Origin of the sequence: Novipirellula rosea (assembly GCF_039541335.1) — a bacterium.
Taxonomy (GTDB): Bacteria; Planctomycetota; Planctomycetia; order Pirellulales; family Pirellulaceae; genus Novipirellula; species Novipirellula rosea.
On record NZ_BAABGA010000107.1, the window covers coordinates 115344 to 173014 of the forward strand.

The 57671-nt window shown below is 52.6% G+C and carries 46 protein-coding genes and 2 pseudogenes (1 of these 48 only partly in view); 21 read left to right on the forward strand and 27 right to left on the reverse strand.

The annotated features are described in order from the left end of the window. Positions 1 to 588 precede the first annotated feature (588 nt). Positions 589 to 801: a hypothetical protein gene (locus tag ABD971_RS30700; protein WP_345327492.1), complete on the reverse strand. Its 213-nt coding sequence runs from the start codon at positions 799 to 801 to the stop codon at positions 589 to 591. A gap of 37 nt (positions 802 to 838) precedes the next feature. Between ABD971_RS30700 and ABD971_RS30705 the strand changes: the two genes are divergently transcribed. The 3 genes from ABD971_RS30705 (at position 839) to ABD971_RS30715 (ending at position 7991) form a co-directional block, all read left to right on the forward strand. After that, positions 839 to 1825, forward strand: a complete 987-nt coding sequence (locus ABD971_RS30705; protein ID WP_345327493.1) for a tyrosine-type recombinase/integrase — start codon at positions 839 to 841, stop codon at positions 1823 to 1825. 727 nt (positions 1826 to 2552) lie between these two features. Next, positions 2553 to 6932: a hypothetical protein gene (locus tag ABD971_RS30710; protein WP_345327494.1), complete on the forward strand. Its 4380-nt coding sequence runs from the start codon at positions 2553 to 2555 to the stop codon at positions 6930 to 6932. Positions 6933 to 7739: 807 nt separating this feature from the next. Next, positions 7740 to 7991 carry a helix-turn-helix domain-containing protein gene (locus ABD971_RS30715; protein ID WP_345327495.1) on the forward strand — a complete coding sequence of 84 codons (252 nt, stop codon included), beginning with the start codon at positions 7740 to 7742 and terminating at the stop codon, positions 7989 to 7991. 7 nt (positions 7992 to 7998) lie between these two features. Here the strand turns inward: ABD971_RS30715 and ABD971_RS30720 are convergent, their stop codons facing one another. Next, positions 7999 to 8505 (reverse strand): hypothetical protein, encoded by a 507-nt coding sequence (locus ABD971_RS30720; protein WP_345327496.1) that lies wholly within the window; start codon positions 8503 to 8505, stop codon positions 7999 to 8001. A 301-nt stretch (positions 8506 to 8806) separates the two neighbouring features. Between ABD971_RS30720 and ABD971_RS30725 the strand changes: the two genes are divergently transcribed. The 6 genes from ABD971_RS30725 (at position 8807) to ABD971_RS30750 (ending at position 14618) form a co-directional block, all read left to right on the forward strand. Further along, positions 8807 to 9274, forward strand: a complete 468-nt coding sequence (locus ABD971_RS30725; RefSeq protein WP_345327497.1) for a JAB domain-containing protein — start codon at positions 8807 to 8809, stop codon at positions 9272 to 9274. A 524-nt stretch (positions 9275 to 9798) separates the two neighbouring features. After that, positions 9799 to 10665 carry an ArdC-like ssDNA-binding domain-containing protein gene (locus ABD971_RS30730; RefSeq protein ID WP_345327498.1) on the forward strand — a complete coding sequence of 289 codons (867 nt, stop codon included), beginning with the start codon at positions 9799 to 9801 and terminating at the stop codon, positions 10663 to 10665. Positions 10666 to 11173: 508 nt separating this feature from the next. Beyond that, complete coding sequence (locus ABD971_RS30735; RefSeq protein ID WP_345327499.1) at positions 11174 to 11554, forward strand: hypothetical protein; 381 nt, start codon at positions 11174 to 11176, stop codon at positions 11552 to 11554. Between the two features lie 605 nt (positions 11555 to 12159). Continuing rightward, positions 12160 to 13608: a PP2C family protein-serine/threonine phosphatase gene (locus ABD971_RS30740; protein ID WP_345327500.1), complete on the forward strand. Its 1449-nt coding sequence runs from the start codon at positions 12160 to 12162 to the stop codon at positions 13606 to 13608. Between the two features lie 160 nt (positions 13609 to 13768). Continuing rightward, a complete protein-coding gene (locus tag ABD971_RS30745) occupies positions 13769 to 14173 on the forward strand; it encodes a MerR family transcriptional regulator (RefSeq protein WP_345327502.1) in 405 nt (134 codons plus the stop codon). A 61-nt stretch (positions 14174 to 14234) separates the two neighbouring features. Then, entirely contained in the window at positions 14235 to 14618 is a 384-nt protein-coding gene (locus tag ABD971_RS30750) for a VOC family protein (RefSeq protein ID WP_345327503.1), read from the forward strand. A gap of 34 nt (positions 14619 to 14652) precedes the next feature. Here ABD971_RS30750 and ABD971_RS30755 read toward each other — a convergent pair whose 3' ends face one another. Both ABD971_RS30755 and ABD971_RS30760 read right to left on the reverse strand, forming a co-directional pair. Beyond that, on the reverse strand, positions 14653 to 14874 hold the full coding sequence (locus ABD971_RS30755; protein WP_345327505.1) for a sigma factor-like helix-turn-helix DNA-binding protein: 222 nt from the start codon (positions 14872 to 14874) through the stop codon (positions 14653 to 14655). A gap of 52 nt (positions 14875 to 14926) precedes the next feature. Next, positions 14927 to 15028 (reverse strand): annotated as a pseudogene (locus ABD971_RS30760) (RNA polymerase sigma factor); the annotation flags it as partial. 472 nt (positions 15029 to 15500) lie between these two features. Between ABD971_RS30760 and ABD971_RS30765 the strand changes: the two are divergent. Beyond that, positions 15501 to 17309 carry a diadenylate cyclase gene (locus tag ABD971_RS30765; protein ID WP_345327506.1) on the forward strand — a complete coding sequence of 603 codons (1809 nt, stop codon included), beginning with the start codon at positions 15501 to 15503 and terminating at the stop codon, positions 17307 to 17309. A 220-nt stretch (positions 17310 to 17529) separates the two neighbouring features. Here ABD971_RS30765 and ABD971_RS30770 read toward each other — a convergent pair whose 3' ends face one another. The 10 genes from ABD971_RS30770 to ABD971_RS30815 all read right to left on the reverse strand — a co-directional run bounded on the left by ABD971_RS30770 (position 17530) and on the right by ABD971_RS30815 (position 31921). Continuing rightward, positions 17530 to 19770 carry an nSTAND3 domain-containing NTPase gene (locus ABD971_RS30770; RefSeq protein ID WP_345327507.1) on the reverse strand — a complete coding sequence of 747 codons (2241 nt, stop codon included), beginning with the start codon at positions 19768 to 19770 and terminating at the stop codon, positions 17530 to 17532. A 147-nt stretch (positions 19771 to 19917) separates the two neighbouring features. Beyond that, entirely contained in the window at positions 19918 to 22410 is a 2493-nt protein-coding gene (locus ABD971_RS30775; RefSeq protein WP_345327509.1) for a heavy metal translocating P-type ATPase, read from the reverse strand. Beyond that, positions 22391 to 23824, reverse strand: a complete 1434-nt coding sequence (locus ABD971_RS30780; RefSeq protein ID WP_345327510.1) for a trypsin-like peptidase domain-containing protein — start codon at positions 23822 to 23824, stop codon at positions 22391 to 22393. The genes ABD971_RS30775 and ABD971_RS30780 overlap by 20 nt, the downstream gene beginning before the upstream one ends. Before the next feature lie 101 nt (positions 23825 to 23925). Next, entirely contained in the window at positions 23926 to 24159 is a 234-nt protein-coding gene (locus ABD971_RS30785) for a BON domain-containing protein (protein WP_345327511.1), read from the reverse strand. Further along, entirely contained in the window at positions 24156 to 24917 is a 762-nt protein-coding gene (locus tag ABD971_RS30790) for a methyltransferase family protein (protein WP_345327512.1), read from the reverse strand. The genes ABD971_RS30785 and ABD971_RS30790 overlap by 4 nt, the downstream gene beginning before the upstream one ends. Before the next feature lie 198 nt (positions 24918 to 25115). Beyond that, positions 25116 to 25637 carry a hypothetical protein gene (locus tag ABD971_RS30795; RefSeq protein ID WP_345327513.1) on the reverse strand — a complete coding sequence of 174 codons (522 nt, stop codon included), beginning with the start codon at positions 25635 to 25637 and terminating at the stop codon, positions 25116 to 25118. Positions 25638 to 25675: 38 nt separating this feature from the next. Beyond that, positions 25676 to 26344: a hypothetical protein gene (locus ABD971_RS30800; protein WP_345327514.1), complete on the reverse strand. Its 669-nt coding sequence runs from the start codon at positions 26342 to 26344 to the stop codon at positions 25676 to 25678. A gap of 41 nt (positions 26345 to 26385) precedes the next feature. Then, positions 26386 to 29637: an efflux RND transporter permease subunit gene (locus ABD971_RS30805; RefSeq protein ID WP_345327515.1), complete on the reverse strand. Its 3252-nt coding sequence runs from the start codon at positions 29635 to 29637 to the stop codon at positions 26386 to 26388. Positions 29638 to 29648: 11 nt separating this feature from the next. Next, positions 29649 to 31136, reverse strand: a complete 1488-nt coding sequence (locus tag ABD971_RS30810) for an efflux RND transporter periplasmic adaptor subunit (RefSeq protein WP_345327516.1) — start codon at positions 31134 to 31136, stop codon at positions 29649 to 29651. A gap of 248 nt (positions 31137 to 31384) precedes the next feature. After that, a complete protein-coding gene (locus ABD971_RS30815; protein WP_345327517.1) occupies positions 31385 to 31921 on the reverse strand; it encodes a hypothetical protein in 537 nt (178 codons plus the stop codon). A 552-nt stretch (positions 31922 to 32473) separates the two neighbouring features. Between ABD971_RS30815 and ABD971_RS30820 the strand changes: the two genes are divergently transcribed. The 3 genes from ABD971_RS30820 (at position 32474) to ABD971_RS30830 (ending at position 38903) form a co-directional block, all read left to right on the forward strand. Then, the gene (locus tag ABD971_RS30820; protein WP_345327518.1) at positions 32474 to 33154 is read left to right on the forward strand and encodes a hypothetical protein; all 681 of its coding nucleotides are present in this window, start codon (positions 32474 to 32476) and stop codon (positions 33152 to 33154) included. A 73-nt stretch (positions 33155 to 33227) separates the two neighbouring features. Beyond that, entirely contained in the window at positions 33228 to 35264 is a 2037-nt protein-coding gene (locus ABD971_RS30825; RefSeq protein ID WP_345327519.1) for a caspase family protein, read from the forward strand. Positions 35265 to 35450: 186 nt separating this feature from the next. Further along, entirely contained in the window at positions 35451 to 38903 is a 3453-nt protein-coding gene (locus ABD971_RS30830; protein ID WP_345327520.1) for a caspase family protein, read from the forward strand. A gap of 27 nt (positions 38904 to 38930) precedes the next feature. Here ABD971_RS30830 and ABD971_RS30835 read toward each other — a convergent pair whose 3' ends face one another. From ABD971_RS30835 to ABD971_RS30845, 3 genes and pseudogenes are all read right to left on the reverse strand, one after another. Further along, positions 38931 to 40562: a TolC family protein gene (locus ABD971_RS30835; protein WP_345327521.1), complete on the reverse strand. Its 1632-nt coding sequence runs from the start codon at positions 40560 to 40562 to the stop codon at positions 38931 to 38933. A 373-nt stretch (positions 40563 to 40935) separates the two neighbouring features. Beyond that, positions 40936 to 41424: pseudogene (locus tag ABD971_RS30840) on the reverse strand (sigma 54-interacting transcriptional regulator). Between the two features lie 6 nt (positions 41425 to 41430). After that, positions 41431 to 41799 (reverse strand): response regulator, encoded by a 369-nt coding sequence (locus tag ABD971_RS30845; protein ID WP_345327522.1) that lies wholly within the window; start codon positions 41797 to 41799, stop codon positions 41431 to 41433. Positions 41800 to 41825: 26 nt separating this feature from the next. Here ABD971_RS30845 and ABD971_RS30850 point away from each other — a divergent pair, with 26 nt between their 5' ends. Then, a complete protein-coding gene (locus tag ABD971_RS30850; protein WP_345327523.1) occupies positions 41826 to 41963 on the forward strand; it encodes a hypothetical protein in 138 nt (45 codons plus the stop codon). A 75-nt stretch (positions 41964 to 42038) separates the two neighbouring features. After that, complete coding sequence (locus ABD971_RS30855; protein ID WP_345327524.1) at positions 42039 to 43049, forward strand: DUF1559 family PulG-like putative transporter; 1011 nt, start codon at positions 42039 to 42041, stop codon at positions 43047 to 43049. Between the two features lie 239 nt (positions 43050 to 43288). Here ABD971_RS30855 and ABD971_RS30860 read toward each other — a convergent pair whose 3' ends face one another. Continuing rightward, positions 43289 to 43888, reverse strand: coding sequence for a hypothetical protein (locus ABD971_RS30860; protein WP_345327525.1), 600 nt, complete (start codon positions 43886 to 43888; stop codon positions 43289 to 43291). A 277-nt stretch (positions 43889 to 44165) separates the two neighbouring features. Between ABD971_RS30860 and ABD971_RS30865 the strand changes: the two genes are divergently transcribed. The 4 genes from ABD971_RS30865 to ABD971_RS30880 all read left to right on the forward strand — a co-directional run bounded on the left by ABD971_RS30865 (position 44166) and on the right by ABD971_RS30880 (position 46848). After that, the gene (locus ABD971_RS30865; protein ID WP_345327526.1) at positions 44166 to 44525 is read left to right on the forward strand and encodes a hypothetical protein; all 360 of its coding nucleotides are present in this window, start codon (positions 44166 to 44168) and stop codon (positions 44523 to 44525) included. Between the two features lie 129 nt (positions 44526 to 44654). Further along, entirely contained in the window at positions 44655 to 45059 is a 405-nt protein-coding gene (locus ABD971_RS30870) for a hypothetical protein (RefSeq protein ID WP_345327527.1), read from the forward strand. A gap of 898 nt (positions 45060 to 45957) precedes the next feature. Beyond that, positions 45958 to 46506 carry a SulP family inorganic anion transporter gene (locus tag ABD971_RS30875; RefSeq protein WP_345327528.1) on the forward strand — a complete coding sequence of 183 codons (549 nt, stop codon included), beginning with the start codon at positions 45958 to 45960 and terminating at the stop codon, positions 46504 to 46506. A gap of 57 nt (positions 46507 to 46563) precedes the next feature. Beyond that, on the forward strand, positions 46564 to 46848 hold the full coding sequence (locus ABD971_RS30880) for a hypothetical protein (RefSeq protein WP_345327529.1): 285 nt from the start codon (positions 46564 to 46566) through the stop codon (positions 46846 to 46848). 136 nt (positions 46849 to 46984) lie between these two features. Here ABD971_RS30880 and ABD971_RS30885 read toward each other — a convergent pair whose 3' ends face one another. The 3 genes from ABD971_RS30885 to ABD971_RS30895 are packed head-to-tail and all read right to left on the reverse strand — an operon-like array spanning position 46985 to position 53917. Beyond that, positions 46985 to 50833, reverse strand: a complete 3849-nt coding sequence (locus ABD971_RS30885) for an efflux RND transporter permease subunit (RefSeq protein WP_425571397.1) — start codon at positions 50831 to 50833, stop codon at positions 46985 to 46987. Positions 50834 to 50841: 8 nt separating this feature from the next. Then, entirely contained in the window at positions 50842 to 51414 is a 573-nt protein-coding gene (locus tag ABD971_RS30890) for a hypothetical protein (RefSeq protein ID WP_345327530.1), read from the reverse strand. A gap of 52 nt (positions 51415 to 51466) precedes the next feature. Then, positions 51467 to 53917: an efflux RND transporter periplasmic adaptor subunit gene (locus ABD971_RS30895; protein ID WP_345327531.1), complete on the reverse strand. Its 2451-nt coding sequence runs from the start codon at positions 53915 to 53917 to the stop codon at positions 51467 to 51469. Between the two features lie 266 nt (positions 53918 to 54183). On the opposite strand from ABD971_RS30895, the gene ABD971_RS30900 reads away from it, so the two are divergent. After that, positions 54184 to 54648 (forward strand): hypothetical protein, encoded by a 465-nt coding sequence (locus tag ABD971_RS30900; RefSeq protein ID WP_345327532.1) that lies wholly within the window; start codon positions 54184 to 54186, stop codon positions 54646 to 54648. 302 nt (positions 54649 to 54950) lie between these two features. Here ABD971_RS30900 and ABD971_RS30905 read toward each other — a convergent pair whose 3' ends face one another. The 6 genes from ABD971_RS30905 to ABD971_RS30930 all read right to left on the reverse strand — a co-directional run bounded on the left by ABD971_RS30905 (position 54951) and on the right by ABD971_RS30930 (position 57032). Then, positions 54951 to 55220: a hypothetical protein gene (locus ABD971_RS30905; RefSeq protein WP_345327533.1), complete on the reverse strand. Its 270-nt coding sequence runs from the start codon at positions 55218 to 55220 to the stop codon at positions 54951 to 54953. A 21-nt stretch (positions 55221 to 55241) separates the two neighbouring features. Continuing rightward, positions 55242 to 55478 (reverse strand): hypothetical protein, encoded by a 237-nt coding sequence (locus ABD971_RS30910; protein ID WP_345327534.1) that lies wholly within the window; start codon positions 55476 to 55478, stop codon positions 55242 to 55244. Positions 55479 to 55535: 57 nt separating this feature from the next. After that, complete coding sequence (locus tag ABD971_RS30915) at positions 55536 to 55757, reverse strand: hypothetical protein (protein ID WP_345327535.1); 222 nt, start codon at positions 55755 to 55757, stop codon at positions 55536 to 55538. Between the two features lie 24 nt (positions 55758 to 55781). After that, positions 55782 to 56126, reverse strand: a complete 345-nt coding sequence (locus ABD971_RS30920; protein ID WP_345327701.1) for an NAD-dependent epimerase/dehydratase family protein — start codon at positions 56124 to 56126, stop codon at positions 55782 to 55784. A gap of 68 nt (positions 56127 to 56194) precedes the next feature. After that, positions 56195 to 56344, reverse strand: a complete 150-nt coding sequence (locus tag ABD971_RS30925) for an NAD-dependent epimerase/dehydratase family protein (RefSeq protein ID WP_345327536.1) — start codon at positions 56342 to 56344, stop codon at positions 56195 to 56197. Between the two features lie 175 nt (positions 56345 to 56519). Then, positions 56520 to 57032 carry a hypothetical protein gene (locus ABD971_RS30930; protein ID WP_345327537.1) on the reverse strand — a complete coding sequence of 171 codons (513 nt, stop codon included), beginning with the start codon at positions 57030 to 57032 and terminating at the stop codon, positions 56520 to 56522. A 569-nt stretch (positions 57033 to 57601) separates the two neighbouring features. On the opposite strand from ABD971_RS30930, the gene ABD971_RS30935 reads away from it, so the two are divergent. Next, positions 57602 to 57671: the start of a hypothetical protein gene (locus ABD971_RS30935; protein WP_345327538.1), read on the forward strand. The gene runs 110 nt beyond the window's last position; the window shows 70 of its 180 coding nt (coding positions 1-70); its start codon is at positions 57602 to 57604; the stop codon falls past the right edge of the window.

Consider the following 57671-nt stretch of genomic DNA (forward strand, 5'->3'; position numbering starts at 1 on the left):
TTCAAAACGGCTGGACCGATTGGTTCTGAGTATTCAGGAACAGTCGATGGAGTTTGAGAAGTTTTCTTCATCACCTGCGACCTACAACATGTAGCGGAGAGGGAAAGAAAACCGTAGGTTGAACCTTTTGAGGTGCACACTATCGGTTACGGCTCAGCACTTACCGCTAAGCCGTATCGACAGGTATCACGTCTGCTCGAAGATTTTATGTCGCATGCAAATTTGTAAAGAACGGATGATGTGGCTGCGGCGTTGGCTGTGATCACGAGTCGCTTCAAACTCCATGCGGAAGTCGCCGGCAGTGATCACGCGTCACCAAACGTCAGAGGAAGTCCAAAAGATTTCCGACCAATTTCGTATCACATCCTGCGAATGAGCGCAAGCAATCGATTAGAACGAACGTTCTAATCCGCTTCAAAATAGTCGGATTTTTGGAATGATCTTTATGCTTGATAAAGGACGTTATCATGCGCTATAAGGAAAGCAGGGGATCGCGGGAATCCCCGTTAATTCTAGCATGGAGGTAGTCAAGAATGGAGTCACACAACGAATCGAAGATTGTACTAATCGCGGAGACTTTTCCGTCGCTCACGAACGCCGATGGCGTATCGCCATGGAATCCAAATCGGCTCGACGTTTGGGCGAGCGAGCTTGGTCGGACTGACGTCGCTGTTCATTCAGCTCGATTCCTGTTGCGGCTTTGGAATTCAGACTGTGATTGGGAGTGCGGTCGATTCGACGCCCAGGCCGCAATTCGAAGCTGGGATCGCGTTCACCGCCGAGCTTTTCTTGATGTGGCAACTGAAAATTTATTGCTCGCGACTTAACTCGAATCACGATGACTGAAACTAAGCTTCCGTCAATCAAACTCGATACAACCATTTCAACAACAAACGCCAAGCAAGTTCCAGCGATCATTGGGCGAGCTGGAGCTGGAGCAAAATTCGCCTGGGATGAGTTCTTCTTTGCCAAAGTGCGGAGCCCCCACACTCGGCGAGCCTATTTGCGATCGATCAATCGGTTTCTTGGATGGTGCGATGAGCAATCCCTCGAACTGAAACACGTCTCCCCTGCCGACGTTGGTCAATTCATGGACTCCCTCGACCTAGCTGTGTCGAGTAAGAAACAATCACTTGCTGCGATAAGACATTTCTTTGACGGCATGGTCAATCGCCATGCGGTGATACTAAATCCTGCCGCATCAGTTCGCGGTGAACGATACTCCGTTGTCGAAGGCAAGACACCCGAGATCACCGTCAAGCAAGCAAGAGTCCTGCTCCAATCGATCGATGCGACCGATGTGGTTGGATTACGCGACAAGGCAATCATTTCAATCCTTATTTATACCGCCGCACGCGTCGGTGCCGTTTCGAAGCTCCGGGTTAAAAATCTTTACGACAGCGGCGACCAATACTGCTTGCACTTTGACGACAAAGGCGGCAAGTCTCGCGAAATCCCCGTCCGACATGACCTTCAGAACCTGCTGTTCGCCTACTTGCAGCGTGCTGACCTGCAGCTCGGTCACAACGACACCCGCCCTCTTTTTACGACTTGCATGCGCAAAACAAAAGAACTCACGATGCGTCCGATGACCGCTGGCGACATCGGACGCATGGTTAAGAGACGCATGGCCGCATGCGGTCTGCCGAGGCGATTATCCCCGCACTCATTCCGAGTAACGACCATTACCGATCTGCTCGAACAAGGAGTTCCGCTAGAAGATGTTCAAAACTTGGCTGGTCACGCCGACCCAAGAACAACTCGACTCTATGATCGGCGAAAGAAGAAAATTACCAGAAATATCGTCGAACGGATTTCTGTTTAGCACTATGCCACCAGAAAGACGCACAAGATCGTTCGAGTTTAACGTCGGGTTTGACAATTCCTTGGACTTGCAAATTTTGAGTGAGAGGTCAATATTGTTACAGCGTAATGCCTCGGATTAAGATCCGGCACATCCAATAACGTAAACGTGATCTCGATACTTACGTTAGGCGTTGAAACACGATATCGATAGTTCAACAACAGCAGACCGAAGTCTGTCCTCACCGGGAAACTTGATCAATTCGCAATTGCTGGGCTGACTGATTCGAGGTTCATTGTGTTTTCCTTTTTCGACTGAATATCGTCGTCTAAGCGTCGCAAGCGAACCAACGAACGAGATAGATGCCTATCTCGCACTCATTCATCGTAAGGTACGGCAAACACAAAACATGATGTCGCATTAAATTCAACGGTCAAGCGACAGAAAAGGATGTAGTGATTCGCAAATCACGTCTTGAGCATATGAGTTCCAAACTCATTGGAAGCAGTACTGATTGCAAATCATACGGAATCTCACGTCCGAAAAGATGGTTGCATCAAATCGCTTGACCAGCGAGCGTAGACCGAATACACCGGCGTGCCTGCGCGCAAGTCGGCTGGTAAACAATTTTAGGAAACTAACAAGCAAAGCCGGTATACATTTCCGTTCCCATCAGGATACAACCCTTCCCCGGAAAAAGCCCTCATCAATAACCACGTCGGAATTCAGGTCTGATAAGATCTTGCGGATGGACGATTGCGGTTTCGATCTGCCATTAACAAACCAGTTTCAAGCCAACGTTTCGGAAACTCTGATGTCAATATTCGTCTTCCTTACTGAACAAGTGAAAACTGATGCTCGTCGCCACGGAATTGATCCTCAGCAATTGGAGGTATTTCAGTCAGAAGTGGAGAAATCGCAAGCTTTAGAACGATTTGGACGACACAATCCATCACCGTGTTTAGTTCGAAAAAAGGGATACGGAAAACGCAACCGGCTGATCGCGATCCGAAAGTCGGTCGACGAACACACGATTGCAGTGCTGCTACGCATCCTCATCAAAGGCACCAATGAGTACCAGACGACATTCATGCATGACCCCGCTGGGTATGTGATGTCACAATACAACAGTCTGTTGACGGACGAACAGCTCTCGGCATGGGTTGATGAGCGAACTCGGGTCAATCCACCTCCAGCGCCACCGGTCATTTCAGCCGCTGAGCTGGATTTCCTTTGGTCACCTGCTTATCCACAGCCTGACCAGGACGTCATGGTTTGCGAGACTCATGAGTTTGTAAACGACCTGGCAGTCGAAGCAATTAACCAGCAGCAAGTTCGTATTCCGGGAATGATCTTACAGGGATTGCATTCGACCGAACACGAAGTTGTCTATGTCAGATCAAAAGAAGACAATCAACTTGGCATGCTTTGCTTCCGCTCCCCAGAAACAAATCAGTGCATTTTAATTCGGTTGTTCTACCGAGCATCTGAGAGCGATGTTCAAGACGAGATGACTTGCTGGCAGGAGTTGCTGGGACATTCCGATCGTGAAACGACACTGCGGTACTGCAGAGTCAGCTACCCTAGTCTCTTTTGCTATGATGACTCGTCGTGGTTGTCGATGCACAAGAAAGACAGTGACAGCGATGGAATTGCCAATCTCTCACTTTCACCAGAAGAAGGCGAAATATTACAATCTTGCAATCTGATTGAAGGCGACAATGCGGGTTTCCCTCTCTTTATCAATGGGAGGGCTGGCAGTGGAAAATCAACATTATTGCAGTATCTTTTTGCTTTCAGTTTCCGTCGCTGGGCAGATAAATTGCGAGAGATGGATGATATGACCAGCATTTCGATCCCACTATATCTGGCCAGTAGCAAAAGCTTGCTCGACAAAGCGAGGCAATCTGTCCTCAGTGTTATTACGATGAATCACAGCCAACTTCTGGGTGATCCAATGTCGCCGGAGCTACTGGAAGATTTGACAAATTCATTTAAACAAACTTCCGCGTTCATGCGTTCACTGGTACCGGATGAACACAAGGAAAAGTTTTCGATCGAAAAGTACGTGGACTATGCCAAGTTTCGCAAACTCTGGACAAACCGTTTCGGGAAAGAGCAACAAGCTGTGAAGCAGTACGGCCCGCAAATTTCGTGGCATGTCATTCGAGGTCTAATCAAAGGAATCAATATCGACGCAATCATGGAGAGAGACGACTACGACGAGCTTCCACGAGACGAAAAGACTATTACGCAAGAAACGTACGAACTGGTCCATGATCGAGTTTGGACCGCGTGGTACGAAGCACAATTCTCAAGCGGTGAAGGATGGGACGATCAGGATTTAGTTCATTTTCTTCTGGATGAAGATCTGCTTCCACGAAGTCACGTCGCGATATTCTGTGACGAGTCTCAGGATTTCACTAGAGTCGAGCTCGAAGCCATTTATCGCTGCTCCATGTTTTCGAACCGCCTGATTGCGACCGAGAACGCGAGGAAGATACCATTCGTTTTTGCAGGCGACCCATTCCAAACACTTAACCCGACGGGCTTCCGCTGGGAGTCTGTGCAGGCGGCGTTTACGGAACGTATCGTGCAATCACTGCACCGTTTCGATGCACGCGTCACAACTCCAGAGTTGCACTATGAAGAGCTGACATTGAACTACCGTTCTGCAAAGCGAATTGTATTTTTCTGCAATTCGGTACAGGCCGTTCGCGCATTGCTGTTCTCGCACAAGTCGCTGCGCCCGCAATCCACCTGGCGGCTCGAAGACGATAAGAACGCTCCTGTGTTCCTGAGAAAAGAAGATTCGTCAATCGAACATTCCCTTGCCGAGCAATTAGACCTCGTTTTAATTGTGCCTTGCGAAGAGGGCGAAGAGGAAGAATACGTCAAGAACGATAGTTACCTCAGTCGGATCGTTAAGCTTGACGACGATGGGGTGCCAATGAATGTTCAAAGTGCCGCGAGATCGAAAGGTTTGGAGTTCAAACGCGTAGCACTGTACGGATGGTCCAAACGTGTTGAAGCGAAACGCATCAGCGATTTATTGCAGCGCACCGACTCGAGTAAAATTAAAGACGCAACGGTCGACGAAAAACTGGGACTTGAATACTTTATGAATAATCTCTACGTGGCAGCGAGTCGTGCGCAACGTCGACTGTTCATCATTGACGAATCGGCGTCGCTTGACACAATCTGGTGGATTGTTAGTGACCAAGATCACCTAGACCGAACCACGTCGAAATTGCATAGCGATTGGAAGGGAAATGTTGGCCCTATGATACGCGGTGATAGCGATAGCTTTGAACACGACAAAGATTCGCTTAGCAATCGCGCGCAACAGCAAAAATCGCTTGGGCTGGCGAAGAGCGACTACATTGACATGAAACAGGCCGCAGCGTTGTTCGACATGGACGGAAATCGTATTGAGGCCAGCATCTGTTCGGGTTATGCCTATAAATTTGCAGCCCGTTACAAAGAGGCTGGAAAACACTTTGAAGACGCAAGCAAGTTAGACCTCGCGATGGATGCATTTTGGCAAGGCAAGCATTTTCGCGAACTGTCTTCTCTGGCAGAACGACACATTGACATCGCTGCATTGCCCAAATGTCAGATAGCAAGTTTCTTGATCGACATGGGTTCGTCACCAAGGCAATTGAGCGAACTACTCAGGCGATTGCTTGAAACGTATCATGCAAGTCCTGCGTTTGCCTCTGAATTGAGAACAACACATTGGCTCGAAGCAATCGAAACTACGCTACAACGCGTTTTCAACACCAAAGGCGCGTCTTCGCTAAGTGCAGTTGATGCATCATTGGTAGCTGATCCGCTACGGGAGCTCGTCGGCTGCGGAATTCGCATTGACCGAAACTTGCTTGCCGATGCATATTTTGCCGCAGAAGAATTTGACGAAGTTGTTAAGTTGCTGGAAAGCGACCCTGGGGCATCACGGTATCGTGAGGCGAGAGCAAGACAAATCCTTGCTGCCGAGGGTGATCGGTCGTTGCTAACCACCAGTGAAGCGAGTATGGTCGGTGAATATTTGCTAAAGGCAGGTAGGCTCGACGAAGCGGCTGAGTTTCTGTACCTCGCAAGAGAAACGTCACGTACCCTTGAGTGTGCTAGGCTGGCTAGTCAGGACAGATCAAAGCCGAATCAGCGATTGAGCGAGGTGGCACGATTCGCTTTGCGGTCGCTAATCGATGCCGGTGATTGGTCAACGATTGTTAGTTTCGTCGAAGATGGTGTTGCGATCGTTGCTCCAGGTAAAGAAACACTTAAGAAGAGCAAGAAATCCGAGTCGGCAAACGCGATACGCGAACAGATCGAGAAAGCTGGATTGCTGTGGACCCTCGTTATTCCAGCGTTTGCCGCGAGCGATGATCTCAGCCGTTCCGCAAGAAGCGAGAAGCAAAAAGTGCAGGAATTTCTTTCGCGAATCGTCGGAGCCAATGTATGGCAGAACAAAGTCGAGCGTCGCACCATGGGGGCCGCAATTGAGCGAGCCGGTCGCGACGTTGATGCATTGTCGTTCTACGAAAAGTGGCGAGACTCCAACCCTGACCGCCATGATCGCCTCTATTCGGATAATCGTTGGGTCGTTTGCAAGCTCCGGCAAGCTGATCAGCAAGATGCCGAGGGGCAGCGAGATAAGGCAGTCGCATATAGGCAGGATGCAGCAAAGGTAATGAATCGTCACGGATGGACCGAAAGCGACATCGGCGAAGAGTTTCCGCAGCTCGCTCGTGCGACAAGTAAAGCGATCGAAACGAATCCTGTCCCTCAGGCTGCTCATCCTACGACATCCCCAACTTTGGACGGAAGGATGAGAACTGCAAACCTGGGCGTTTTAGAATTAAAATTCATACCTTCAAAGGGATGGGTCAATATTGCAGATGATGATGGGCTTCAAGCTCGAGTGTTTCTCATTGATCGCAAAGCAGAATCGTCGGACGTGAAATTTGCAAGTCCGAATGACAATCAGCTTGTGTGCGATCAATGGAAGTTAAATGTGGAGTGGCTAGCATCTGGACCAATTCGTTTCAGCAAGGGAGATGAGGCACTCGACTTAATTGAGTCCTCCTTCATTCATGCCGCAGACGCTAGTAACCGGCTGCTTTGAGATCCCCGAAGTCGGGTTTGATAAATTCTTCGATGTTTCGTGACGCCAGTATTTGCGAGACAAGACCATGCTAAGCTTGAAGGACTTTCTTCAAATCGCCGAGGCAGCTGAGTATCTTGGCGTTTGTCAAAAACACGCTGCGGAATTCGGGACGCGCCGGCTAAGTCACCGAGTACCGAATCCGAAAGAGCGACGAGAGTATCTGCACTTCTGATCGCCGATCCGCATCCAGGTGCGGTTCTCGGGGCAAATCGGTAACTGCCATGATGCGGATCTGGACATTAGTTCCCGCCTTGCAGCATCCTATTTGCGAAGAAGCGTTTGCTTTATTACGTTCCATTGCTCCCCAGGATCGCGTTTGGTTGCACTGGGGAATGCCTCAATTGGCGTATCCCATCTTTCGTGATCTCGCATCGACGATCGGCCGACTGTTGAAACTGCAAGAAGAAGTGCTATGGGACAACTCTACCGCCGGCGCGCCACGACCTGGGCGATCGAACCATCGACAAATAGGCCGTGCCTCGCCTAGTCCGAAGCATGGTGGACTGGGAGACGCTAACCAATATTGAATCGACTACTTGGATTTAGACGTCACTTCCTCGTCATTTTTTGCAGGGTCTCGCTTCTCCTTCGTCTTCCCTGAGGACGACTTGTCTGGTTGCTGGTCTTGCGCGGTCTGTGGTTCAACGTGTTTGCGTAGCCCGTTCGTCATGGTTCTCACCTCATTTGAAATGCAGAAAACATAGTCCGTTTTGGACTATTCCTATTTCGACTATACGCTGTGCGGCTTTTGGGGACAAGCGGCGAATGGAAAAATCAATAGTTTCACCTGAATATGGTGTACTGCTTGATCTGTTGAGACAGCGACGAGCAAAAACGGGACTTACCCAAGTGGAACTGGCAAAGCGTATCGGTGAAACGCAATCGCGGGTCAGCAAAATCGAGCGGGGCGAGCTTCGTCTGGACGTGATTCAATTGAGAAGTATCTGCAGTGCAATGGGAATCGACTGGATCAAATTCCTACGAACGTTCGAGAGTAAACTCGAAAAACCACGGTGATCTGCGACTATCGGCTACCGAGAACCTGCCCGCATCGGACATAGTATTTCTGCAGGGTGTCACGAGCTCCCAGCAGAAGCACGGCGAACACAACGACGACTCCGAACAATTCTTCGATCTGGAACTTTCCGTAAATCCAACGAAATGTTGCTGCAAACGGTAACGCAACACAAAGATTGGCGTGAAATTGATAGTAACGGTAATGACCGTTGACCAAAATCGTTAATGCGTTATGGGATTGTTGCAAATGAACAAAACCAAGATCGTCAGGCTGGACACCTGTTAGATGCATCACCGGATCAACAACGAGCCATCGCACCGTGCTGACAATTACGCCCAATCCTATTGACGCTAAGGTCGCGAAAAGAAATCCGCCAATCGTTGGGCTTGTGGCAACCGATCCTGTCAACCAAGTTGCAATCGTGTCGGAGCCATAGCTGAAGCCAAGCAGGACAATCCAGCCTGGGATCACGTAGGCGATTAGAATACCAAAACTGCTTTCGTTAACTTCCATGGCCGAACGCTACCAATATTGGGAACTATGCGCAACGACAAAAGACAAATGTCGCACATCGTGGCATCGTTTCGGTCGGCAATTCCCATTGTGTCACGGCGTCAAGGTCCGCTGAAGCCTTCGCTGGCTCAGGCTTCTCTCTCGCGATCTCCGATCGCTCGTGACCGCTGCTGCTTTCGCGTTCGCGAAAGACTCCACCTTGACTTGCCGTGAACCAGGGTTGGGCAAGCCGACGGCGGGCTCAATCAATCATCGCTTCGACTGCTGCCGATTCACGGGCGAAGCACTTCCACGGAGGTACATGACTAGAACCAAAACCAAAAAACTGAAATTTGATGACAACTTCATTCGCGAAGTGAATGTCAACTACCGAACGACAACCAGCGAACGAATCAGCATTAAGGCGCCATGGCAGGTAGCTGACTTTGTGCGTTCGGTGATGATGGATAACAGTCGTGAACACTGCGTCGCACTGTATCTCGATGCGTCAAACCAGATCGCAAGCTACTCTATCATTTCGATCGGCGGAGCGAACTCTGCACCCATTGCACCACGCGAGGTTTTTCAGCGGGCGGTGCTGATCGGAGCGATTAGCATCGTATTGGCGCACAACCACCCCAGTGGCTCACTTGAACCAAGCGTCCAAGATCGTGACGTTACCGAACGCATGAGAGAAGCGGGTGGCGTCATGGGAATCAGAATATTGGATCACGTGATTGTGACTGATCAGGGGTTTCGTTCGCTCAACGACGGGTTTTGTGGCTGGTAGTCGTGTTCTCACTCCAGCGGGTGAAGCATGGCTTTACCCGCATTTTCCACCGCGTCCCCTGCCTAACGAACAATCAAAGGCGTGCAGCGATCGCGACTGATACGACCTGCTATCGACAGCCAAATCTTTGCCACGGAATTTTGGCATGATGAAACCGAAACCGTGCCCCTCCTTTCGAACCACCAGCCTGTTCGCAATCTACGTTGGCCAAGCTTCAGTTAAGCAGGTCGTTGAATCCGATCGGCGAGGCCACATCACTGCTTTCAAACAGAAATAAGATTTTAGTTTTCCGTCGGCTGGTCTCATTGTACCACGGCATCAAGGTCCGCTGAAGCCTTCGCTGGCTCAGGCTTCTCTCTCGCGATCGTCCGATCGCTCGCGACCGCTGCTGCTTTCGCGTTCGCGAAAGGCTCCACCTTGACTTGCCGTGGACTGGCTCTTTGCAAGAGCCGACGGCGGGCTTTCTCAAATAAACAATCAACTCCCTGAATTGCCGGCTTAGGGAACAACAAGGTAATGCAAACATGAAAAAACAAGATGCTATTCTGACCATAGACAACTCACTGGAGGCACTCAACGACGCGTTGAAGCAGGGACGCAATGAGATCATCGACCAATATCTCACGGCGACGGCCAGCTTTCATCGGTATTCATTTCGAAACGTAGCGATGATTTACTCCCAGTTTCCGGAAGCCACTTTTGTCGCAGGTTACAACGCTTGGAAGAAACGTGGGCGGTGGGTTAAGCCGGGTGAATCAGGAATTGCGATTTTTGCTCCAATGGCGTCCCGAAAGTCTGACCATTCGGCTAGCGACCAAAAGGGCGACGAGGCGCAGACGGACAGTGAGTCGGAGAACGTGTTCGGATTCCGGGTGGTTTACGTGTTCGACGTTTCCCAAACCGATGGAGATCCGGTAATCGAACCTGCTCCAATACTCGGCGAACCGGGACACAACTTGGACGTGCTGATAGATATCTACCGAGAACTGGAAATCAAGATCACTTTCACGCAGTTGCCGGAGACTGTACATGGCTACTCTCTGGGAGGAGAGGTACGGATCAACGATGACTTGGACGACCAAGAAGCATTTCGAGTCTTGGTTCACGAATTGGCTCACGAGTTGATGCACAAGGAAGCCGTGTTCTATCGCAGCACGATGAAACCACTAGTTGAAACCGAAGCGGAAGCCGTGGCATTCGTAGTCTCGACAGCTTGTGGCATCGATCATCTTGACCGCAGCGCCGACTACATTGCTCTACATCAAGGTGACTCAAAATTGCTAGGCGAATCCTTGACGAGGATTCACGAGACCGCATCAAGAATCTTGGCGCTGATCGAGCAACGAATCGGTGACCGCGAGTACGAACGTCATCTGGTACATGCGGCGTAATCAGTTTCCGTACAAACAACCTTGGGAATGTTGTCAACGAATAGTTGGCAACTTCCCACTTGCCGGCACACGGGCACCTGCGTCGACCGACGCGGCACCGCCCCCTCCCTCATATCCTGTGGAATCAAGGTGCCGCGCATTCTTATCTGAATGGACTAGCTTTCCGTTCCGATGACGCCGAGGTAACGGTCGCCGCGACGTACAATTATCGTGGTACGCCCGTGCTGTTCGAGCGACTCGACGATTGAACGCGCGCTATCGGGAAGCGGCGGACCATCGACCTCTGCGAATAGGTGGTCTTTGCCAATATGAACCAAGTCGCCTTCGACGGTCGCTTGAATCCCGCGTCCGGTAATGCTTTTTAAATCAGTCGCTTCTAAAATATCTCCTCCACTCCCATTCTTTTTCTAGAAAGTCGTGAAGAAAACGTCGGGGTCGTGCATCCAATGAGCATCAAAGAAGAGATTCCTTAGTGGGAATCCTTTTAAAGCTCTTGGATCTGTCCGCCATGAAACGTCGTCACACCAATCCCGCCGCTCGATTATTTGCTGCTTTTGCAGTGATCGCGGTGCTGTTGGCATCTTCGTCGTCCGCTCGGGCGGGATCTCACGCGGCGAAACCTTGCCCTCATTTGTGCTGCCACTCGCAGCCGGTCGGACACAGTTGCTGTGACGGCGAGCCATCACACGAATGCCCCACGATGGCACCCTGTGAGACGAATGTCTGGCTGCCGCCGCGAACCTCTGGCGACGATTCGACGCCTCGCAGTTCGGATTGCAGCGACTTCTCGCGGATTATTTGGAAGACTGAATCGGTCGTTCTCGGCAGGTCTGTTTCGTTGGTCCGCCGCAACTCTCTGATTGATTGGCACATTCGTCTTCAGATTTAGCGGTTGGCTCTGCTTCGACCTTCGAAGCCAGACCCAAACCAAAAATGAAGATGTAACTGTTTCCAAATCGGTGCATGTCGATGTCGGCTGCGCCATCAATTCTGGAGTTTCCAAAATGTTAGCGACTGTATTTTCTGCTGTTTTGTTTGCCGTTTCGTTCGCCCCTTCGGGCAATGTTGATGCCGCCGCCTCGGCTGAGCCGACGTGTTGTGCCAAGCATGCGTACTGCTGCACGGTTCATGCACCATGCTGCGGCAAACATGCTGAAGTTAATGCGACCACAGACGAATTTTCGAGTGCAACTTCTCAACCCACCTGCTGTGCTAAGCGTGCTTATTGCTGCTCGGTGAACGCACGGTGCTGCGGGAATCACGCTGAAACGAAAGCCGCGACCGGCGATGTCGCCAGCACCACAGGTCAACCGACCTGCTGTGCAAAGCGAGCGCACTGCTGCAGCGTTGGCGCTGCCTGCTGCGGCAAAGGGTCGGCAAGTGCCACGGAAGTCGAACCTGCTGAACTCAGTTAATCGCTTCTGATTGCGCTGCATCCCACATCAGCCGGGCGAGCCTGAAAACTCGCCCGGCTTCTTAATTTAAGGTGCCATGATGGACACGTTCAAAAACCGATGGCATCAGTTGCCGATTAGTCGGCAACTGCTTGTTCTCGTCACTGCGATTCTCTTTGGGTTTGTCGTTTCGTTTCTTGTCGTTGACTACCGACTGCGGATGGATCGGCATTTGCACGAGAAGCAGATCGCGTTGACCGAAGAAGCAAAAACGATGTACGAATCACTGTTGGTCGCCGAAGCCCATGGAGGTGTCGCGATTCAAGATTTGGTTGACAACGTTTGTGCTCGAATGAACACAGACGATTCGCCCGGTCACCATATTGCTGCGGATTGGCGAGGCCTGCCATACCAAGCGATCTCTCATGGGCATGCTTCCGACGAAATGCTCTCTGCCATGCGTTCGGCAGCTGATTCAATAGGCACCGAATCGAATGCCAACGGCTCACTCGTTGTCGGGCCTTTCACGGGACCCGCGGGGACTGTCTACATTTCCGAGAAGCGTTCAGCCGTTGTGGGAGCAACACGTCGCTCGTTGTTGATCCAGATGTTTGCCGTCTTGTTGCTCGGAGCGATTGCAGCCTTCGTGGTCAGTGCGGTGCTGCGGCAATTGATCGCCAAACCGATCCAAGGTTTCGTTTCGGCGCTACAGGGTGTTGCGTCCGGGAACCTGAGCGTGATTGCACGCGCGCGAAGCTGTCGAGAACTGAGTTGTCTTGCCAATCAGATCAATGCAATGACTGAGGCGTTGGATCACGCTCAGCGGGACCACCGCGTTCACATGGAAAAGGCACGCCAGATTCAACAGAACTTACGCCCCACATTGAATGGACTGATTGGAATCGACGTCGCCGAGCTGTTTGAACCGGCCGACGATGTTGGCGGCGACTACTATGACGTGATTCCGTTATCCGATGGACGCTATCTACTTTGTGTAGCCGATGTCTCGGGACATGGCGTTCCAGCTGCGATGGCGGCGACATTGTTGAAGGCGTTCGTGTCGGAAGCGGCAAAGAAGTCGTCCAGCCCCGCTAAAATATTGACAGATGTCAATCAGCGTTACTGCGAGTACGTGATGATGGGACACTTTGCAACGATGACGCTGCTGGTCGTTGACCCGAACAAAAGACAACTGACGTACGCCAATGCCGGCCACGAGTTTCCGTTCTTGCAGATTGGAAGCGACACTCCAGTGCGATTGACCGTGGGCAACTTGATCTTGGGCGTCGAGGACGACACCCACTACGACGAAGAAACCATTCCACTCGGCGATTCGGCTCGCTTGGTCATCGTAAGCGACGGAGTGACTGAAGCGTTTGATCCAAGTGAAGAGCAGTACGGCACCGAACGAATTGAGCAATTGATGAACGCAGTCCAGAGCTGCAATGCCCGTGAACTGGCTGGAGCGTTCGTGTGCTCACTCGACGCCTTTCGCAAAGGCCGAAGGGCGTTCGATGACACAACATTGTTGGTGGCACAATTAGCTTGAATGAGCTACAGTATTGTCGCCGATGTGCCGCTCGATTGTGAATCCAATGTCTTCGCCACCGCCAGCTTCCGACACGGCTTCGCCTTTGCCGCCCTAGAATCCGTCAGCGGTCAACCACTTCGTGCGTTGTGCTATATTGGCCACATTCTTGAGGTTCTCGATGGCAGCACACTACAAAATCAGCCAATTGGACAAGGCCGCTGGCATCCCGGCAACAACTGTCCGCTATTACGAGCGAATTCGGTTGGTCGTGCCGGAGACGAGAAGCACAGGAAATTACCGGCTCTACGGCGATGAGTCTCTCAAGAAGGTGATGTTCATTCGTGCCACTCAGGCAATTGTCTTCACCCTGGAAGACATCAAGTCGCTGTTGGCGACCGAGAGCGGAAGGACGCCAACTTGCGGAAGAGTGCAGAAACTAATCGAGGCACGATTGACCGACATTGAAGACAAACTCAAGGATTTGCGGCACGTTCGCAAAGTGTTGAAGTCTGCATTGGTGGAATGTCAGCAACATAAGAAGTCGGACTGCTGCCACGTTGTGACTGAGCTTCGCGCAAAGTAGGTTGAGACGTGGAGTCGAACACACTGATTCTTCATTTTCCAGGTCACTCAGTGAGATTGCGATGCGAGCAAAATTCTTTCGTGCCTCCCCCTACGCCGACGATGCGATGAATCTGCCGGTTCGCAGCATCGACGAAGCGATTCCGTTCTACGATTCTAAGATGGGATTCCGCGTTGTATCCCGATCGGACGACGATCCGCGTCGTATCGTGCTTCAGCGAGATACAATTCAGATTGGTCTAGCTGAGAACGGTGGCGATCCGTCGCAAGAGGGCTGCTTCTTTGAAGTCGATGACGTAGAAGTAGCGTTAGCTGAGCTTCAGTCGTACGACGCCAGCCTGAACGCCGACTTGAAAACACAGAAGCACGGTGAAACGAATTACCGATTGTTCTTCGTCGTCGCTCCCGACGGTTTGTGCTATTGCGTCGGTGAAGCACTGAAGTGAGTCAAGTGTTGAGGAGCACCCCCCTTTTTACGTCTCATACATTAGGCTCCAGTGCTTTCCTTAACTCACGCCGAGCCCGGTTCAGTCGCGAATCAACGGTTTCTTTAGGAATGTCAAGTGTCGTAGCGATCGCTTGATAGGACAAACCGTTCTTTTCCTCGAGCGTAACGATCGCACGCAGATCGTGATCGAGAGCAGCGAGTGCTTGGCGCACTTGATTGGCTCTTAGATCGTGTTCGGCGACGATGCTTCTCACGCCGCAGGTGTTGTAACGCTTCGTTGGTCGCCAGCCGGTACAGCCAAGTCTCGAATTTTGAGTCGCCACAGAACTGGTCGAGTTTAGAAAAAGCACGCAAATAAACCTGCTGCGGCAGATCGTCGGCATCTTGCACGCCGTCCATCCTCACCATCAACCGGTAGACCCGATCGCTCGTCGCCCCATGGATGTCCCGCCGCGACCGCCGACCGCAGCGGCTTTCACCGTCGGAACGCCGATAGAATCATGAGCAGGTTTTCCATACGAATCTTCAATTGTCACGATTCTGCCAATACCCCACAGGGGTAAGCAGCCGTACAGAACGGAGGCTTCCCGCGGTGATTTTCTTTCCATTCGAGGCGATTTCGCCACTGCAAAGGAAGCGTCGCAACCTTTATTTTCTACGGGGTCTTTAGAGCACTGATCGCCAGTTGCTATAACTGATTGCGGAAGTTTAACGTAAACATCGAGGCGTAACCTATGTTCTCCATACCAGCATTCTGACTCAATCGTTTCCGGTCGATGAAACTGGAGGCGATGCAGTAACCGAACGGACGCACCGGCGTCGGACGCTGGTGAATTTTGGAGGCCTTCCGTCGTCACACGATCTTCGTCAACAAATGCGAATGACTAAATCTACCTCAACAACATTCTTGTCACCTTCCTCCTCTGACGAAAATCTAGCACCAGACAATTTCTATCTTTGGGGCTATCAGCCGCATTTTGCGGTCTCGCTACGTATTGGAGCGAAACAACTTTTCGATCGACTGGATGAACGCTTAGCTCCTGATGCCTTTCTGGTAGCCATTCATTCTCAGCCGAATGGCAAAGCTCCAGTGGTCGTTGTTGAACCACCACATCATTCGGTTCAGCCGTCCGATTTGGCGAACGTACTGAGTCTTGCACGAGAGTCGGAAGCATCCATACCTGGAACCGACTACGCATATGCCGAAGGAAGTAAGCGAGGTGAACTGTGGGCAGAAACGAGTCGCAAGCGAGATTTTCGGCATCGGGTTGGTACTGCTCTTTACCAAACCGTGGCAGCAACCTACACGCATGTTGGGCGACGCGTGGTCGTTTCGGCGGGACGTGATTGCGGACCGTATTTTTTATACACGGTGTTGAGTTTCGACCAAACGATTCGCGATGAGTACCCGCACCTTCAGCAAGGAAAACGTGAAAGTTACGCGATAACCAAGTGCCTTGTGGACGCGGTAGCAGACCAGTTTTCACGTCAATGTTGGGAAGCGTTACCGCTCTCATTTGATGGGGCAGGACATGTTGAATTCCCAGCTTACGAGGCGACCCTTCGATCCGCAGCCGAGTCGTTCATGCACACGCCGTTTGCTGCTTGTGACAAGTTCGACAGTTTTCATGATGGCTTTCAAATTGGCAACGAAGTCTCATCGCTAACCTACGAAAAGGCTGTCGGGAGAAGCCGCCTGCTTTTATGCCGACGCGGACATCAGAATATCTCGGTTTCGCTCGGTTTTACTGATCCGATCCCGCTGCGAAACTATCGGGCGGTGCGAAAGATTCTTGAACTTGCCGGAGCCGACGAATGCCTCTTGTGCGATTCCGAGAGTGTTTATGGTCTGGGCACCGTTTGTGGAACCTACGATCCGACCGATGAAGACCTATTCATCATCGAGTTTGTCGGCCACGCGAAATGGGAACTAAAACATGCTGGGATTTCGTTGATGCGAGTCGAACACGGTGTTCCGAGTTTGCCAAGAACGAAGAAGCGAAGTCAGCAAATTGCGGAGACGTTCGAGCGTCTGTTCCCGGAAAGCCATGTATACAAGACTTCACTAATGCGACTTGCCACTGCCGCTTCAGAACTCTCGCACGGAGCGATCGTTATCTTTGCTGAGGATGCGGAAGAGGAAGCCGCTCGCTTCGGCAATCAGGCAACATGCATCACCCCAAAAACGTTGACGCCAGAACTCTTACAGCAAGCGTCGAGAATTGATGGTGCCGTTCTGGCAGCGCCAGATGGTATGTGTCACGCAATCGGCGTCATTCTGGATGGTGCCGTCAATCCAAAAGGAACTGCTGATCGTGGAGCCCGCTACAATTCAACGGTTAGATATGTTCTTGGACACGAACATCCTTGCATGGGAATCGTCGTTTCAGATGATGGTTCGATTGACACGGTCCCCGCCTACGTTTCAAGGCAATCTCGACACGAAATCGCAATGCAAATCGAAACGCTGCAATGCATTGCTTCTGAATCGCCGGTAGCTCAGCGTAAGCTCAATGAGCAATTGGATTGGTTCTGCTCGAAACGGTTCTATCTTTCACCGCAACAGTGTGAATTACTGAATACGATCTTTCCGGACGCTCAGACAAAGGCAGACGGAAGTTCAGCAAAACGAGTGTTCCATGCGTTCGAACCCGATCCGGAGATGGACGACAGCTACTTGAAACCATGAACAATTTGAAGTTTGCAATCTGTTGATGGTACGAAACCCTGTGCGATCGTTTATTTGAAATAACTGGATGATGAACGCATATTGCCATTGACGACAAACAAAAATGCCTTCGATGGATCGTGTCATCCTCGGTTCCCCCGACCTTCGAATTAGCGAGATCAACGCTGAACAAGACGCTGATAAAGCTCGTGATGTGATGAGGAGTGTCGGATAAATTGGCTCAGTATCGTAGTGAGTCGAGGATGTCGTCGGCTTCGGACTTTTCGGTATCCAGTCCTGAAAGCGGTTCGGCTGAATCTTCTGCATCCTCAACTTCCTCGTACATTTCCGAAACCCTGCTTCGTTCTTCCGTCAACGGGGCCTCGTCAACTCCAAGAACACTGGCGGTGATTTCATATTCGTTGATGACGTCGTCAGCGTGCTCAGCGAGTTCTGAACTCTCGATCTCGTCGTTCACCCACGCGATCGACTGGTCATAAAACTTTTGCTCCACTTTTTTGTGCAGCGTTTTGGAGCGATCGGCAGAACTGGTGAGTTCTGATACATATCTCAAGTCTTCAAGGCAGTTGCAATGGTTGAGCAGCCTGTCTACCAGAGGTTCGATTGGCTGGGTGACGGAGGATTTCTTTTTGGTAGCCCATTCGTAAAATTTGTTGGCAAGCATGGAGACGTCCTTGACAGGATTGTCCCACTCCGTGAGACACCGGTCGACGATCAACATGACTTCGTCTGTGATCGCGCTTGCGTTTAACGTGCTTAAGACTCGAATCCAATCGTTCAATCGCTGCGGTGGTGACACGGTCCATGGGAAGCATCCTTCACTCACCTCAAAGAATCGCAACTCGGGTGTGTTCAGTGTTCGCTCGATGGCGAAGCGTACTTCTGAAGGTTCTGGCTTAAACGACGCAGTGCGAATCAGAATCTCGTAGGCAGACAGCACAACTGAATACACGGACACTCTTTGCGCAACGGCTTGCAGGAATTGCGGTTCCTCGGTCAAAACCTGTTTGAGAAAATCCTTCACTGCTGGGTTGTGAAATTTGACGTAGGTGAACGCTCTTTGCTCGGCAAGTCGAATGAACATATTTTCCAACTCACCGATCGCTCGCTTAAAACGCCGGTCGAGTTGCCCTAAGTCGCAGCCCGCCGCAATTTGATAGTCGGAAAAGCATAGACTCAGATCGCTGAGACGCTGATCGCTTTCATGTAGGGCGAACAGCTTCAATATCACGCGCGCGTCACCTCCGATCTGATTCTCAAAAGGCTCTCTCCAAATGTCGCCAGGATTGTCGAGCAGTTGGATAAACCGCCGTCCGAACGCGGCGGGAGTAATTCGTTCGTCGACATAGAGCTCGCACATCGTCTCTGTCACACGCGGACTGTAGTTAGCGTGGTCAATGACTCTCCGGGCCGCTCCACTCTCTACCAACTTCTTTCGTGTCTTTTGGTTGACACCAAAAAAGAACAAGTGATTGCAAAGAATCTTGGCCCGAGTCGACTCGGTCAAGTCTTCCAAGGCGACAACACATTGCGAAGGATTGAGGTTTGCCCGCTTTAGCTTCTCATGTTCCCGCAGTCCTTGGTCGAGAACATGCTCACGAGTTGTCAAAATGAGGCGTTTGAGTTTCGGTTTTCTTTTGCATACCCCCATCATCTGAAGCAATCGCTGATCCTCGTTCTTTCCGAGTCGTGGATTCAAGTCCGTTTGGCCTAAGAAATCGTCGTAAATGAAGACCTGTTTTTCTTTTTCTCTGAACGCTTCAAACGCCTCTTCGATATCGCTGGAGACAACGACACACTCCCAACCTTGCTCGACCAACTGAGCGACAAGAATCTCGGCTGTGGTAGTTTTTCCGACACCAGGAATACCGGAAAGAAGGCAGACCCCATTCTCGTCGAGTGTCTTGCTGGCGCGTTTGACCGATTCCGTTGGTACAAAGATCGAGATGCGTCGTCTGATTTCTTCCAGCTCGATCATGCTGCGCGTGAAGATCCCATGCTTCAACAACCGCTGGAGAACCTCCGTGCTAGTCAGCCATAGCTTGAAATGACTGCGTTCGACCTTTGGATTTTCGCGAAGAATGCGATTGAGGTCCTCAGCACCAAGGATGTCTGACCGCTTTTTGCAGTACGGTCGAAGTAGGCTGACGAGTTCATCCTTTTGGCCAATGGTCAGCGGTACCGAAGTCGCAACGACGTAGCGTTTCGGGTTAAGCTTGAGTACCTTTGGCAACTCTTTTTTTTCCAGGTTCAGTTTAAGCGTTCGATACTGGTTCCCGATGTAGCGTTTGCATTGAACGACGATGTCGTTGTCGAATGCCTTTGAATATCTCAGATCGACGCCGCCATCGGGTCCGCTCTTGAAGCCTTCAAGTCGGATACCAAGTTCAACTTGCAAGAGATCCTGGACAAGAAGTTCAAAGTCCGGAGGTGAAAGTGTTCGGAAATCATATTCCGCCATTTTGTTCGTCAACCTGGAAAAGTCATATAGTACGGTTTTTCCAATAGCATATCTATGTTTCTAGCAGAGGACGATCGGTGCTTGCCTTAAAGTGTCGCCGCAGGCTTGGCTTCCGGTGATGCAATGACGAGTTTGAATTTGATTTGTCTAATTCTTGTCGGTTGATGGTGATTGATAGGCCAACAGTCGTAGGGCGTTGAAGACCACAACGAGCGTGCTGCCTTCGTGGAGGGCGACGGCGGGGCCGATGTTGAGGCCGAGGATGGTGGCGGGGACGAGGAAGGCGACCATGCCCAGACTCATCCAAAGGTTTTGACGGATGATGCGGCGGGTGGCTCTGCTCAGGCCGATGGCGAGCGGTAGGTGGTCGAGGTTGTCCGCCATCAGCGCAACGTCGGCGGTTTCGAGGGCGACATCGCTTCCGGCGGCTCCCATGGCGATGCCGACGGACGCAGATGCCATCGCGGGGGCGTCGTTAACTCCGTCACCTACCATCGCAACGCCGCCTTCGCTTTGCAGCTTCTTGATTTCGGCGACTTTGTCGTCGGGCATCAAATCGCCACGTGCTTCATCGAGCCCGACTTCCTTGGCGACCGCGTCGGCAACTTGTTGGTTGTCGCCGGAAATCATAATCATCCGTTGGATGCCGAGTTCACGCAGTTTTGCAATCGTTCGTTTGGATGCTTCGCGTGGTGTGTCCATCAGTCCGATGACGCCGAGGTAACGGTCGCCGCGACGTACGATCATCGTGGTACGCCCGTTCTGTTCGAGCGACTCGACGATTGAACGCACGCTATCGGGAAGCGGCAGACCATCGACCTCTGTGAATAGGTCGTCTTTGCCAATATGAACCAAGTCGCCTTCGACCGTCGCTTGAATCCCACGTCCAGTGATGCTTTTCAAATCAGTCGCTTCTGGAATATCTCCTCCACTCCCGTTCTCCCCCTCTCCCAACTTTTTCTTCCCATCTCGGGCGACGGCTTTGGCGAGCGGATGTTTGCTGAGGTCTTCAACGGCGATTGCGAATCGCAAGAGTTCCGATTCGTCGACGCCTTCGGCGATGCGAACGTCGGTGACTTTCGGTTCACCTTCGGTCAGTGTTCCCGTTTTGTCGAATGCGATTGCGTCGAGACTGCCAAGACTTTCCAGTGGCCCGCCGCCTTTGACCAGGATTCCACCCCGAGCTGCTCGGGCGACACCGCTGAGAACTGCACTGGGTGTTGCGATCGCGAGAGCACAGGGGCTTGCAGCAACGAGGACTGCCATCGCTCGGTAGAATGAATCGCTGAAGCTTTCGTCGATGACCAATGGTGCGAACATCAGAAGCACAACGCCGGTGATGACGGACGGAACAAAGTAACGTTCAAACTTTTTCGTGAACTTTTGTGTCGGCGAAACCCGCGTTTCTGCTTCGCTGACCATCGTGACAACGCGGGCGAGCGTGTTCTCCGCCGCCGTCTTAGTGACTTGGATCTCGATGGAACCGGACTGATTGATTGTGCCAGCGAAGGCACGATATGCTGCGGAAAGTGATTCGGGGTCCGCCGCTGCGGCGTCAACATCGTCGACCGGGCGTTTGTCGACGGGAACACTCTCCCCGGTAATCGGTGCTTGGTTGATGCTGGATTCGCCTGCGATCACGAAGCCATCGGCGGGGACTCGCTCATCAGGTTTGATGACGACAACATCTCCAACGACCAACTCTTCGACCGGAACTTCCGTTTCCGAAGCATCGCGTCGAACGCGGGCTGTGCGTGGTGCGAGTTCGGACAAGGCTTCGATGGCACGCTTGGCTTTGCCCATTGCGTAGCCTTCCAGGGCGTGGCCGATGCTGAATAGAAACAGCAACAATGCTCCTTCGGCCCAAGCACCGAGTGACGCTGCACCGGCGGCGGCGACAATCATCAAGAAGTCGATCTCGAACTTTCCAGCTCGAATCTTTTCAATCGCTTCGGTGACAGTGTAGTAACCGCCAAACACATAGGCTGCAACATAACAACCCAGCGGAATCCAGTCGTTAATATCCGCAAACGTTTCGATCAGCCATCCGACCAGCAAGAACACGCCACAGAGGATTGCAAAAATCAGTTCTGACCTGGGGCCGAAGATGCCTCCGTGAGCATGATCGTGTCCCAAGTGATCGTGGTCGGGCTCGTGGCCTTCATCGTCGTGGTCATGCCCGGCGTGGTCGTCGGCAACCTCTGCTGTTTCGCTTGTCCATTCGTTAAGAGCCTTCGCGATCGCAGATTCATCGGTGGTCTGTTTGTCGTACTCGACACGAACAGCGCCATCGGGTGAGACAACTGCCTCAAGTACTCCATCCATGCGTGCCAGCCGTGACTCGATCGCCGAAGCACGGCGAGCGTGAGTTGAACGCGACTTACTGAGCCAGTGACCGTATCGCTGATCCAATTCGACACCGGCACGTTTTGCCAGTTCTCGTACTTCGCCGGTCGAGACTATTCTCGGATCGTAGTGAACACAAATATGTCCGGGTTTGTCGTCCTCCGACTGAATTGCATGCGCCGAGTCGATTCCCATTTTCGCAGCAAGCAGGACCGCCAAACGATCAATACAGGAATCATCTGAGTCGGTCACTGTTGGCAGAAGCAATTTCAGTTCAATTTGTTCCTTTTCCATCTTTATCTTTCCGGCTGGTGTGAAGCATGACAAGATGCTTTCCCTGGTTTGATTGAAGGAGCAAGAGAACCGGTTTCTCGCGGTCGAGCTTGCTTGTCACCTCGCGATATTCGTCAACGCCATGGATGGTCGTATCATTGACACGAGCAATCGCCATGCCAGCGGCCACTCCCTCGCGATATGCGTCACTATCAAACGCCACTTGCGTGATCAAGGCACCGTGTGCGTCGGAGGGAAGCTCCAATTCGTAGATTATGGACGTGTTTAGACTTGATAGCCCCAGGCCGAGCGACGAATCGAAATACTCGAACGATCCGTTGGGGGGCATTTCTGATTGAATCGGTGCAACTTCTCGAGGTGCTTTTTGCATCCGTATTTCAATCTCGACGACCTTGTGTTCGCGAAGTACCGTAAAGACATGGCTCTTTCCCGGTTCGGCATCGGCAGTCAAAGTAGCTGGATCAAACAATTGGTTGATCGACTTTCCATCAAACTTTGTTATTACATCGCCTTCACGCAGTCCCGCATGTTTGGCCGGTGAGTGTCTCTGGACATCTTTGACATACAGACCAGCATTCACAGACGAATCAATCAGAGATGCCATTTCGGGAGTCAGAGTTTGGGTTTCGAATCCGAAATATCCTCGTTCGACATAGCCCTTAGATTGCAGTTGCTCCGCGATATCCCTGGCGATGTTGATCGGTGTTGCAAAGCCAATGCCCTGAAAGTCACCGGAAGTCGTGAATGCTCCTTCGATAATTCCGATCACCTCACCTCGCAGGTTCAACAACGCACCTCCCGAACTGCCGGGGTTAGTCGCTGCGTCGTTCTGAATCAACGGGTGCGGCGAGCTTGCGACCCAACGCTGCGTCGAACTGATGATCCCGGCACTGACACTGCGTTGCAGGTCGTAGGGGGATGCAACTGAGACGACCCAATCGCCTACGGAGATCACATCCGAGTCGGCCAGTTCGGCTTCTGACAGGTTCTCAGCCCCCGCGAGTTTGATGATTGCGATGTCGGATTGTGAGTCGCAGATCACTGCTTTGGCATGAAACTTTCTTCCATCAGCGGTTCGTACAACGACGGCATTGGCGTTTTCAACCACATGGCTGCATGTCAGTACACAACCGCGTCGGTCGATGATGACGCCTGATCCTTGGGCGTCATCCGAATGGCTCGTCGACGACGCCATATGCTCGCGATTGGGCGGACTAAATGACTGTGGTAAATTTGCTTCTTCACGCCATCGCATCGGCGTCGTCATGCGTGGGCCACGCAGAGCATAGACGGTCACAATCGAAGGTGACACGTCATCAGCAACCTGACGGACGACTCTCGACAGATTGTTTGCCGATAGGATCTCTGTCGTTCGGTCGCGTGCTTTAGGTTCTACCGCTACCAGAGTTGACATCGCCAGTGATGCTGACAATCCTAACACTGCAAGACTCACAAGCTTGCTGAAATGATTCCGCATGATGATGGAATTCCGTTACGTTTGTGTGCTTTCCGTACTCAGTCGTTTTCGATCTTGATCTCAAGAGTAAACTTTTGCACGCCTGGTGTTGTTCGAGCGATTGCAACAATCAACGCGCGGTCATTGATATCGTTTACCGTACCTGTCAACTCGACGTGCCCAGATTTGATGCTTGAAACGCGGATGTCGTCGAAGCCAAATTTACGAACGATTCGCTCCAACTTTGCGTGCAACGTTTCTTGCGATCGGATTTGATTTTTGCCATCGGTCATTTTGCTGCCGCGTACAGAATTCGTTCATACTTCAACCAGCGTCGCAGTCGACGCTTCATCACGCGGGCCACCGCGTACAAAACAACACCTGATGCCAACAGGGCGTACCACGAGTTCTCAACCGCGACGCTTCCTTCGGTTGCATGGTGCATGACAAATTCCAATGCGGGAAATGCGAACGCGATCACGGCGACTGCCGCAGTCTCAGCACGAATGACTTTTGGGAAGTCCATGGGAAACTCGGCCTTCTTCCATTGCCGCAATCGCGGAAGAAACGCTGGCGTCTGAGTTGACCAAGCCATGAACTCACATCCAAACTTATTCTGCAGGAACGCTTCTTCAGCAAACATGATACGCTCGTAATACAACGCAAATGCCATGATGTAGATCACGACCAGCCACAGTGCCGAAGCGTGCATCACAATCCCAAATGCAATCAGGAAATTGCCCAGGTACAACGGATGCCTCACCACCGAGTAGAAACCGGTTATGTTCAGCGACTCGGCGACTTGCGATTTTGTGTTTCGACCGGAGGTGGCTTCGGCGGCGTGACCGATGCAATGGCAACGGATTGCCAGCCCCAGCAGTGATACAGAGAGACTCAGAAGACTCCAAACAAAGTGTAGAATAGGATGCGAATCGATAACCGGACAACGTATCGCAGCTATCAGAATTAGCGGCAAGAACAAGAAGGGCAGATAGCTGCGCCAGCGGAACAGCCATGATCCCGATCTGACGAATTCGTCACTGAGACGCATTGCATTTAACCTTGCATTTTCTTGTAGTCGGCAGTGATGTTTGCAAAACGGTTCCCGGCGCATCGGCTGGTGATAGACGCATTCCGGGAACCTAGCTGGCGGCTGAATGGCAACCACCAGTATGTTGAATGCCAATTTGCGATCATTGCTCGCAGATTGAAGCGAAAGCTCCTATCTGCGATTTTCACTCTTCGATTTTTAGTGGTCATGACCTTCGTGGTCATGGTCGTGGGCAATCGTCCCACGAAATGATTTTCCATTGATCGTGAGAACCAGTTTCGGATCGGCACCCTCTTCGTCTAGGTGTTCTCCGAGTTCCGCGTCTGTCGAAACAAAGCGTGACGACTTGCCTTGCGGGTCGGTTGCGTCAGGCGAAGCGGCCAGCTTGAACTGCTCTGGTTTTCCATCATGCTTAACGTTGATCATGATCTCGGTCGATTCGATCGGGATTTGTTCGGTCGCAGCGGCGTTGAGCACGTAAATCGTTACTGAACCCGTGACTTCGTCGTGAACGAGTTCGGCGTGGTATTCCTCGTTGCCGAGTTCAATCAACCCGCCGTGATGCGGCCCTTCGCTCGGGTGAGCATGACCTTCGTGATCGTCATGGTCATCAACCGTTGCTGGAGGTGCAGACGTTTCGACAGTCGTTCCACCGTCTTTGCAGCCGACAAGGCCGAAGGTCATCGAAACGAGTGCAAGCGTGAAGAGCTGAATTTTCATTGGATTTTCCTTGATAGAGTTTATTGACAGGAAGTTTCTTAGTGAGAATGTTTGACCTCGAAGCCCGTTTTTGCGAGCCACTGTTCCCACGTGGTGGCAACTTGATGTGATCCTACTTCGATGTGTTTCCATTGCGGACAGCGGAAACTTAGGTCGGCGTGGCCGGAATGCTGTGAACTTTTAAGCTCGCATCCGAGTCCCTTTAACATCGCGGTCAGTTCCGCGAGCTGTTCTTGGTTTTCAACGTGAATAGTCTTCCAATCGGTGATGCGATAGTTGACCTCTTCGACTTGTCCCGCCGCGTGACTGTGTCCGGCATGATCGTGATCGTGTGCCGCATGGTCGTGACCTTCATGCCCAGCATGATCGGGGCCGTCGTGATCCGCCGCGTGACCGTGCAGGGTCTCGAATCCTGCTTTCTTGAGCCAAGATTCCCATTGGTGAGCCAGTTTGTCATTGGCGACTTCCAGGCTTTTCCATTTTGGTGAACGATAAACCACATCGGTGTGTCCACCGTGGTTGTTGATCTTGGCTTCACAACCGAGTTTTTTTACGGCGGCAAGGTGCTGTTGCGCCTTGGCTGCATCGTCAAAGTGCATTTCTTTCCACTCAGGCAAGCAGAATGCGATCGACTCTTCGGCACTTACAACGGTGCCAACCGATGCGAGTGCGACAAAGCACAGCAGTTTTGAAATTCGTTTCAACATAAAACTTTCCTTTTTGGAAAATGATCCGTCCGCTTCCTGTCTTAGGTCGCGGGTTCGGAAAGGGGTTGGGAGGTCTCTGTCGTCCTTGACCGAGAGTGATTGATTTGTAGATGAGACTCCTCGTCTTCAGTTTCTTCAAACAGAGGAATGTCGGTTTTCGATTCGGTAACAACTCGCTCAGCCGATTTCAGTCCGATCAGCCAGAACAACGCCGGGTGGACAAAGAAGTCGAGGAGCGTCGAGCTAATCAGTCCGCCGAGAATCACGGTCGCAACCGGATACAGGATTTCCTTGCCCGGCTCACCGGCCGCCATGACTAGCGGCACCAAGCCGATGCCGGAAGTCAGAGCGGTCATCAGCACGGGGGCGAGTCTTTCCAGACCCGCACGAACGATCATTTCCTTTGTCCAGTCTTCACCCTCGTGCTGAACCAAGTGCAAATAATGGTTGATCAGCAAGATTCCGTTTCGCGATGCGATCCCGGCCAGTGAAATGAACCCGACCATCGCAGCAACGGTCAACGTTTGGCCTGTAACGACCAACGCGATCACCGATCCGATGAACGCCATTGGCAGAGCCATCATCACCTGCAACGAGAGGTTGACGCTGCGGAACATCGTGTATAGCACCAGGAATACGCCCACCAACGAGACAGTGAACAGAACGCCGATGACTCGCGATGCGGATTGCTGGCTTTCAAATTGTCCGCTGTACTGAACGAAGTATCCCGGTGGCAAAGACTCGACGATGGGTTGGACCTTTTTCTGAATGTCTTGCACCACATCGACTACACCACGCTCGGATACGTTGCACTGCAGCACGATTCGGCGACGAACGTCTTCGCGATTGATTGTGTTCGGGCCGCCTGATTCGTAGATGTTCGCGACCGATTCCAAAGGCAGTTTTCCACCGTTGGCGAGGTCGATCGTCAACCGCTTGAGCGTTTGCAAGTTCTCGCGGTAATCCTCATCGAGCCGCAGCATCAAATCGAACGTGCGTTGGCCGATTAGAATTTCGGAAACGACTTGTCCATTGAGAGCCGTTTCGATGAACTCATTGACTTCGACGGCACTGAGTCCGTAAAGCAACAGTTTGTCGCGGTCGAGTTCGATCCGGAGTTGCGGAATGATGACTTGCGGTTCGACCAGCACATCCTTCGTTCCGGGCACTGCCTTCATCGCCGCCTCCATTTCGCCCGCCTTACGCCTGAGCAGATCAAGATCGTCACCGTAAATTTTGATGCCGATTTGAGCTTTCACTCCTGAGATCATGTGTGAGATCAAGTGAGCAATGGGTTGCTCGACCGCCGTGACGATGCCTGGAATATCGGCCATTGCTTCGCGGATTTCTTCGAGCTGCTCTTCACGGGAACGCGGTGATTTGGGGTCAAGTTCCAAAATGAACTCGCTCATGTTCACACCCTCGGCGTGCTCGTCTAACTCGGCGCGTCCGGTACGTCGAATGAATCCTTCGATGTCTTCAATCTCGCGCAATCGAGTTTCAACGCGGCTAGAAATGTCGTTGGAAGTCGCCAGTGAAGTTCCCGGCGGCAACACAACGTTGAGTTGCACGGCACCTTCATTGAACGGCGGCAGAAAGTCGCGTTCAAGACTCATCAGGAACATCCCGGCCAGGACGACCAAAACCGCTGTGACGGCCAGATTGAATCGCGGAACGGTCAGACTGAAGCGGATGACTTTGTCGCCAATCCATTTGATGCCTCGCAGGACGAAACCGTCTTTCTCGTGTCCCTTGAGTTTTTGACTACCGAGCAACCAATAAGACAGCACGGGCGTGACCGTCAGTGAAACGAGTAACGATGAAAGAATCGAAACGATGTAAGCGACACCCAGCGGAGCGAACAGTCGTCCTTCCATGCCAGATAGCGCAAACAGTGGTAAGAACACGAGGATGACAATCATCGTGCCAAATACGATCGAGTTGCGAATCTCGATACTGGCTCGGAAAACGACCAACAATGGATGCTTGGGATTTTCGTTGGCCCGGTTTTCTTTGAGTCGCCGATAAATGTTCTCGACATCCACGATCGCATCATCGACCAATTCGCCGATGGCAACGGCCAAACCACCCAGCGTCATCGTGTTGATCGACAATCCGAAGATCGAGAACACGATCGCTGTCATCACTAACGACAGCGGAATCGCCGTGAGTGTGATGAACGTCGTGCGAACATTCATCAGGAACAGGAATAGAATGATGACGACCAGGATGCCGCCGTCACGAAGTGCCTCGACGACGTTCTCAATCGCTCGGTCAATGAATGACTTTTGCGTGTAGAGTGGTTCGATGCGAAGATCACCGGGCAAGGAAGGCCGCAGCTCTTCAATTGCCGCCATCACGTCCTCAGTCACTCGCCGCGTATCGGCTCCCGGTTGCTTGTTGATCGTAAGAATGACTGCGGGTCCGCCGCTGTATTGCCCGTCTTCATCACGGACCCAGGCCGAACTATCGCCACGTTTGACCTGAGGGCCTTCGACGACACGAGCGATTTGACCCAACGCGATCGGTCGGCCTTCCTTCATCGTGACGACGACTTTTTGCAGGTCTTCTATGCTCTGGACACGGCCAAGCCCACGAACGAGTAATTCATTTGGCCCCTGTTCGTCCAGATAGCCTCCCGTCGCGTTCTCGTTGCTGTTTTGAACCGCTTTTTTGACTTCGTGCAAAGCGACACCGAACCGCAACATGGCGTCGGGATCGACCAACACCTGAAACTGCTTGCGCCCTCCGCCCATCGTGAAAACTTGCGAGACGCCAGGGATCGTCAGCAATCGCTGGCGTACGACCCAGTCGCCAAGCGTTCGCAGTTCAAGCGGCTCAGTCGCACCGTCGTTGCTCCACATTCCCAGCATCAGGATTTGACCCATGATGGAGGAAATCGGTGCGAGTGTTGGTTTGACGCCTTCCGGCATTCGTTCTTGAACGAGTTGCAGCCGCTCGGCGACGATTTGACGGTCGTTGTAGATGTCCGTTTTCCAATCGAACTCGACATAGATGACCGAAATACCGACCCCCGACGCACTGCGAACAGCCTGCACTCCGTTTGCTCCGTTGACCGCCGTTTCAATGGGGAACGTCACGAGCGTCTCGACTTCCTCAGGTGCCAGCCCCGGTGCCTCGGTCATGATGACCACACGAGGACGGTTGAGGTCGGGGAAAACGTCAATCGGAGCCTGCATCGCCTGCCAAGTCCCGAATCCCACAAGGAACAAGGCAACCGCGATGACGAGCATGCGTTGCTTCAACGCGAATCGAATGATTGAATTAAGCATGATGTGGCTCCTTAGTGGTTGTGGCCCGCGTGTGGATCAACTCCACCGCCAGACTTGTTTTTGAGAGCCATTTGCATTTGATGAGCGCCACGCATTGCAATGACGTCACCGGGGAACAGCGAACCGTCATTGTCGATCACGGCGGAATACTGATCACGGTATTTCACATGGACCGGCACGCGATCAAAGTGGCTGCCGTTTTGCTGAAACACGAATGTTTCCGCTCCTTCGCTCGCCACCGCCTCGACAGGCACCACGATTTGTTCCGGCATTTCTTCGACCGGTACTCGCAACTGCATCCGTTGACCGGGAACGTAACGCCATTCGACGTAGCGATTGCCGTTAGCACGATGATCTTTGGCGACTTCGTTGGGAAGGCGAACGTAAAAATTCAATGTTCGCGACTGAGCATCGACTTGATTGGCGAGATAAGCCATTTCCAAGCCCTCGATCACACGGGATTCGGAGCCTGGTTCTTCCAAGATCGCGTCAACCGCCCAGCCATTTTGGGACGCTTTCCGAAGTTGCTTGATGTCTTGCTCGAACGCAAGTCCTTCGATGAACAGTTCGTCGTAGTCGGCCAAGACGCAAAGTGTTTCACCCGCGTTGATGGACTGACCTTTGTGTACTGACAGGTCTTGCAGGATCAATGGTCCAGTGTGTTTGGTCTGGTCGTCCTTGACGAAACTCGCTTGAACGACATGTTGGGTCAATCGCAATTCATCCTCGCCGTGGCTATCGACACTCGGTGCAAAGATCTGAAGCTCCCTGAGCAACCGTCGCTCCCCTTCGATTTGTTCTACTTGGTTGTCCGACAATCCGTGCAGCCGTAGCGATTCACGCATCGCACTCAAGCCGGCGTTCAGTTTGTCAAGGGCGTATTGTCGCTCCAGCAAGACTTTACCCGCGATCGCACCGCTTCTGGTGACCTGTTGCAAGCGTGCAATCTCGCGTTGTTCAACATCGAGTTCCCCAAGCGTCCGCAGGAAATCGGTTTGTGCGTTCACGAGGTCTTCGTGTGTCAAGCGGATTTGAAACAGCAAACTTCCTGGCTCGACCGCTTCGCCCTGCACGGCGTGAACATGCGTGACGACACCGGTCATCGGCGTCGCAACTTGAACTCGAGATCGACCTGGAAGTTCGACGACGACTGCGGGCACCGTGATTGATCGGCGGAAGGTTTCCAACTTGATCGGACGGATCGTTTCGTCGGACAATCCAATGTTGCGGATTGCTTGTTTTGACAGCTCCAATGAAGTCGCTGCGTCATGCCCGGCATGGGCAGCGTGATCGTGTCCGGCATGAGGATCAACCTCGCCAGCCGCATCACCCTCGTGCGATTCACCGCCGCCATTGCGGAATGAAACAGCAGTTCGATCGACCCATCCCTTTGTGGCCGGGAACCAATGCTGCCAGGTAAAACCACCGACGATCACAACGATCAGTGTGGCGACTAGCCAAACCCACTTCATGGGGACTTTGGGCATATGGATTTTCATGGTAACGAAACCAACGGAACAACTGCCGGAGAAACCAACCCACGATTCAATGTGTGTGGATCAGAGAAAAGGTCAACGCGAAGAAGCGTCCGTGGCAGATGACCGGCGAATGCAGGCTGAATCAATCAGCACTAGCGAAATTCGCCAAGAGTGTCGGAACTGATGCACGAGGATCGAAAGTCGTGACGACTTCCGCTACGGCATAGAGGCACAGTCACTCTCATCCAATCACGGACGAGTGCGGACCATTACAGACGCCAGACTTGCGTCTTAACGCGAAGCGGCGGATGCACCGTGTGCGGATCGGGCGGCGAACCGTACTCCGTCCGTAGTGCGAGTAAATCTTGTGACGACAGTGACAAAGAGTTCGTCAGCAAGGGCGACCAATCAAAGGTCAAGATCAACGAAATATCATTGTCTCGTTGATCGGCAACGATGTTGCAGTCCGCTTCGTCACAGCATTCATGTGGTCCATGTGAACCTGAACAAGGCGATTCTGACAAAGGCTGTTCGGAACGAGCTTCAGTCGTTTCGTCGTCAAAGCAATTGCAAGTGATAGAGCCATCTGCTTTGTGCTGGTGTCGGCACGATGCCTTGTGACCTTCGTGGGAGTGTCCGTCGTGATCGTGACCACTGACGCCAACCACGTGCGGAACGTCTACCATCACCCGGTCGACGTCGTGACTGTGCGTGTAATCCGCGTGAGCGTGATGTACACAACACCCCAGCAGTGCGTGAAGCACTACGGCGGTCATCGTCGAGTAGGTGAGGAGTTTATGAAACATCGTTACTTTGTTCGGACACTAACAATCGGCATATTACGCCTAATCGTCGCAGTAGTTCTATCGGCTAAGCCGGGGCGGAGCTATATCAAAATAGCGTAAAAGCATACGTAGCACAGGCCATGCCAATCCCATCTGGACAACAAAAGACGCTCAAATAGGCTAAAATCGATACCAAAAAACTTTCGCGATTGTAGTCACACTGAACGCGACACCATCGCAATTTGAGACGCCTTTTCGCCGATGGGCCTTTGATTCAATCTCTCCATCATGAGCCTCGTCCACTACAGAAGAAGTTACCTCAGAATCAAAAAAGTGATTCGCAGCGGTGGATCAAGTGCCGAGTGCCGCCGTTAGTTTGCATCCCCGCGAAGGGGGGTGTACAATCCTCACGCGGCGGGCTGTTTTAAGATGAACGATCATTTTGAGGCAAGCGGCCAGATTTCCCACTAGGACGTTCACACACTCGACGGATTGATTCCTTTCTTTCAGCAATTAAGACACGAGGTAAACAAGATGCGCAAACTCTTCTCCCTACAACTTTCACGAATCGTTATGGCGACTCTGTTAGTTGGTATCACTGGTCTGGCAGCAAACGCTCAGGACCAAGCAGCAGACGAGAAAGTCATCACGCTTAAGCCGGAAACGGTCAAACAAGCGAAGTTTATTGACTTCGGAACCGAGCTTGGCGTTTCGCTCGGAGCGATTAACGACTTGGGACAAAAAATTGACGCCGCACGAATGGCAGCCGACCCGATCGAGCTGCTCTTGTCCGCAGAACTTTTGTCGGCGGCTGAATCACTTTCTGGCAAGCAGGCGTCTTTAACATCAAGCGCGTTGCAAGAAGAAGCCGTGACACTCGCAGAGAATCGCGGAAATCCGACCGAGATCGCAACGGCTGCAAAATTGCTCGGTGGCGATCTTGGCGACAAAGTCATGAAAGTTGCCAAAGCGGCTGCCGAGAAGATGCCCAAGGAAGGAGATGCAACGAAGGATCTCGATGGAGACTTGTATATCGACAACAGGTCGAACCACGACGAAGTACATGTCTACGTCAATGGTCGTGAGATCGGGCACGTCGAAGGTCATAGTGTCGGCACATTTCATGTGCACGGCGCACACTACCTTGACGCTCGTGACCACGAGGGACACCGTTGGCACGATCACATCGTCGGGCACCAGCACCGATGGGTCTTCCGTCTCGATCCGCCGCATCCTCATCACTTCCCCTGGTAGGCATTGGTCAGAAGTATGACATTGAAGCTAGACCCGTCATGGGTCCAGCTTCTGCCCGCGGAAAGGTATTGCAATGTTTCGATTTGTTCTTTTTCCATTGATCGCGTGGATAGTTCTCTCTCAACATCAAGCCCTTGCCGCGCGTCATGCACTACTGATTGGATGTTCTGACTATAAAACGCATAGTGATCTGCACGGTTGCGGTGTCGATGTTGCTTTGCTTAAAGAGCGACTGGCAACGCCTCGGTTTGGTTTTGGACCAGATGATCTGACTGTCTTGAGCGACGCGGACACCACCACAAAACCTCCCACCTACAGCAATATCCATGCGGCCTTCGAGACCGTTGTCGCAGCGAATTGGGCGGCGGACGAAGCCCCAGACATGCTGTTGATCTACATGTCCGGTCACGGCGGACAAAGGAGAAGCGAGACGGAGAAAGACGGCACAGACGAGTTCTTCATGCCGATCGACGAAACCGAAGTCATCCTGGACGATCAAATTGGTGCGTGGCTGGGCGTACTAAATCAGAAGGGCATTCACACTTGGATCGTCTTTGACAGTTGTTTCTCGGGAACGATGACACGCGGTGGCGATCCGAACGAGTCGGTTCGTGGCCTTGCTTCGCCGGAGCTTGATGCGACACGGCTTGCCGCACCCAAGAGCAACGACGATGTTGGATGGGAGTTGCCGAAAGGCGGAGCGTCAAACTGCGTGGCATTCTATGCGTGCCAAGCGTATGAAAAGGCGATCGAAGACAAATCGCTCGACAATTCCTTAGGCAAGCCTGTGCCGCATGGATTGTTTACCTTTTGCTTGCTGCAATGTCTGGACCAGCAAACCGTTGGCGACGATGCAATATTAACCTACGAAGATCTGCGTCGTGGAATCATCGAGCGATACCGCGCTCTCGGACGCACTTGGCCGACTCCGTTCTGTGAAGGTGACTTAGATCAAGAAGTGCTCGGCTTCGAGAAGTGGCCAAGAGCGAATCCGATGTACCTGCAATTCGATGGAGACACGACATCGATCGTCGGTGGTCAAATGGCAGGACTGACCATCAATGCGATCGTCGCCATCTTTGCACCGCAGGATAGTAAGCAGACGACGCCAATCGGTTATGTGCAAGTGGTCAGCGTCACCGCAACTACTGCCGAAATCGAAAGCGTTGCGTACGGTGAATTTCCTCAAGCTGTTCCAGTCAGTGTCTTCCCTAACAACTCAACATGCCAGGTCGTCAGCCAAGAGCTTGGCGAACTGCGAATTGCTTTGACAATTTCTTGTGTTGATGTCGATGCGGGGCAATCGCTTGAGATGACGTTTCGAGACAAGGCAGCCGATCCACTAAGCATTTTCCGTGTCGTTGAATCAAAAGGCTCGCAAGGATGGACGCTAATGGTGTCTGAGACAGATCGTCTTTTGGTGCCCAATCAGGTCCCATTGACGCTTGGCGACGGCTTTCCATCTGCAACACAACTGCAACGCACCCCGCACGTCCGCTATCAAGCATCTCTTGCCAACAGCGAACTTGTCGATGCGGTCGAGCGTGATCTTCGCAGAGTGTACAATTGCGAAAACCTCCAACGACTGGCGGTCGCCTACGGTCCAAACGCAACGGCAGCGCACGACATCAAGCTAAAGATGTCGAAGGTGCGTGGTGATCTGGCTTCAAAAGAGGTTAAGGCTGGAGACGTGTTGCGAATCGAAGTTGTCAACGAAGGCGCTTACGATGCCGCCTTCGCTGTATTCTTTGTTAGCTCGCGGTTCCAAATCGCAAGTCAAGCGTCGGACTTTATCAAGCCAGCCCAAAGCTTATTCCGTCCGACCACGATCGCGTTGTTTGAAATGACCATCAATGAGAAAATGTGGGGACAGAATGGCTTGATCTTGGTTGGCATTCCACAGGAAGGGAAGGTAAAGCATCAATTGAACTACGTTGGCATCGAACAGAAGAGACTTGGAGATGCTGCTGACAAAAAGCGTGGCTTTGTCGCCAAAACACCTTTTGAGAAACAGCTTTACAACGCCACGTTCGGCAACCAGAAATTCCGCACAGGTGGCACTTCCGAACAACCTCAAATGTCGATGGTTTCCTGGGTTGTGTCGGAGTAGAGTCCGCCGCAGTCTACGCAATCAATACAATCCCAGGTGCCTCGAAGACGAACATCGCAAACGAACAGAAATGTGCGTCTCTTGCATTATCTGATGAAATGAATCGTTTGCAGTTTTAGATCGCGACCACTACGCTGAGGGTGGCTCGGTCGCTCGATGATCTTTGGATCTACAGGAATTGATAGAATGAAGAAGAACACCCCAACAATCGTTTTTCGCAGACTTCGTCGAGATCCTAAATGTTTGGGTTTTGCGAGCCTTACACAGACGCTCACGATCGCAGTCCAATTCATTGCGATTTCAATTCTAACATGTAGCCCTACCTTTTCCGATGATGATCTTGGCTTTGTCAAGGAGGATCTGCGGGGCGGTGAGAATTGGGCCATCCTGATCGGCGTGAACTACACCAGTCGCCAAGAGGAGCTGCGTGACGGCGGTGATCTGCTGAGTCGTGACGCCTTACCCGCCTTGTCCAATGCCGCCAACGATGCGTTGGCAATTGCCGACATCTTGACCAATTATTACGACTATGACAAAGATCGCGTCATTGTCTTAACGGACGATAAGGGAACCGACGTCGAGCGGCTGCCCACAAAATCGAATATCTCGCGTGAGTTGTTGCGTCTCAGCAAGGATGCAAACGAAGATGACACGGTGTTTTTCTTTTTTGCAGGTCACGGCATCAAGTTACGTTCGCAATCGACCAGCGGAAATAATGTTGCGATGCTTGCGATGGATGTCGAACTGAAAGAAGGTGAGCCGATTGGCAATTTGTTTGGATTGCCTTTCGGTTTGATCGACGACCTCGGTCGGATCAAGGCTAAGCAAAAACTGCTGGTACTTGATTGTTGCCACTCGGGTGAAATATTTAATCAGCATCGTGCATCCACGACCTTCCAGCCACCGAGCGGCGGAAGTGGACGTACAGATGAAAACCTGCTCAACGCCCCCGCGTTTCAAGCAATGGCCTCATGTCGTGCCAGTCAGCTTGCATCCGACGGTCGCGATGGCAACTCCAAATTCACTTCGGCATTCTTACATGGTCTGCGGCGGATTCCAGCGCAGAATCAAAAGCAAGTTGTCACAGCTCATGCCCTACTAAAGCATCTGGAAGGTTACTTTGATCCCAGCCAACGGCCTGATTGTCGTAACCTTGTTGAACAGAATGGAGATGCTGGTGAGTTCTCGTTCAAACCGCGACCAGAGGCTGACTTTAGGAAGTTTCTCGTTGAAGAATTGGAGGAGGCGTACTTGCGCAGCATGGTGGTCAGCCGCCAGGGCAGTTGGTGGTTTCAAGAATGTCCATGGTTCATCCCCAGCATCCGGGCGGAAATGGTTCAAGTTTACGACAGCTATCAAGTCGTTGCTCGTGGAAATGAGGTCGCTGATTTATTGGATGCCGAGAGTTTGCGATTGGCTGCGGATGCCGCGCTACGCCAACTCAAGGAAGGCGAAAGCGAAATCGCACGTTTGCGCCGTAAACACGCGTCGCTGTTGCTCGACGCCGACAGTGGTAAAAAGCTAAGTGAAGCGTTGTCGGAAATTGAATCCGACCTTGAGCCACTGTTACCCAAAAGCTTGTCGGTCGAGGCATCTCGTGGAATTGCTCCCAAAGTTGCTCCGGCCAACAGCATGGACAAGGACTTGCAAGCTGCTGATGTTCACTTGTTGGCTGTCGTCAAGCATTCGCTCAGCCAAGTTGATGCTGATAAGATCTACAGACAAGCTCTTCGAATGTACGACCACGAGATGCTTCCAACCGTAGCGCAGTTGAACAAGGTCTCAACTGATAATGAAGAGAAGGTGTTTAATTACTCATTACAGATTCTCAAAGCCCTCTGCCGAGTTGACTATGCCGAGTTTCTTCAACGTGAACTGAAACAGCACAAGCCAGCAGCGGAACAGTATCAGCAAGCTCGTCGCGAAATCGAACAACTCACGTTCGATGGCAAGCAGAAAGGCTACGCTGATTTCTTTATGGCGTTCACGCTTTGCAGTGAAGCAGATGCTTGGATCGGCATCAACCGCTGGAAACAAGCCGATGCGTTGCTCGATGAAGCAAAAGAGCTCGCGAAACCGAAGCTCAATGGCCTCACGTCGCCAGTAGCAGGCCATTTTCTCGAAGCTCACATCTACCGGCGAAACGCCTGGTGCAAGATGATGCAGTGGAAGATTGATGATGCAGTGTGTTCCTTCCACACGTCCAACCAAATCCTTTTGAATCGCATGAGTGGTACGAGCGGTGATGACTCCAGCACGCTCCCATCCAACGACGAAATGTCCTGTGTCGATGTGTTAGTCGCCAACAAACGTGTGTTCGACGAGTCGCGAGACTACTCATCCAAGGTTGCCTACCTGCACAACCTCCATGGAATCGCGATGGGAATACGCTTCCAAGGCGAAACGGCGCGTGCTGCCACGGAATATCGAATACTCACCGATCGCGTTGAGTCTGCGTTCGGCCAGTTTCGTAGTGATTCTGCAGACGCAGCGATTGAGAATCAGTTCATCGGGCGCACAATCAATACGCAAGAGCGGCTTGGTGATTGTAATTTGTTTGGCGATCCCGACGTGCGAGACTTGAAGGAGGCCCTGGATGACTATCGCCGCGCGATGATGCGTGTGCACTTGCTACGCGACTCGGCTCGCGATCAAACCACGGCAGTTCTACTTTACAAACAAGCGTTGGCGCTTAGTCTCCCTTCGTCATTCACCGACCACGAACTTGCCAACCAAATGTGTGAGGTTGCCGACAAGATCTATTTGCCACGAAAAGACAAAGCGGGCGGGTTGTTGGATGCCCTCGGAACGCTGACCACGTTATGCGTTCGAGCTTGCGAGCAGTCCGCGAAGGCGAAGTCGACAGGCGGCAGTGAACTAACGGCCCAGAACGATTTGCGTGAGTGTATCCTCGCATACCGCGATAAAGTCGGCACAACACCGCATCGCGATCAGCTTGAACTTTGTCTTTTCGCATCGGACGTCTTGCTGAAACATGCTGGCAGTCGCAGCAAATACCAGACACTCGCAGATGCTGACCTGCTGCTGAGTTTTTGTAGGATTGCATTGGACTCTTATCAAGCGTCAGGCAATGATGACCCTGAGCAAGACAATCAGGTATCTGATGCGGTCAAATATCTGAGACCTTATTTCGATACGGCGATGAACGCGAAGATGAAGTTAGGCGACGCCCAAGTCAAAGAGATGTTACAGATCCAGGCCGAAGCGACGCTTGGCAAGCTCGATATCAAAGACAGTGAAGTCAAACCGATCTTGGCGGTTTACACCCTCGATGGCAAGCCTTACCTATTGGTCGACATTCCATTCAGCGTTAGTCGTTGCGTCCCCTTGGCTGAATCGTACTATAACGTCCAAATGGTCCGCGACGCATGTCAGTCCACAAAGAAGTTGCCGCTGCCGGATGATATCTACGATGCGTTGTCAGGTTGGATGAAACAAAATCCTTCTGCTTCACTCTCGTCCTCTGTTGACTGCCGCTGGCGTGATTCAGTACGCGGTTTTCATGCACGCCAAGCAATGCCACGGACTCTCGTTGACTCAACGACTGGCGAAGAAACGACGGTCGTTGAAACGGCGTCTCGAGACACTACTTTTCCATTCGAGCTTCAACGCCCGTAAACAGCAGCGACTTCGGCCGGCGAGTCATTACTGTTGGCTGAACGTCAGACCTCGTAGGCTATCGTCGCCACTGTTATCCACGACCGCATCCAAACCTCCGGTCAAGACAAATCCATCGACTCGGGCACGCGCCTGTGCCAGTTGCACCTGCGAGGTCAAAAATGCGAGGTTCGTATCGAAGTAGGTTCGGCGTGCCACAAGAACTTGTACAAAGCTGGTTTCGCCCGCCTTGTAAGCCAGTTCGGCCAGTTCCAAACCTTCCTTGGCATTAGGCAGAATGTCGCTGGAGTACTGATCGACGGCGGCCAGTGATGAATCGTAGTCTCCCGAAACGGCGGCCAAGCGAGCCTTGATGGCGTTTTCGATTCGCTCGACTTCTCGCGAAGCTCGCACATATTCAGCTCGTGCCGCCGAAATATTGCCTTGGTTCCTGTTGAAAACGGGAATTGGAGCGCCAACCTGTAGGTTAATGATTCCCGAGCCAGTGCCATTGTCGACACCAGCAGCGAACTGAACATCCAAGTTTGGAATCGGTTGAACATTTTGTCGACAGAGGTTTGCTTTCGCTCGCGTAACTCGTGCTTGTGCCGCTTGCACTTCGGGGCTGGATGCGATCATAGTGGACGCGACACTCGGCCAATCCAAAGTCGATTCCGCTTCTGGCAACACGCCTTGCAGCCGCGTTGGAATCATGCGAGGATCACCCGCGAGTGCTGCTAATTGTCGCCAAGCTGCTTCGTAGCGAACTTGGGCCTGACGCAGTGTCAAGTCAATCTCGTTCTTTTGCACGTTGGCTTGGACGACTTCTAGCTGCGAGCCTTCTTTCGCTTCTTTGAGTTGCTCAGCTAAATCGACTCCCTTGTCAGCGACCGACTGGAAGTCACGGATCAAATTCACACGTTGCTGCGCAGCTAAGGCATCGTAGAAGGTGATGCGAATGTCAGTCACGATGCGGTATTTCTGGGCTTCAAGCTGCATAAGCTGAGCACGCAACGCTTCGTTGAGCACGGCGCGGTTCAACGCCAATTTATCGCCGGTAATGATCGTTTGCGAGATGAACACCGTGTGCTGATCGGTGCCTTGGTCGGCGATCTGAGTGCCGTTGTAACCGACCATCGGGTTGGCACGTAGACCGACTTGGGTTTTGAAACCAGCGGCTTTTTGCGTTGTTGCAACGAGTTCAGCGATCGTCGGATTGTTCGCCAAAGCAATCGACTCGATCGCTTCGAGCGTTAACCCCACGGGCTGTTCGCTGAGGTAGTAATCATTACTGGTGGAGAATGGTTCAACTGCAACTTCGTTAAGCGACTGTTCGTGCGAATCCAACTCTATTATGCCTCGCAAGGAACCGTTGGCCCGCCCAGCGAAATCATCTTCTTCCGTTGCAACAAGTTTGTCACCGTTCGACTTGTCGTTGTACGCGACCGTCATCACGGGTGCGGCAACTATGGCTGCTGCCGGTGTTGAAGCAACGTTCGTTTGCGTCGATCGGTGCGTTGCGGAATTGTGAGCCGATGTCGCAACGTAATTACCAATACTCTGGCAACCTGCCGTGAAACTCATCGCTGAGCCCATTGTCAATGTCATGCTCAAAGCCGCACGCAACCGCCGACGCCGCGATTGACGAGAACGATTGCTGGTCAGTTGTGTTGTGATCACCGTGTTTTCCTCCGTGAAAAATAAGACCAGCCGGAGTTTTCGATCGGTTCAGCATGAGTGAGATATTGCGTCGAATCGTTGCAGTCGGACCTTCTCCAACGCATTCGAGTCCGGTGGTGACGGTTGTGCGGAAGAAACCCGCAGAAGGTTGTCCAGCATGTGACCGCGCTTCATCCAACTCCATTCCAGCCGACGATAGTCCAAGGGCAGTCCCAGAGTGTCACGAAGAAGGGCTAGGTCTCCTAAGAACCGTCGAGCCCATCTTTTCGCACTATGTCACGAAGCGTGCCGCGATGAATGCCGAGACGCTCGGCCGCATTGGCTCGGTTGCTGCTGTATGCCTCCAGGACGAGACGAAGCAGTGTCGGCTCGATCAACGAAGTATCGCGTCGTGCAAATTCGTTTCCTGTTCCTGAGCGTTCTCCCCGAGCCAAATTAATTCGGCTTGAAAAGACGTTTCCGGATTGGACTGTTGTGCGACGCCAGCGGTTTGCGGTTCAGGCACGTCGCCGATCTCGTCGAGCAAGACTTTCTCGCCTTCCGCTTTCTTGAACAAGCCTGCTCGGTCAGCCAAAGCGCCAGTGAATGATCCCGCTGCATGTCCGAACAGTTTACTTTCGCTCGAGTCTGGATTCAGAGCCACTGGTGCGACGGGCAACTACGAATACGATGCCCGATGGCTGTGCCGATGAATCGCTACCGTCGCTAATTCTTAGCCGGTTCCTGTTTCACCTGTGACCAACACGGACAGATCGCTTCCGGCGACCAACGCGATTTGCCGAAACGTCTGTTGAATGGCCGCTGATCTATCAATGATCCGGTTCTCGGCTACCGACCCTGTCCCTGCGTCTCGAACCGGCAAAAGTGGTTATCTTGGTTGTCCGTTTGCTCGGAGGGCGTTGCTGCAAACTACCTGCGCATTGTGGAGCGTGAACGGCTCGATGATGTATTCCGAAGCACCGTGCTTCACCGCTGAAACTGCCGTTTCCAAGTCCCCAAACGTACTCATGATAATGACGAAGCAGCGAGTCGCTTCGATGAACTTGGGTAGTGCCGAGATCCCGTCTTTCTTCGGAACGCGAACGTCCAGCAAAACCAAATCAGGCTTCCGCTCGGCCGCCATCCGCAATCCTTCTTCGACCGGTGATGCGGTCAGGACTTCACGGCTGTCGCCCGAAAGCATTCGTTCAAACGCACAGCAAATACTTGGTTCGTCATCGACGACAAAAGTCAACACTGGCTTGATCGTGGGCGTCGAACTCCTTGGACAATCCTCTCGCAGGACACTTTTCCGCCGCTGGCGATGGAAAAAGCGTCGAAGCAAAGGTCGACTGGAAGCGAATGGTGGGCATTTCCTTGGCAAAGCATCCCAAAACGCGGTTGGCACAAACGTTGCGATAGGCATGATGGACCACGATCTGTGCCGTGATCCGAGACTGATTATCACCAAGACACTCAACCAGCGAAAGAACCTAGATGCGAAGTCAACGGAATGGATTCACCCTTATTGAATTGCTGGTTGTGATCGCGATCATTGGCGTGCTCATCAGCCTGCTTCTTCCTGCCGTGCAAGCAGCTCGCGAAGCCGCTCGCCGAATGCAATGCTCAAATAACCTAAAGCAAGTTGCGTTGGCATGCCACAACTATGAAAGTGCGTTCAGGAAGTTGCCGCCGTCGGCGGTTTTGGATTTGAACGTCAACAGCACTGCAAACAACGGTTCGTGGGGCGTTCATGGTCGAGTCCTCCCGCAACTAGAACAATCGAATCTGTTCGAGCGAGTTGATTTGTCGATCGCATGGGATGGGCAGAGCTCGATTCACGAGGTCAAGGTTCCGACGTTCGCTTGTGCGAGCGATCCTGGTACCGACCAAGTTCGAGTCTTCAGCGACAATCGACCGTCGCTGTATCCGACCAGCTATGGATTCAATTTCGGAAGTTGGTTTGTTTACGCCCCAACGACCCGCAAGGGAGGCGACGGAATGTTCTATCCAAATTCATTTCTTGGATTTCGCGACTGCCTCGATGGAACATCCAACACACTGTTGATTGCCGAAGTAAAAGCCTGGACGCCCTATACACGCAACGGTGGGCCGGTCATGACGGCAATGCCAACCACTCAGGCCGAAGCCGAAGCCGTCGTCGCCAGCGGCGCTCAGTTCAAAGATACAGGGCACACGGAATGGCCTGACGGTCGCGTGCATCACACCGGCTTCACCACGACGCTAACGCCCAACACACAGGTTCACTACACGACGGGCGGTCGGACGTACGACGAGATGGATTTCAATTCGTGGCAAGAAGGCAAAGACGGTGCAGTTGGCCAAACGACCTATGCGATGATCACCTCCCGCAGTTATCACACCGGGCTGGTTCAGGTTGCCTTGCTGGATGGTTCGATCCGTAGCATTTCTGATTCGATTAATAGGAACACATGGCATTCAATTGGCACCCGAGCGGGTCACGAGGTGATTTCCTCTGAGTGGTAAAGCAATTTTGTAATGCCGATTCTTATTCAAGGCTCATTTCGGCGTACCGGAATCGTCTGGTTGGGGACGTGTAGAATTTCATGTTGCCCCCTAGCAATCCGGCCTATAACCATCTGTTCACGTCGGGTGGTGCCAGTTGCACGGAAGAGACCCGCAGAAGTGCGTCCAGCATATGGCCGCTTGACGCCGGATTCCGTTCCGGCGGACCTCATTGCATCACTTGCCTCTCGAATTGCAGCCTAGTGATGGCCACCATGAACATGCGTCGTCGTGTGGGGAACGGCGTCGATGTGCGTGGTCGTGTGAGGGACTGCGTGCAAATGGTTGCCGTGCTGTTGGTAATCAATGTGTGTCTGCGTGTGGGGAACGTAGTCTGTGTGCGTTTGCGTATGCAGATGCGGTTGCTGATACGACGGTCGGTACGACTGATACGGTTGTGTGTAAGTCTGGCGAACGCCGTTTCGGTAGATGATTCGACCTTGCTGCGGATACGACTGACCCTGGATGTATTGTTGCTGTGGGTACTGCCCTTGAATCACTGTACCCTGAGTCACCGGACGAGCTGAGCGGTATTGTTGCTGATAAGGTTGCGTCACAGTTGGATAGCTGTTATAGGGGGTGACCTGATCGAAGTGAGTGGTTGTGTGCGGGACGCTGTCGATGTGCGTCGTTGTATGAGGCACTGCATCAACATGGTTGCCATGCTGGACATAGTCGGTGTGTGTTGTCGTGTGCGGCACATTGTGTTGATGCGTGGTCGTGTGCGGTACGAACCATTGGGCCTGAGCGGTGGTCGCTAACGCAATGGCGACAACGGCGGCTGTGAAGAAACGACTCATTAAATTAACTCCTTGCGGGGGGATTTCAGTGGGACAATCACATCGCCCACCAAGAGCCAGTCTAACAGACCATGCGAGGGGGAGGGAAAGAAAATTAATCTCCCAACAATTCTCAGCCTGTCGTCTCATTCGCGACACAGGGTCGTCAATGTGACTGCGCGGCGTCTGACAAAACGGCGTCAACCATTGGTTTTTCGGTTTGGCACATGCAATGCGTTAATAGGCGATCCAGCGGCCCTCGCCGTGAACCTCCCCTCGAATGTTAGGACATCACCCTATGAATCGCATTTTCGCAATTGCCACTCTCGCAGCAGGCTTGTTCGCCTTTGCCGGAAATACTGATGCCACCGCTATCGACTATTTTCACGGCGGACACCACGCCTACTCCGGCGGCCATCACGGTGGCGGCCACAACGGCGGCTACGCTCACGCACCCGTTCAAACATATGGCAACTACGGCTATTCATCGAACTACAGCGGCTATGGATACGGCCAAACGCATCAACCGAGCTATCAACCGCGATACCAGCAACGGTACGCACCCACCTATCGTTCGCAATCCTACGGACAGCACGGCGGCTTGCATGTTGACATCGGAGGCTTCCATGCGATTGGCGTTGGTCGTCAGCATCATTAATCCTAAACCGTTTCGTCGAGCCACGCGGGTTTAAGCCCGCGTGGCATTTCACTTTGGCGTTCCTGGAAAACCGCTTCATGATCGCTTGACCGATAAGCCGCTGACTCATGCCATTGAAACAAAAATTCAATGGAACAATTTTCAGTTGAAATGAAAAATATGCGAAGCAAACTATTCAACAGCGACAAATGTTTCACGGTAAAAGAATTGGGCGTCGACAAAATTTCGCGCACACTCGGCACCCCCACAACCCCACAGCGACGTGACCGCTCAAGTCTTGACGTAGCCTTTGACAATTGCGTAGTTCAGTGGCATAGCCGAAAAAAGATGGTTCGGATCATCGAAGCTGCCGATCAACCCTCAATCGACTCTTGTTCCAAACAACGCATCAAGAAGCTTATTCATGTTGAAAAGGTGTCTCAAACGAATCGCACGGACAGCCATGATATGGCTGTTGATGGCGATGTTTGCGATTCCGACATCATTGGTCCGAATTTGTCCTTGCACGTCGGTCAATGGCGAAAGCCAATGTGAATGCTGTGCATTGGTCAACGAAAACGCGATGACGCAGCAATTGAACTGTTGTCAGGACAGTCATCCTTCGCGGCCCTGCGAAACCGTTGCTGAACGTGAATGTGGGATCGACCTGCTCGTTTGTCATTGCACCGATCACTGTCCGTGTCAGTGCCAATGTGACGAGCGAAATGGTCACGCAACGATCGACAGCAATCGAACGGTACCTCAGCAAACGGCTGAGCGAGTAATCGCAGTAGTGACCAGATTGCCTCATTCGCCACAGTTGCAAATCCGCTTCTCGCGGATCGGCGATTCGCCAATTTTGCATGCCACAACCGCGCAGCAACGCTGTGCAACCCTCTCGCGTTTTCTCATTTAAACGCCGCTCTCTGAGCATTCTATCGCGAACGTCATCAAGGCTTTCGTTAGATGTCATTTAGTGTTGAGCCCATCCAGATTGGTTGAGGTTTATTCATATTTGCAGCTTTCAAAAAGGTCGTTGGACTTTGTGCTGCGCCGCTGTTAGCCGCACTCAAGGGCGACCTCCGCTTCGGTGTGAATCACCTTGTAGCTAAATGTTTCAAACTCTTGAGAAAGGATTCTCGATCATGACTAAGTTACTTTTCAGTTTGATGTTGGTAGCCGCATTAGCCGTCGTGACGTCCATAGGATGTGCCTCGACCGCAGGAGGTGGTGGTGGAAGCCACGCCGGGCATAATCACTAGCGATAGGGCATTAAATGAGAGGACGTTATCATTAGAGATCGCGCCGATCACGAATCCCCAGAGGACCAGCTGATCGTTGGCGGTCAGGACGCCGTGTGTTTCGAAGCAACGGATTGTTGGCGGCCGGTTGGTCTCTTTATTTGTGTTCTTTTTCGGGCATTTCAAATTCGGAGCGAAGGATGTTTGCATCAATGAAAAACGCGAATCTGTCCCATCGACAAAAAGATTGGACGCCGCTGGCTCGGCCCCCGTGGAAATATTCCCACACGTCAACTGGCATGTTCTTGACCACGCTCTCGTTCTGCACCGGCATGGTGATCGCTTTGATTATTTCTACTGCGGCGGGACTGACAATTGGAACGTTGCTGTTGGCGTGCATATTGCTTTTCGAACGCTCACGACTTGACGTTCTGCTGGTACATGGCGAAGACCGCTATTGCCTCGTTCAGTTGTGTGGCGCAGCGACAATTCTGCAGTTGCCACTGCTGACCAAGACCTTCAACCGGCTACCAGTTGCCAGCGACGTACATGTTGACATGACCGCGCTGTCTTATATCGACCAGACGTGCATCGAGTCGATGATGGCGTGGGCTGAACAACACCGACATTCCGGTGGGAGTTTAATTGTCGATTGGGGGCCCCTGCATGCTGGCTTTAGGACGGCAGCCCTCGAATCTGACCGGGTTCAAGTTGACGAGACTCCGATTCATTCCATCGCGGCGTACCGCAAAGCCGCTTAACGATTTACTACAAATTATCGCGAACCGCTCCATTCACCACTGATAAGGATATCAAAAATGAAAGTTTCTCAATTTAGCCGCCACTTCAACTATATTGCTGGCCTGATCTTGATTGTGTCGAGTGTCGGCTGCGGTTCGCTGCCCTGGCGAAACAAGCCGGCCCCCATGGATACCAGCTATCAAGACTACGTCGAACAGTCGGTGGCGAATATTGACTACAAAGCCCCACCAACTGGCCTTGAGCCACCTGTCCGGTTGTCAAGTTCGTCGCGGGTCAGCCCCGCGGACCTCGCACCCGCGTCGCCAAGCGATGAAAGTTGCCAGGACGCTTGCTGCCACTAGGCTGTGGCCAATGCAGACATCCCTGACATGGGGATCTGAACGACATTCTCGCGTTGCTAGTTTGACACAATTCGCGGTATTTGACTCACATTGGAGTGGAACCTCAGCGAGCAGCAGATTGGACTTAACCTCGAAATCAATCCGTAGCCGATTGAGCAAATACGTGACGCATCGCGATTTGTTTCGCGATGAAGAAGATCACGGGGTAGATCAGCAACTCCATTATAAAGCTGGTAGCCAATCCGCCGATCATGGGGGCGGCAAGGCGACGCATCGTGTCCGCACCAGCACCAGTGGCCCACATCAAGGGTACCAAGCCGATGAAAGTCGTTACAACCGTCATCGTCTTGGGGCGAATACGCTTCACCGCTCCGTCGTGAATCGCGTACCAGAGATCATTATTGTTTCGCATTCGACCTTCGCTACGGAATCTCTCAAAGCTGTTATCTAAATACAGCAGCATCACCAAACCGGTTTCCGCATCCAAACCGGCAAGCGCGATCAAGCCCACGCCGACTGCCAGCGAGAGATCGTAGTCGAGGAAATAGAGCAACCAAATCGCACCGACCAAGCTAAACGGAATCGCTAATAGGACGATCCCCACTCGCAACCAACTGCCCGTCGCCATGTACAACAACACCACGATGATCACGCCGGTCAACGGGATCATGATTGACAGTCTTTGACGGGCCTGCTGCATGTATTCAAACTGCCCCGACCAAACAATGCTGTATCCCTCGGGCAGGTCTACTTGCTCGGCAATCGCTTTTTGCGCGCTCTGCACATAAGTCCCTACGTCGATGCCCGCGATGTCGACGAACACCCAACTGGTCAACCGCGCGTTTTCGCTTTTGATCATCGGTGGTCCCTGAACCGTCTCGATTCGCGCTAGTTGAGCCAGCGGAACCTGGGCACCCGATGGCGTCGCTACCAACGTTTGCTCTAGCGCCGGGATGTTATCACGTAGTTCGGACGGGTAACGCAAATTGACGGGATACCGCTCCAGTCCTTCCACCGTGCTGGTAACATTCATTCCACCCAAGGCACTCATGATCACGTCTTGCACCTGAGCGATCCGCAGTCCATAGCGGGCGATCTCCTCGCGGTCGATCTTGATGTCCATATAGTTTCCGCCGACGCTCTTCTCGGCAAACGCACTGGTCGTGTACTCACCCGTCCCTTCCGCTGAACGCACGACCTGAGAGATTTGATTGCTGAGTCTTGAAAGCGTCGTCAGATCAGGCCCCATAACCTTGATGCCAACAGGCGTCTTGATACCCGTCGAAAGCATGTCGATCCGTGTCTTAATCGGCATTGTCCAAGAATTGGCCAAACCGGGTATCTGTAAGACTTCATTCATACCTTGAAAGGATCGACCACCGGGCAATTTGAACCCGTAGACAAGTTCATTGCTGGTGATCGGTCGAAAGTCCGCGAGGAACTGTCGGGGAAACCACTGAAGCCAGTCCGGCCAATCGCTGTAAAAATGCTGGATCGGGACTTGCCGCCAATGCGACTTATCGCGATGTAGGGTCACGATTGTTTCGATCATGTTCAGCGGCGCGGGATCGGTGGCCGTCTCGGCGCGACCGATCTTTCCAAACACCTTTTCCACTTCAGGAAACCGCATCAGAAGTTTGTCGGTCTGTTGCAGCACTTCCTTGGCCTTGGTCACGCTCAATCCCGGCTCGATCGTCGTCGGCATGTAGAGGAGGTCGCCCTCTTCCAACGGTGGCATGAATTCGCTGCCTAATTGGCTAAGTGGCCAGTAGGTGATGCCAACCAAACAGACCGCTAACATTAGCGCGAGCCAGCGAAAGTGCATTGCGATCGCGAACAATGGATCGTACATTCGCTCCAGTATTCGACTGAACGGATTGCGTTCTTCCGACATGATTTGCTGGGGCAGGATGCACAAGCTGGCCAGTACGATCCAGCCGCCGACCAGCCATGTCCGATAGTCGCCGAGCATCGGCAGCGGCATGAACGCGAAGGCAAGTGCCGGGATGCCGATGACCGTCACATAAACCGCCATGCGTTTCCACCACGAAACCGATTTGGGAACAACTCGCTCGGTCAACAAGTAGACCATTAAAACCGGAATGATCGTCACGGCAATGATCGCGGCCATCGCCATCGAGAACGTCTTGGTATAGGCCAGCGGGCGAAACAATCGTCCGGATTGCTCGCCCAAGGCAAACACGGGGACGAAGCTGACCGTGATAATGAGCAGGCTAAAAAACAGGCTCGGTCCGACCTCGATTGCCGCGTCCGCGATCACGGCCGCTTGCGATCGGGGTTCTTCTCCCGCAGCGATCCGTTCCTTCTCGCGTTCCAAATGCTTGTGCGCGTTCTCGACCATGATCACGGAACTATCGACCATCACGCCGACCGCGATCGCAATTCCCCCCAAACTCATGATGTTGGCATTGATGCCAAATAGATACATCACGCCCAAACTTGCGAGCACTCCGGTGGGCAACACGAACGCGGCGACCAAGGCGCTGCGAGCGTGCAATAGAAACAGAACCATCACCAACGAGACGACCACCATTTCTTCGATCAAAGTCCCGGTCAACGTCTCGGTCGCTCGCTGGATCAGGTCTGAACGATCGTAGCCAACTTCAATTTCCACACCCGGAGGCAGTCCCGTTTCCAATTCCGACAGTTTGTCTTTGACGCGGGCGATCGTGTCGCGCGCATTCTCGCCGAACCGCGTCACCACGATCGCACCAACGGTTTCGCCTTCGCCGTTCCATTCGGCAATGCCACGGCGAATCTCAGGACCAATCCGAATATCAGCAACGTCGCGCAGATAGATCGGCGAACCTTCGGCAGTCGCACCCAGTGCGGTCTGGCGAAGTTGATCCAATACTAACTCGGTTGGACTTCTCTCGTCGGAGTCGGTGGTCGGTGTACCTAGATAGCCGAGACCGCGAACCATGTATTCCGTCTCGCTCATCTCCACCAATCGTCCGCCCACATCCCGGTTGGATTCTCGGATCGCGCGGCTGACTCGTTCCAGGGGCATGTCGTAAGCGAGTAGCTTCACCGGGTCAACGACGACTTGATACTGCTTTACAAAACCGCCCACCGACGCGATCTCGCTGACACCTTCGAGCGCCGTCAACTCATATCGCAGATACCAGTCTTGCAGGCTTCGCAGTTGAGCCAAGTCGGTGCTGCTGGCAACGAGCGGCTTGCCATCGAGCGGACAAACCGTGCGTGGTTCATCGATGACCAGCGGGGCGAGTCGCCCGCGAATTTCCTTCGGCGCATCCTCCAATCGATCGAAGCGATTCCCTTGCATGTCGACGTAGACGGCTCGTCGGCCAGAGAATGTTCGACGATGTTCGAGTCGCTCCCGGCTCTCTTCAGGAACCTGTTTCAGATCAGCGTACCATTTGTCTTCGGTCACATCGTGCCACAGTCCGTTCGGATGGTCGGGGCAGTAGTCGCCGGTCACCAAGGCATATTCGTAGACCCAGCCGACACCCGTCGCATCGGGGCCAAGTTGGGGACTGACCGAATCGGGAAGCGATCCCGACACAAAGTTGAGTTGCTCCAGCACACGACTTCGCGCCCAGTACAAATCCGTGCCATCTTCAAAGATGATGTACACGAAACTGGTGCCAAACATACTGTAGCCACGAACCACCTTCGCACCGGGCACAGCCAGCATGGTCGTGGTCAGCGGGTAGGTCACCTGTTGCTCGATGATCTCCGGTGCTTGACCTGGAAATTCAGTGCGGATAATTACCTGAACATCCGACAGATCGGGGATCGCATCGACCGTGATGTTGGTCGCTGCCCAAACACCACCGACAATCACGAACACGCTCAACAACAGCACCATAGGGCGATTGTCAATGCACCAACCGATCAGTCGCCCGATGACGGAATTGTTATTAGCGTTGGGGTCGGAACTTGGCAGCATATAGGAACGATCGAGTTGCGGAATGAAAGACGAGTTCGAGGAAATCACGACGGCAACTACTCCGTCGGAATCTCCTCTTTGATCTCTCCGCAAGACAGCATCTTTTGTCCCATGTATGGATTTTCAATTTCCTCGGTCGTTTGCAGCCAACTTGCTTTTACCATGGGGCAGTACGCCACATAAAGTTCGCTGACGGCTTGATTCGACGGTGAAGCGATCTTTACCAACTCGATCATGGATGCGGAAATTGACTGATACGCTTTTCTCGCTGCGACCAAATCTTCAGGTTTCGGCTCCGCACTTGTTGCAATTGCCTTGGCAACCCGCTCAACATCGGCATTGTCGGAATTGAACAGCGGTTTCGCCTTCTCGCCGATAGCGGCAACCTTCACGGCAATGCCGTCGGATTTGTCTTCGGCCAGCGTCTTACGCAGGTCCAGATACGACTTGACTAACGCGTCCACGTCTGACGTGTTCTCAGCCGCCGAGGCGTTCGCGGCAGTGGTCGATGGAGGCGACTCATTCAATCCAGCGACGTTCTCGTCGGTTTGACACCCCGCCAGCATCAACGCCAACAGCGCCAATGGCAAGAATTCATTTACGGCGATTTTCACAAACCATTTCGACATCATCATTCATCTCCGATTCAAGGTAAAAATAACTTCAGGGTAAAGCGAACAATCAGCGGTTGGTCGTAAACACTTTTTCCACGGTTCCGCAGTCGGCCATTGCGTCGCCTTGGCCATAGTACGGGTTCTGGACTGTTGCCGACGTCTGCAACCAGCTTGCGTCGACCATCGGGCAGGTCGCTTCGCGAAGTTCGGGGACTGCTTTGGAACTTGGCGCAACTCGCGAGACCAGTGTAATCATCGCCGCCGATAGACTCTTGTAGGCGGCTCGCATTGCCGGTAGACCCGCAGGCGGTGTCGCAGCCTCTTTGGCGACATTCGCAGCGGCGGATCGTAACGCTTCATCTTCGACGTCTTGCAACTCCGTCGCGGTTTGGCGAATTCGTTCCAAGCTTGCTTGAGCTCCCTTCGTTTGATTCTCGAATAGCAATCGCTGCAGCTCCAGATATGCCACCGCCAGTGCGTCGACTTTGCTCTGCACCGCATCGGTTAGTTTCGCCTGATCGCTCGACGGTGAATCCGTATTGGCAACCGGTAATGTGGTTCGGTCGCCGACGCAACGAAGCATTTCCAGGCCCATATAGGGATTGCGTGCGCTTCCGGTTGGCTGAAGCCATACCGCACCTCCGACCTTCGGCGGATACATCGGACAAGTCATGGCCTCGATTGGTTGGCCAAACGAGTTGGGCACACCGATTTGTTTGACCAGTTCCGCCATCGGTTGACTCAGGCTGGCATAGATCACTCGCGCCGCTTCCAGATCAGTGGCCTGAGCCAACTGCTCCGCTTTGGCTCGGATTGCGACGGTCTCGGATGATTTGTTCCAGAAGTCGGGCGCTTCGGTCAGCGGCACATCCACCATGGCGGCGAGACTGTTGGAGATCTCCGTCGTCGAGGCGGTTAGGCTTTTAAGACTGTTGGCGGCTAACGAGTCGCCAATGGCAAAGTAGCCATTTAGCAATCGGCTTAGCTGCGTAGTAACTGCGTTGGGGACCCGAATCGTTGAAGCGGTCTTCACAGCAGTGCTTCCGCCGGGAATCTGATCAGACGCCATGTCGCCACGCACCATTTTGGCCAAGGCCGAACGCATCTTGCTTTCACTGTCTAATAAAAACTGACCGCTGACGACCACCTCTTCACCAGGTTTCAATCCACTGCGAATTTCGATCAGCCCCTTCTGAGTCTCGATGCCGGTTTCGACGTTGCGAGGTTCAAACTTGCCCGCACCCAAGCTAACGAATGCGACTTTGCGCGTGCCGGTCGCGATGATCGCTTCGCGAGGAGCCAACACCGCCTGCTGATCAAGTGTGTTGGCAAGTTGTAACGTCGCAAACATCCCCGGTTTGAGCACGCCATCGGGATTCGCAAACTCAATGCGGACTTTTACCTGTCGCGATTCCTTTTGCAGATACGGATAGATGTAGGCGACTTTCCCTTCAAACGTTTCATTGGGTAGGTATTCCAACGTCATCACAACGGGTTGACCGACTTTGACGTAGGGCAATTGGTATTCATACAGCGTCGCCATCACCCACACCTTGGAAAGATCCGCGATTTGATAGACTCGCATTCCAGGTTCGATTTTCATTCCTTCCTTCGCGTTCTTGTCGATCACGATCCCCGTATGCGGACTAGTGACGGTAAGCGTGCGTTTTGCTTTGCCGCGTTTCTCCAGTTCCTTGATCTGATCCGGGCCGATGTCGAAAAACTCTAGCTTCGTCCGCGAGTCATCGAGCAGGTTACGGCTGAGCTGACTACGGGAATTGAGGGCGACCAAGTATTCCTCTTGAGCCTGATACAACTCAGGTGAGTAGAGTTCAAACAGTGGCTCGCCCTGCTTGACTTGGACACCGGTCTCGTCAACGTCCAACTGTTCGATCCAGCCGCTAATTTTTGTGTTGACATCCTTGGTCGCTGTCTCGTCATAAGTGATGGTTCCGACGGTCCGAATCTCCTTGGTTAAAGGACCGGTCGTGACGGGAGTCAGCCGCACGCCAATGTTTTGTACCACGACAGGGTCAATTACGATTTCCCCGGTCAGCTTGGCGGGATCGAGTGGCGTCAGATCCATATGGCATATTGGACATAAACCAGGCTCGGGTAAGATCACCCAAGGATGCATTCCGCATGTCCAGTATTGTGTCCCATCTGTGCTGACGGCTGCCTCGCCGTCGGATGCCTTAGCACCCGTGATCGACCGCCATGCGTGGCGTGAGCCGGAAACGATGGATTGCCCCCAATGCGTTCCGATCGCGAAGACGACCAACACTCCGATAACGATCAAACCCAAAGTTCGCCATTTCAAACCACGTGGCGCTTTGGGACTCGGCGGTGCAGACTTATCGGTCGAGGGGGCACCACTTCCAGCGACCGGTTCGCTAGTCGTCGTTGCATTTTGTGAATCCGATTCACCTGGAACAATGATTCGACTTTTCGGACGGTGAACCGATTCTTGATCGTCCGTCGATGTGGAATCGTTCGATTTATCGGAGGGCTTGATCATGAATTCGGCCTTGTCGGAGCATTCGGGGGACTGCGCAGAAAACGAAGATATCAGCCATCGCCGCAAAGGGGGCAGCGCGAGGAAAGGTAAAATCGGTTGTAATCTCCGCATTGTCGCCTTTACTTAGTATTGTAGCAAAAAATGCACCATACCCTCACGGCGTATACTGACTGGGAGCGAAATGCGCTTACGGCGCGCATGAAGTACTCGTTTTTCAGAAGTGATTAACCTTGAGCTCTAGAACGATCTGACTTTCGGACACACACATGCCCCACTCACCCACGAGTAACCGACTGATTCCATTGGCCGTTTACTTTGCCAGCGCGTTCATTCTGCATCTGATCTGGGAGGTCATGCAGATGCCATTATTCGAGTCAGGCGACGCACCCTTCCTGAGCACTTTCTGGATGTGCTTCAAAGCAACTGCTACGGGAGACATGTTGTTCATGCTGACGCTGTTTTTAACAGTCGTGATCATTCACAAGGATCTGTGGTGGCTTTCGGATTCAACTTCCTACTCGCATCCCGGAACCTGGATCATACAAGTGATCGTAGGCGCACTACTCGCGGTCAGCTTTGAATTGTGGGCAGTCCACGTTGTTAACCGTTGGGTTTACGCTTCGATGCCGGTGCTTCCGATCATCGGTGTCGGACTGACGCCCCTATTGCAAATGACGCTTATCCCAATTGCTTCAACACTTTTCAGTTGGAAAATATTGAAACACGAATAACTGGCAACGATCCAACGTTCTCTTGCTATTCGCTGGCAGGCTCGCGTTGGGCAAACTTAGGTAACGATATCATCCACGCCGAGTTGGTTCGTTCTCTGTTCATTTATCATTCTTTCGAAAGGTCATTGCATCATGTTTCCACATACTGGACAGCGTCCCATCACCATCATCATGACTCCGAGGACCAATGCTATAAGCAAAAACGTTCCCACAATCCCCGCGATGACACCAACGCCCGTTCCACCTCGTCTTCGTCTTAAGTGTTTCATTCTGTTCTCCTTGTAGTTTCAATGATCGAGTTTTCAGTATCCGCCTAAACAATGAACCGCCGCAGGTGAGATTGGGTTGCTGGCGTATCCAAACGAATACGGAGCTACCATCGTCCAAACGCCCAGCAGGATGAGTGTCCACCAGACCCATGCCGTCTGAGCATGATGCTCCGTTTGCATGTCTCCTCGGTCCTGATCGGACATCATCCCGCCGTCGGATTCCATATTCATCGCTTGTCGAGTCACACCACGATTCGCCATCGACGAGTGGTCATGATCGGTTGTACTGTCTTCTTGAGTCATCGGTGGGTTCCTCCTTGTGTTCTAAGCCTGCGAGGTCGTTTCGTTTTCTACCCAAGACGGCGGTGTGAGACCGTTGTCGCGATACCAAGTCGAAGTATCACGCCGCAGCGCGGCAACCATCGCGGGCAGCGTTTCACGCAATGAACGGCTAGGATGCCAGCCCAGTGCATCGACCGCACGGGTGATGTCCATCTCATAGTGATCATCAGCCAAGTCAACCATCCACAGCTTGATGAACGGCTCCTCCGCGAACGGCATGTGATCTTGAAACCACGCACCCGCCTTGGCGACCAACTTCGGGATGACGGTTGTTTCTCAAGGCTCATCGTAAATCAACCGGCCGAATTCTGATTGCAATTCCGCGTAGCCAAGCGTTTCCGCGTAGCCAAGCGTTTTCGGTTCTCCGATAAGAAACACTGATTCATCTGGTAATTGCGTGCGACGGTCGATGCATCGGTAGACGGCGTCGACGACGTCGTCTAAATGAACGAATGTTTGACCGCGGGATGGATCTCCCGGATAGACTCGACTTGTCAACTTCCGTTCGTAGCTCCGCTCGATTTAATTTGCTAAAGGAATCGAATGGCACTCGTCGTCGTAGACGCCAGCAATTCTGAAATTGACAGACTTGATCGCACCCCGATTCTCAAAAATGACCTGCTCGGTAGCGACTTTCGACTTGGGGTAGTCCCACTTGGGAACAAGCGGCCAGTCTTCATCGATTCGCTCGCCCGGCTCGCAGGGAGCATGAACCAACATCGTGCTGGAGAAGATGAACTGGTCCACTTCAAAATCACGCAATGCATGGAGCAATCGCTCCGTGCCGCGAACCGTGACTTCGTCATACTTCGGACTCGGATCTCCCGAAAAGTTGTAATACGCAGCATAGTGTACGACCGACGCGATTTTGTCCCATACCCTTCACGAACGCGATGCATCCCCGCGTCGATGCTCTCCTCGCTCGTGATGTCGACTCAGATACACTCCGCCTCCGCCGGCGGATGAGGATCGCCTGCACGGTCAAAGCCGATTACCTGATAACGCTCTGCAAGCCGCTTTACCGTCGCCGATCCAAGCCGCCCGCTGCTTCCCGTGATTAAGACAACTCGTTTCTCAGGTTTCATGCAATTGATCCAAATAGAAGTAAAACGCGCTTCGACGAACCGTTTGCCCACCACGATGCGTCCGCCCAGGCTTGTGGCAACTCAAGGACGATAGACGAACTATTGAACACACCGACCACCACTTCGTCGCAGAACATTTAGCGACGAAGTGGCGGTGACGAACGACTCGACAGGGCTACTGTGTGTCCGACGAGCGACTCGGCTGCTTCATCTTTTTCATCATTTTTCCCTTCATCATGCCTTCCATCTTCTGCTTGCACATTGGACACATCATGTCGGATTCACCACCGTCCATCTTCTTGGATCTCATCATCGCGATCTCCATCATTGACATCGCCTTGCCAGACGACTCGCCGATCATTGACCGCTGATCCGCGGTTAACACTTCCGTAGCTTGACGCTGAGCTTCCTGGGCAATCGCTTTTAGTTTCTGTTGTTGTTCGTCTGTCAATTCCAACTCTTCCGCTCTAGCCATCAGCAGCGGTGGGCTGTCAGCGGTCAACTTGATTCCTTTCAGGCCAGTCATCATGGGGCATTCCATCGACATCTTGTCGTTCTGGCCGCTTGCTTTGGAGTCGTCTTGCGCCTGCACGGGCGACTGCCGCGAGACCGCAAGCAGCGCAACGAGAACGATTCCGACACCTGCACCGACACTGAGCCGCGATCGAAAAGTGGTTTTAGTATTCATGGCATCTAACTTGTTCATGGGAGGAAACGGAATTCCGCGTGTCTACGCGGACTGTGATTGAAAAGCAATGAATGTGACACGCTTCTCGTTGATGGTTGCAACCGCAAATGCCATACCCAGCCTGGGTATTTTGTCCTGCGGTTCGACCACAAAAGCTTCCGAAAGTGGTCCACCTCGACTGCGCAATTGGTGCAGCGTTTTAAATGGTGGACTCAGCCGACCTCCGCTTCGGTGTGAATCACCTTGTAGCTAAATGTTTCAAACTCTTGAGAAAGGATTCTCGATCATGACTAAGTTACTTTTCAGTTTGATGTTGGTGGCCGCATTGGCCGTCGTGACGTCCATAGGATGTGCCTCGACCGCAGGAGGTGGTGGTGGAAGCCACGCCGGGCATAATCACTAGCGATAGGGCAGGAGCGAACAGGCGCAAGCAATTGAGATTGCGACCGATAATGAGTCCCCAGAGGACCAGCCGGTCATTGTCAATGAAATCAAAAGCCGCTTAACCGCAAGAGTTCATGGTCCACGGACCGTCACTGTCCTAACTACCCAACGACAAGGAATGCGAAATGAGAATCACCCATCAATCAACCCGCAACGCATGGCTACTTGTGGCGGCTGCAATGCTGGGCTCCAGTG

Bases quoted from the DNA above. Each gene is read 5' to 3' on its own strand.
- ABD971_RS30875 (WP_345327528.1), top strand. From the start codon at position 45,958: ATGAAAAACGCGAATCTGTCCCATCGACAAAAAGATTGGACGCCGCTG.
- ABD971_RS30795 (WP_345327513.1), bottom strand. From the start codon at position 25,637: ATGAAAATTCAGCTCTTCACGCTTGCACTCGTTTCGATGACCTTCGGC.
- ABD971_RS30870 (WP_345327527.1), top strand. From the start codon at position 44,655: ATGGAACAATTTTCAGTTGAAATGAAAAATATGCGAAGCAAACTATTC.
- ABD971_RS30785 (WP_345327511.1), bottom strand. From the start codon at position 24,159: ATGACCGATGGCAAAAATCAAATCCGATCGCAAGAAACGTTGCACGCA.
- ABD971_RS30705 (WP_345327493.1), top strand. From the start codon at position 839: ATGACTGAAACTAAGCTTCCGTCAATCAAACTCGATACAACCATTTCA.
- ABD971_RS30775 (WP_345327509.1), bottom strand. From the start codon at position 22,410: ATGGAAAAGGAACAAATTGAACTGAAATTGCTTCTGCCAACAGTGACC.
- ABD971_RS30860 (WP_345327525.1), bottom strand. From the start codon at position 43,888: ATGAGTCGTTTCTTCACAGCCGCCGTTGTCGCCATTGCGTTAGCGACC.
- ABD971_RS30890 (WP_345327530.1), bottom strand. From the start codon at position 51,414: ATGTCGAAATGGTTTGTGAAAATCGCCGTAAATGAATTCTTGCCATTG.
- ABD971_RS30900 (WP_345327532.1), top strand. From the start codon at position 54,184: ATGCCCCACTCACCCACGAGTAACCGACTGATTCCATTGGCCGTTTAC.
- ABD971_RS30805 (WP_345327515.1), bottom strand. From the start codon at position 29,637: ATGCTTAATTCAATCATTCGATTCGCGTTGAAGCAACGCATGCTCGTC.
- ABD971_RS30895 (WP_345327531.1), bottom strand. From the start codon at position 53,917: ATGATCAAGCCCTCCGATAAATCGAACGATTCCACATCGACGGACGAT.
- ABD971_RS30930 (WP_345327537.1), bottom strand. From the start codon at position 57,032: ATGAATACTAAAACCACTTTTCGATCGCGGCTCAGTGTCGGTGCAGGT.
- ABD971_RS30880 (WP_345327529.1), top strand. From the start codon at position 46,564: ATGAAAGTTTCTCAATTTAGCCGCCACTTCAACTATATTGCTGGCCTG.
- ABD971_RS30745 (WP_345327502.1), top strand. From the start codon at position 13,769: ATGGCAGCACACTACAAAATCAGCCAATTGGACAAGGCCGCTGGCATC.
- ABD971_RS30770 (WP_345327507.1), bottom strand. From the start codon at position 19,770: ATGGCGGAATATGATTTCCGAACACTTTCACCTCCGGACTTTGAACTT.
- ABD971_RS30730 (WP_345327498.1), top strand. From the start codon at position 9,799: ATGAAAAAACAAGATGCTATTCTGACCATAGACAACTCACTGGAGGCA.
- ABD971_RS30810 (WP_345327516.1), bottom strand. From the start codon at position 31,136: ATGAAAATCCATATGCCCAAAGTCCCCATGAAGTGGGTTTGGCTAGTC.
- ABD971_RS30825 (WP_345327519.1), top strand. From the start codon at position 33,228: ATGTTTCGATTTGTTCTTTTTCCATTGATCGCGTGGATAGTTCTCTCT.
- ABD971_RS30910 (WP_345327534.1), bottom strand. From the start codon at position 55,478: ATGCCGTTCGCGGAGGAGCCGTTCATCAAGCTGTGGATGGTTGACTTG.
- ABD971_RS30800 (WP_345327514.1), bottom strand. From the start codon at position 26,344: ATGTTGAAACGAATTTCAAAACTGCTGTGCTTTGTCGCACTCGCATCG.
- ABD971_RS30740 (WP_345327500.1), top strand. From the start codon at position 12,160: ATGGACACGTTCAAAAACCGATGGCATCAGTTGCCGATTAGTCGGCAA.
- ABD971_RS30780 (WP_345327510.1), bottom strand. From the start codon at position 23,824: ATGTCAACTCTGGTAGCGGTAGAACCTAAAGCACGCGACCGAACGACA.
- ABD971_RS30735 (WP_345327499.1), top strand. From the start codon at position 11,174: ATGAAACGTCGTCACACCAATCCCGCCGCTCGATTATTTGCTGCTTTT.
- ABD971_RS30855 (WP_345327524.1), top strand. From the start codon at position 42,039: ATGCGAAGTCAACGGAATGGATTCACCCTTATTGAATTGCTGGTTGTG.
- ABD971_RS30725 (WP_345327497.1), top strand. From the start codon at position 8,807: ATGACTAGAACCAAAACCAAAAAACTGAAATTTGATGACAACTTCATT.
- ABD971_RS30715 (WP_345327495.1), top strand. From the start codon at position 7,740: ATGGAAAAATCAATAGTTTCACCTGAATATGGTGTACTGCTTGATCTG.
- ABD971_RS30905 (WP_345327533.1), bottom strand. From the start codon at position 55,220: ATGACTCAAGAAGACAGTACAACCGATCATGACCACTCGTCGATGGCG.
- ABD971_RS30790 (WP_345327512.1), bottom strand. From the start codon at position 24,917: ATGCGTCTCAGTGACGAATTCGTCAGATCGGGATCATGGCTGTTCCGC.
- ABD971_RS30925 (WP_345327536.1), bottom strand. From the start codon at position 56,344: ATGAAACCTGAGAAACGAGTTGTCTTAATCACGGGAAGCAGCGGGCGG.
- ABD971_RS30865 (WP_345327526.1), top strand. From the start codon at position 44,166: ATGAATCGCATTTTCGCAATTGCCACTCTCGCAGCAGGCTTGTTCGCC.
- ABD971_RS30750 (WP_345327503.1), top strand. From the start codon at position 14,235: ATGCGAGCAAAATTCTTTCGTGCCTCCCCCTACGCCGACGATGCGATG.
- ABD971_RS30710 (WP_345327494.1), top strand. From the start codon at position 2,553: ATGGACGATTGCGGTTTCGATCTGCCATTAACAAACCAGTTTCAAGCC.
- ABD971_RS30815 (WP_345327517.1), bottom strand. From the start codon at position 31,921: ATGTTTCATAAACTCCTCACCTACTCGACGATGACCGCCGTAGTGCTT.
- ABD971_RS30830 (WP_345327520.1), top strand. From the start codon at position 35,451: ATGAAGAAGAACACCCCAACAATCGTTTTTCGCAGACTTCGTCGAGAT.
- ABD971_RS30720 (WP_345327496.1), bottom strand. From the start codon at position 8,505: ATGGAAGTTAACGAAAGCAGTTTTGGTATTCTAATCGCCTACGTGATC.
- ABD971_RS30765 (WP_345327506.1), top strand. From the start codon at position 15,501: ATGACTAAATCTACCTCAACAACATTCTTGTCACCTTCCTCCTCTGAC.
- ABD971_RS30820 (WP_345327518.1), top strand. From the start codon at position 32,474: ATGGCGACTCTGTTAGTTGGTATCACTGGTCTGGCAGCAAACGCTCAG.